Here is a 57671-nt window from a genome sequence, read left to right on the forward strand (position 1 = left end):
GCCGTACCAGAGCTTCGGGGCCAGACCGGGCGCGGCCGCCCGGATCAGGGCGTGCACCCGCTCGGCCAGCACCCGGTCGTCGCCGTCCATCTCGGCGATCTTCGCGAGCACTTCGGGCTCGAGGTCCTTGCCGTTCTTCTTCAGCTCCCGGGCCCGCTCCTTCATGGCGCCCCGCTCGGCGTCGGTGAAACCGTCGTACGTCTTGGTGCTGGTCATGTCAGTTCTCCCTCTGGCGGTGTGCCGAACTCTGGCGGTGTGTCGAAACGTCGATGCGGTGGACGGCGGCGGTGATCGCGATGCTGAGCAGCAGCGCCGCGAGCTCCCGTTGGTCGAAGTGCTTGGCGGCCTGGTCCCAGACCCGGTCGGGTACCGGGCCGGAACGGGTGACCGCCGCGGTCAGCGCCACGACGGCGCGTTCCTCGCCGGTCTGCCCACCGGTGGCCGTGCCGTCCGGGCCGGTCAGTGCCAGCAGCCGTTCGCCGAGGCCGGCGCCGGCGATCGCCCGGTGCAGGGCGGTCAGCGCCTCCCGCGCGCCGGGCACGAGGTCCGCCGGGTCCGGCATCCGTTCGATCGGCATCGGTTCGTCCTCCCTCGGTGTCGTGGAGTGTCGCGGTGTTCCTCGCTGACGGGATTCAGCCGACCATCGCGGCGATGCGGCCCGCGCCGTCCGTGGGACACCGTGGGACACCCGGAACGCGCCTGACCTGCGGTGACATGTCGCCGATCCGTTTCCGTGGCACGGGACGGTAGGGTGTTGCACGTGTCCGGCCCGCACGAGCGACTGGTCTCCCAGCTCGCCCAGATCAAGGAGCTGAGCGGGCTCAGCCTGCGCGCCCTGGCCCGCGACGCCGGGCTGAGCAGCTCCTCACTGTCCCGCTACCTGACCGGCCGTCTCGTCCCGCCGTGGGAGGCCGTCGTCGCCCTGTGCCGGGTGGTGCACCGCGACCCCCGGCCGCTGCGCCCGCTGTGGGCCGAAGCCGACAAGGCCGGCGCCGCGCCCGCGCCCCGCCGCAACGACCTGCCCGCCGACCTGTTCGACTTCACCGGCCGGGAGCGGGAGGCGGCCCGGGTCGAGGAACTGCTGCGCGCCGCCGGGGCCGTGGTGATCGACGGCATGGCGGGAGTGGGCAAGACCAGCCTGGCCGTGCACGTTGCCCACCGGATGGCCGGCGCCTACCCGGACGGCGGCCTCTACCTCGACCTCCAGGGGTTCACCCCGGGCCAGGAGCCGCTGGACCCGCCGACTGCACTGGGCCGGCTGCTCGGCGCCCTGGACATCACCCATCCACCGGCCGGGGAGCAGGAGCGGGCGGCGCTGTGGCGCTCCGAGCTGTCCCGGCGGCGGGCGCTCGTGGTGCTCGACAACGCGGCCGACGCGGACCGGGTGCGCCCCCTGCTGCCCGGCGCCGGGAAGTCGGCCGTCCTGGTGACCAGCCGCAACCGGCTGGTCAGCCTGGACGGGGTGCCGCCGGTGTCGCTGACCCCGTTCGCCGGCGACGACGCGGCCCGCCTCTTCGGCACGGTCGCCGGGATCGCGCTCACCGGCGGGGACGACGTCGGCCGGGTGCTCGACCGGTGCGGCGGCCTGCCGCTGGCACTGCGGATGGCGGGCGCCCGGCTGCGGCACCGGCCCGGCTGGACGGTGGGCGTGCTGGCCGAGCGGCTGCGGGACAGCCCGGCCCGCTTCGACGCCGCGTTCGGCATGTCGCTGCGGCAGCTCGACGACCCGGACCGCCGCGTGTTCCGGCTGCTCGGGCTGCTGCCGGGCGCCGACTTCGACACGGGGGTCGCGGCCGCGCTCACCGGCCTGCCGCCCGGCCGCTGCGCCGACGCTCTCGACGAACTGGTCGACGCCCATCTGGTGCTGGAGTCGTCGCCGGGCCGGTTCCGGATGCACGACCTGATCCGGCAGTACGCGGCCGACCTCGCCGCCGAGGAGGAACCCGACTCCGGGACGGCCCTTCGCCGGGTGCTCGACCACTACCGGGAGCGGGCCGAGACGTACGACCGGATGCTGCCGTCACCGCACCGCCCGGCCCCCGCACCGGGCGATCCGCAGCGGGCCATGGCCTGGTTCGACCTGGAGTACGTCAACCTGATCGCCGCGTTCGACCTGGCCGTACGCCTCGGCGCCGACGAGGTGGCGGCCGCGCTGCCGCAGGCGCTGCGGGTCTGGTTCTTCCGCCACCGCGGCACCGACGACCAGGTGCGGCTGCTCGACGGGGCGGCCGCCGCGGCCGGACGGCTCGGCCGCGGCACCGAACGGGCCGCCCTGCTCGCCGACCTCGGCTGGGCGCTGGCCGCCGCCGGCCGCCTCGACGACGCGCTCGCCGCCTACCGGGAGGCCGACCGGTCCGGCCCCGGCGACGGGCTCGCCGCCACGCTGGCGCTGCGCACCGGGTTCGCCCACCGCGACCTCGGCGAGGCACGGACCGCCCGCGAGTCGTTCCGGCGGGCCGCCGAACTGTTCGAACGGGCCGGCAACCCGGCCGGGCACGCGCAGGCGCTCGCCTTCGACGCCTTCGTGACCCTGCGCCTCGGGCAGCCGGCCGAGGCCGCCGGCCTTGCCCGGGCCGCACTCGACCGCGCCGACGGGCCGGCCCGCATCACCGGGCTGGTCACCCTCGGCGTCGCTCTCGCCCACGACGGGAACGACGCCGAGGCGCTACGGCACCTGCACGAGGCGCTGGACCTGGCCGAGCGCAACCGGCTCCAGCACCAGCAGGCCTGGTGCCACACCTACCTGGCGGTCGCACTGCGGGAGACCGGATCGGTGGAGCGGGCCCTCGAACACCACCGGACGGCACTCGCCCTGCTCGAGCCGCTCCACGAGGTGCAACTCGAGATCGAGTGCCGGGAGGCGTACGAGACGACGCTGGCGGCTCACACGTCGGGCGAGGGGTAGGCCGTCGACGAGTACGTGGCCGGATGGCAGATCCGATACGTCGCCCGGTAGTGCAGCAGCCGATCGCCCGGGCTGCCGACCGCCAGGTCGATGTGGCAGACGTTGCGATCCCACCGGATGTCGTCCACGTAACTGGCGTCCTGGAAGTAGAAGTCGGTGCCGTCGTACCAGCCGGCCCGCCCGACCCGGTAGGCGGCCCGCGCCACCGCGAGCGTGGCCCGGCAGGAGGCGCTCGTCGCACCCTGCGCGAACATCGCGATGCCGAGCAGCTTGGACAGCAGGGCGCCCGGGCGCAGCAACCGCAGCCCGCCGGAGGTGAGCAGCAGGCCGTTGCCGACACAGCGGGCGATCACCTTCTTGTTGGCCAGCAGCAGGGGTTCGACCACCTCCTTCCACTGCGCGGCCGCGTACCGGGTGGGGTCGCGCCCGGCGTCCGCGTGGGCCGCCCCGGGCCCGGCGAGCCCGACGGCGAGGGCGAGAACGACGACAACGACGATCATGCGGGATTTCACCGATCTGCTCCTTCTCATGCGGACCGCGCCGTACGCGGCCGCAGTGTCGACAGGTCCGAACGCGGGGCCGTGAGCTGTGTCCCGGCCTGCGAGAGCGCCCGATCGTGGCGACCGGCGCCTGGGTAATGTGCGAACCGCGTTAACCCGTGGCCACAAACAGAATGCCTGGACATCTCGTGACACAAGCAGCCATTGCCGCACCGCTGGTCGAGAACCTTCGCCGGGCGGGCGTGACCGACGTCCTCACCGACGCGGCACACCGATCGGCGTACGCGTCCGACGCCTCGCTGTACCGGATCGTGCCGCAGGCGATCGTCCGGCCGCGCTCCGCCGAGGACGTCCTGGCCACCCTTCAGGTGTGCCGGACGCTGGGCGTGCCGATCACGGCGCGCGGCGCGGGCACCTCGGTCGCCGGCAACGCGATCGGCCCCGGCGTGATCCTCGACTTCAGCCGTCACATGAACCGGGTGCTCGACATAGACCCGGTGGCGCGGACCGCCCGGGTGCAGGCCGGCACCATCCAGGCCACCCTCCAGGCCGCCGCCAAGCCGCACGGGCTGCGGTTCGGGCCGGACCCGTCGACGCACACCCGCTGCACCATCGGCGGCATGATCGGCAACAACTCGTGCGGATCACGCACCCTCGGCTACGGCCGGACCTCGGACAACGTGGCCGGGCTGCGCGCCTACACGATCGACGGCGACGAGCTGATCACCGACCCGCTGAGTGGCGCCGAGAAGATCACCGAGGCCCTGCGCGGCGTCATCGGCGACAACCTCGCGGTCGCCCGCACCGAGTTCGCCCGCTTCGGCCGCCAGGTCTCCGGCTACGCGGTGGAGCACCTGCTGCCCGAGAACGGGTTCAACCTCACCGAGTTCCTGGTCGGCAGCGAGGGCACCCTCGCGGTGATCACCGAGGCGACCGTGAAACTGGTCGCCGACCCGGCCCACCGCACCCTCATCGTGCTCGGCTACCCCGACTTCGGTACGGCCGGCGACGTCATCCCGAAGATCCTGGAGTTCGCGCCCACCGCCTGCGAGGGCCTCGACCACCGCATCTGCGACGTGGTCCGCAGCCGCCGCGGCCCGGACGCCGTCCCGCCGCTGCCCGGCGGCGCCGCCTGGCTGATGGTGGAGATCGCCGGCGACGACCTCGACGACGTCCGCGACCGCACCCGTCGGCTCATCGCCGTCGCCGAGGCGGTCGACTCCCGGATCGTGGAGGACACCGCCGAGGCCGCCCCGCTGTGGAAGATCCGTGAGGACGGCGCCGGCCTCGCCGGGCGCGCACCGTCCGGGCTGCCCGCGCACGCCGGCTGGGAGGACGCCGCAGTCCCGCCCGCCCGCATCGGCGCCTACCTGCGCGACTTCGACGCCCTCACCGCCCGGCACGGGCTCAGCGTCATGCCGTACGGGCACCTCGGCGACGGCTGCGTGCACGTGCGCCTCGACTTCCCCCTGGACAAGCCGGACGGCCCGGCCCGCTTCCGCGCCTTCCTGGAGGACGCCGCCGACCTGGTCGTCAGCTACGGCGGATCGCTCTCCGGCGAACACGGCGACGGCCGCGCCCGCAGCGAACTGCTCGCCCGGATGTACTCGCCGGACGCCATGAACCTGTTCCGCCGGATCAAGCACACCTTCGACCCCGACAACCTGCTCAACCCGGGCAACCTGGTCGACCCGGACCCGGTGGACGCCAACATCCGCGTCTCCCAGGCCCGGCCGGTGCGCACCGAGCTGGCGCTGGCTTACCACTCCGACGGCGGCGACTTCAACCAGGCCGTGCACCGCTGCACCGGCGTCGGCAAGTGCCGCGCCGACACCACCGTGCTCGGCGGCGTGATGTGCCCGTCCTACCTCGCCACCAAGAACGAGAAGGACTCCACCCGCGGACGGGCGCGCGTGCTCCAGGAGATGCTCGACGGGGACCTGGTGCCGGACTGGCGCGCGGAGGCCGTACACGATGCGCTTGATCTTTGTCTTTCCTGCAAGGGTTGTGCGTCGGACTGCCCGACCGGGATCGACATGGCGGCCTACAAGGCCGAGGTGCTGCACCAGAGCTTCAAGGGGCGGGTGCGGCCGCGGTCGCACTACTCGCTCGGCTGGCTGCCGCGCTGGTCCCGGCTCGCGTCGAAGATGCCCGCGCTGGCCAACCTGGCGACCAGCCTGCCCGGCATCCGCGGCCTCGCGCTGTGGATCGCGGGCGTCGACAAGCGCCGCAACATCCCGAGCTTCGCGCCGAAGACGTTCCGCGGATCCTTCGTCCCGGTGAAGACCGGCAAACCGGTCGTGCTGTTCGTCGACAGCTTCACCGACCACTTCTCACCGGAGATCGCCCGCGCCGCCGTCGACCTGCTCGTCGACGCCGGCTACGCCCCGCAGGTCGCCAGCCGGAAAGCCTGCTGCGGCCTCACCTGGATCTCCACCGGCCAGCTCGACGCGGCCCGCCGCATCCTCGGCAACACCGTCGCCGAACTGCACGAGGCGGTCAAGCAGGGCATCCCCATCGTCGGCCTGGAGCCGTCCTGCACCGGCGTGCTGCGCCAGGACGCGGTCGAGCTGGTCGACAACGAGGCGGCCAAGGAGGTCGCCGCGGCGACGAAGACGGTGGCCGAGCTGCTCGCCGCCACCCCCGGCTGGGAGCCGCCCTCCCTGGAGGGGGTACGGGTGATCGCCCAGCCGCACTGCCACCACCACGCCGTCATGGGCTGGGGCGCCGACGCCAAGCTGCTCAAGAACGCCGGCGCCACGGTCAAGCGGCTCGGCGGCTGCTGCGGGCTGGCCGGCAACTTCGGTGTCGAACGCGGCCACTACGAGGTGTCCGTGCAGGTCGCCGAACAGCAGCTGCTGCCAGCCCTGGAACAGGCCGAGGAGGGCGACGTCTTCCTGGCCGACGGGTTCTCCTGCCGTACCCAGGCCGACGACCTGGCCGGGGTGACCGGCGTCCACCTGGTGCAGCTGCTCGCCGGCGCTCTCCCCAAGAAGCAGGTCAATCGGTAAGCATCCGGTCCAGGAACCGGTCCGGGTCCGCCAGGAAGGCGCGGGTCAGCACGACCGCGTCCGCCTGGTCATAGCCGATCTCGCTGATCCCGCCGTCCGCCGCGATCTCGAAGATCGCCGCGTCCCGGCAGGCCAGCAGGACCGGCGAGTGCGTCGCCACGATGAACTGGCTGCCCAGCGCCACCAGTTCGGCGATCCGCACCAGCAGCGCGAGGCAGCCCTGCACCGACAGGGCCGCCTCCGGCTCGTCCAGCAGATAGAGGCCGGACGGGCCGAACCGGTGCGCCGCCAGATCCAGGAACGACTCCCCGTGCGAGCGCTGGTGCGGGGAGACACCGCCGTACCCGTCGACCACCCCGAGCCGCTCGATCTCGGTGGCCACGTTGTAGAACGACTCGGCCCGCAGGAAATATCCGGTACGGGGACGCCGGCCCGGCACCCGGGACAGCACCAGATGCTCACCGAGGCTCGACTCCGAGGACCGCGTCGCAAAGTTGAACGACGTGCTGCCACCCTCCGGGTTGAACCCGGCCGCCACCGCTATCGCCTCGATCAGCGTCGACTTGCCCGTACCGTTGTCACCCGCCAGAAGGGTGACCGGCGTGCGCAGCCGCAGCCCGCGACGATCCCGTAACGCCCGCACCGCGGGCAGATCGAACGGATAGCCCCCGGCCTGGGTCTTCTCGAGGAGAATCTCCTTGATGAACACCCTCGCGAGACTGCCACACCGGCTCGCCGCGCTGTTGGTCGCGGGAGCCCTGACGTCCTGCGCCCAGGCGACCGGCGTCGCCGCGGAGGAGACGGCCGCACCGGCCGCGCGCAACGTCATCTTCATCAACGGCGACGGCATGGGCGCCGCCCACCGCGAGGCCGCCCGCCTCTACCACCTCGGCCCCGACGGGCGGCTCGCCATGGACCGGCTGCCGTTCTCCGGGCAGCTCACCACCAGCCCGAAGGACCCCGTCTCGGAGATCACCGACTCGGCGGCCGGGGCCACCGCGTGGGCCACCGGCCGGCGCACCTACAACGGCGCGATCAGCGTCGACACCAACCGCAAGCCGCTGGCGACCCTCGGGGCCCAGGCGAAGGCCGCCGGCCGGGCCACCGGGCTGGTCACCACGGCCCAGGTGACCGACGCCAGCCCGGCCGCGTTCTACGCCAACGCCGTCGACCGCGACGCGCAGGACGACATCGCCCGGCAATATCTGGAGGTGTCGAAACCGGACGTCATCCTCGGCGGCGGCGAGGACTGGTGGCTACCGAAGGGCACCCCCGGCGCCTACCCCGACAAGCCCGCCGCCGACCGTACCGAGGCCAGCCGCGGCACCGAGGGCAACCTGATCACGCGGGCCCGCGCGGCCGGCTACCAGTACGTCTCCACGCCCACCCAGCTCGCCGCGGCCGGCTCCGGCAGACTGCTCGGCCTCTTCGCCAACGAGGAGATGTTCCAGCAGCACGCCGAAGGCAGGGGCGACGTCTACCAGCCGGTGGTCAGCCTGCCGACGATGACCGGCAAGGCGCTGGACATCCTCTCCACCGACCCCGACGGCTTCTTCCTGTTCGTCGAGGAGGAGGCCGTCGACGAGTTCGCCCACCAGAACAACGCCAGACGCACTCTCCAGGCCATGTGGCAGCTGGACCGCACGGTCGCGGTGGCCCGCGCCTACGCCTCGGCCCACCCGGACACGCTCCTCGTGGTGGCCGGCGACCACGAGACCGGCGGCCTGTCCGTGGAGGCCGTCGACCCGAAGGACGAATCCGGCGCCGGCAAATCGGCCGAGGACGGGCCGCTCCCGGTCAAGGGCACGAAGCTCCGCTTCAGCATGGACTGGACCACCACCGCGCACACCGGCCAGGACGTCCCGGTCACCGCGGTCGGCCCACAGGCCGACAGATTCACCGGCAAACACCCCAACACCCATGTGTACGACGTACTGGCGCCGATCCTGACCGGTTGAGCAGTCAATGGGGGTATCGGTGGGTGTCGCTATCGGATAGCGGACAGGGTCGGGACCGGTAACGCCGTCCCCACTTCCGGTAATGATGCTTCGGACGGCGCGTTCGCGTGGTTCGAGACTCAGATCCGGAGATCGCATCCATGACTGCTGACCTCAGCACCCCCGCCCGGCAGGCCCTCATCGCCCTGATGGTGCGCGCGGAGCGGACCTCGAACCCCGACCTCAGACAGCGCTACCGGGTCGAGATCACCAAGCCCGCCCGGGAGGAACTCACCGCACAGAAGCTGATCACCTGGGAGACGGGCGCGCGGCGCGCGATCTTCTACGAGCTGACCGACCTGGGCTGGGCGCGGGCCCGGCAGGAGTTCCGGTCGCCACCGCCGGAGAAGGTCTCCGCCGCCTGGCTGCTGCACTACGCCACCCTGCGCCACCTGGACAGCCTGCTGGCACGCGGCGACCAGCAGATCGCCGACCTCTACGCCGAGCCGGACCCGGGACCGCCGCCCGCCGGCACCATCGAGGAGCGGATCCGCGGCGCCTACGCGGACCTCGCCGAGAAGCCGGGCGACCTGATCCGGCTCGTGCTGGTCCGTGACCGCCTGACCGACATCACGCGAGACGAACAGGATCGGGTCCTCGAGGAGATGGACCGGCGCCGGGAGATCCACCTCGACCCCGACCCGGCCCGTAACGAGCTGCCGCGGGAGGCGCTCGACGCCGCGATCCTCATCGGGGGCGAGGCGAAGCATCTGATCACGATCGGCCCGGCGTGATCGAGGCGGACCAGCGGCGTGCGCTGACCGAGCTACGCCGGCTGGACTGGGCACCGACACCCGAGGACGTCTGGACGGCCCTCGACGTTCACCTCGACGAACTGAACGGTGCCGCCGGAGCGGCCGTTCTTCACGCCTTCGAGGAGGCGGAGGCGAGGCGGACCGGCTCGCCGCTGGGCCTGGTCGTGGAAGGACAGCACGGCTCGGGCAAGACGCATCTGGTGCGATGGGCCCGCGAGAAGGTTCAGGAACGCCACGGCTACTTCTTCCTGATGGGCATCACCGACGGCCGTACGTTCTGGCCGAACATCCTGCAGACGTTCCTGCGGGGGTTACGCCGCTCCGGCTACTACCGGCACTCCCAACTGGTGATGCTTCTGGAACGGCTCAGCGAACGGGCGGAGGTCCCACTCGCGCTGCGCCGGCAGATCCGTGGGCAGAGCCCACTGACACCGGCCACACTCGATGCGTTCGTCACCGCGGTCCGGCTCGCGGACCCCGAGACCGGCAGGGAGTGCCGGCACACGCTTCGCGCGCTCGTCCTGATGGCCTCGGCCGACATCGACGTCATGGACCTGGGCGAGTCCTGGCTGCTGTCGGCGCCGGACCTGGAACAGGCTGAACTGACCGAGTGGAGCCTGCCGAAACCCGGTATGCCGGCCCAGGACGTGGCCGTGCAGATCTCCCGGCTGCTCGCGCTCACCGGACCGAGCCTGATGGCGGTCGACCAGATCGACGTGATCTTCGCCCAGAGCAGCGATGTCGCAACCCCAGGACTCGCCGCGGACCTCGGGAACGGGCTGATGGACGTACGCGAGAAGCTGTTCCGGACCGTGACCGTGGTGGCCTGCCTGCCCACCTCCTGGCAGCGGATCAGGCAGGACTCGCTCGCCTCGTTCGAGGGCCGTTTCCGGCAGGAGACCAGGCTGGAGCGGCTGCCGTCGCGGGATGTCGCCGAGAGCCTGATCGCGGCCCGGTTCGCGCCGCTCTTCGACGTGGCCGAGTACAAGCCGCCGCATCTCACCTGGCCACTGCTGCCCGGCGTCTTCGACCGGGCGGACAGATACACGCCGCGGCAGTTGATCCAGCGGGCCGACGAGCATGTTCGCTACTGCCTGGCCAAGGACGAGGTCATCGGGCTGGCGGACTTCGACGACCACCGCGAGGGCACGGCGCCGCAGCGGGCGCGGGTGGACGAGGCCGCGCTGATCCGGCTCGGCGCACGTCTCGCCGAACTGACCGCGAGTGCCGACGTCGACGGCGCCCTCGCCCCGCGAACCGAGGACAGGGAGATGCCACGGCTGCTGGAGGCCGGGCTTCGAGCCTGGGCGGTGGAACAGGGCGGCGGCCGGTTCTCCGTGCAGCCGGTGGAACAGGGCAACCCGTCCGCGCACGCCTGGCTGTGCGAGACGCTCGACGCCGAGATCGAGGATGAGGCGCACTGGTACATCCGGGGTCTGTCGCACGCACATCCCCGGGCCGTCCAGGCGCGCCTCGCCCGGTTGCGCGACCTCGCCTGCCTGGATCCGATGATCAAGAAGCGGCGTGCCTACCTCCTGCGCAACGGACCCTGGCCGACCGGTCCGGTCAGCGCCCGGGTCCGGAAGGAGTTCCTCGACCTCGGCGGCATCATCACCGGAGTGTCCCCGGACGACCTGCGCACCTTCGCGGCACTGGCCGTCCTGCTGGAGGAGAACGACCCCGCGCTCCCGGAGTTCCTCCGGGCCGACCGGCCGGCCGGAAACACCACCCTGCTCACCGAGATCTTCGGCCCGCCGTCCGGCCACGATGCCGGAAGGCCCGGGCCCGCACCGACCGGACCGCCGACCACCGCGGGCCCACCCGTCGGCCATGATGGGGAAAGGTCCGGGCCCGCACCGGCCGATGAGCCGACCGGAGAACCCGGCATTCAGGTCGGCACGGTCGCCGAGAACGGCGCGCCGGTGAGCCTCACGCTCGAATCGCTGCGCAAGCACTCGGTGATCTTCGCGGGCTCCGGATCCGGCAAGACCGTGCTGATCCGGCGGCTCGTCGAGGAGTGCGCCCTGCACGGCGTCTCGGCGATCGTGCTGGACCCCAACAACGACCTGGCCCGGCTCGGCGACGCGTGGCCCGAACCGCCGGAGTCCTGGCGTGACGGCGACGCCGAGCGGGCCCGGGCCTACCTCGACGCCACCGACGTGGTGGTCTGGACCCCGCGCCGCGAATCCGGCCGGCCGCTGGTCCTGCGGCCGCTGCCCGACTTCGGGGCGGTCCTCGACGAACCGGACGAGTTCGCGCTCGCCCTCGACGCGGCCGTCGCGACCCTGGCCCCGCGCGCCCGGATGGCGGCGAACACCGCCAAGGCAGACCGGGGAAGAGCGGTGCTGCGCAAGGCCCTGGAACACTTCGGCCGTACCGGCGGCGGGCGGCTCGCCGATTTCGTCGACCTGCTCACCGACCTGCCGGACGAGGTGACCAGCCTCGGCCGGGCCAGGGAACTCGCCGCGGACATGGCGGAGACCCTGAAAGCCGCGATGGTCAACGACCCGCTGCTCGGCGGCTCCGGAACCCCGCTCGATCCGGGTGCGCTGTTCACCCCGGCTCCCGGCCGCCGTGCCCGGGTGTCGGTGATCAGCCTGATCGGATTGCCCGGTGACGAACAGCGGCAGAGCTTCGTCAACCAGTTGCAGATGGCGCTCTTCTCCTGGGTCAAGCGCCACCCGGCCGGTGACCGGCCGCTCGGTGGGCTCTTCGTGATGGACGAGGCGCAGACCTTCGCCCCGTCCGGCGGCACCACCGCCTGCACCGAGAGCACCCTCGCCCTGGCCAGTCAGGCCCGCAAGTACGGCCTCGGCCTGATCTTCGCGACCCAGGCGCCGAGGGGCATCCACAACCGCATCGTCGGCAACGCGGCCACCCAGTTCTTCGGCTTTCTGAACAGTCCCACCCAGATCGCCGCGGCCAAGGAGGTGGCGCAGGCCAAGGGCAGCGCGGTCCTGGACATCTCCCGGCTGCGCACCGGCCAGTTCTACGCGGTCACCGAGGGCCGCCCGTTCCGCAAGGTGTCCACCGCGATGTGCCTGACCTACCACCCGCCGAGCGCGCTGACCACCGAAGAGGTCTTGCAACGGGCCCGCGACTGAGGAGCACCGGTTGGACATCGTCGTAGACAGCCTGGTCAAGAAATTCCAGGCGGACCATGATCTGTTGGCGCTGGCCGAGGACGAGGCGTTCGCCGGCTACTGCGTGCTGAGCTCGTTCCACGAGGAGGCCTTCAACCCGGACACCTTCCGGATGGGCGGCGGCAACGACCTGGGCATCGACGTCTGAGGCCTGCTGGTGGCGCCTGCGCTGGGTAGGCGCTGTGAGCGTGCCATTCGGCTGCTCTGCTGATCATGAGCCGGACTTGACAGGATCCTTGTGATCGTTAACATATCGGCATCGAATCGACTTCGATGAAAGTCTGTCTGGGCAGGGAGCAGGATGTCGCCGAGCGCCACCCGTCGCGTCGTGGCGGTCGCCGCCGCGCTGATCCTCGCGGCGGCCGGCGGCTGTGGCACGGCCGGGCCCACCGCCGCCCCGGCGGCCCCCGCCACCCCACCCGATCCGGCGTTTCTGCTCGGCGACGCCGGCGTGCACGACCCCACCCTGGTCAAGAAACCGGACGGCGGCTACCTGCTCGCCCACACCGGCGCCAACCTCCAGCTCCGCACCTCCACCGACCGCAACACCTTCACCGAGGCGGGCGCCGTCTTCCCCGGCGGCGCACCCTGGACCACCGCCTACACCAAGGGCAGCGCCGACCTGTGGGCGCCGGACCTGTCGTTCCACAACGGCGAGTACCACCTGTACTACTCGGCCTCCACCTTCGGCTCCAACCACTCGGCGATCTTCCTGGCCACCAGCCCGACCGGCGCGCCCGGCAGCTGGAAGCACCGCGGCCTGGTCGTCGAGAGCCGCAGCGGCGGCGACTTCAACGCCATCGACCCCAACCTGTACGTCGACGACGCCGGAAACTGGCGGCTCACCTTCGGGTCGTTCTGGACCGGCATCAAGCAGATCGAGCTGGACCCCACCACCGGCCTGCGCCGCGCCGACACGATGACCGGCCTCGCCAAACGTGGCGACACCGCGATCGAGGCCCCCTACCTCGTCAAACACGGTGACCACTACTACCTGTGGGTGTCGTTCGACGCCTGCTGCAAAGGAGCGGCCAGCACCTACCGGACCATGGTGGGCCGCTCCACCAGCCCCGACGGTCCGTTCGCCGACCGGAACGGCACCCCGATGACGGCCGGCGGCGGCACCGAGATCCTGGCCGGGCACGGCAGTGTCCACGGTCCCGGCCACCCGGCGGTCCTCGCCGACACCGATGGCGAGTACCTCGTCTACCACTACTACGCCGACTCGGGCTCGCCACACCTCGGCATCAACCCGATCGGCTACGACGCGGCCGGCTGGCCGTTCGTCCACTGATCCACCCGCGCGGCGGGGCCCACCCCCAGCACCGGCGCTCGGCGACCCCCTTTGCGAACCGCTTTCCCCCAAGCGAAACCGAAGGTGACATCCCCATGAGAATCCGCAAGCTGCTCCTCACCGGCGTGACCGGCGTGCTCGCCGTCGCCGCCGGCCTCTACGGCATCCAGTCGGCCAGCGCCGCCACCTACCCCAACCCGGGCGTCGTGACCGGCTCGACCGGCGCACACGACCCGTCGCTGATCAAGCGGCCGACCGGCGGCTACCTGCTGGCCACCACCGGCGACGGCATCACCCTGAAGACCTCCGGCGACCGGACCGCGTTCGCCGACGCCGGCAAGGCCTTCCCCAACGGCACGTCGTGGGCGTCGACCTACACCGGTGGCAGTGCCAACCTGTGGGCGCCCGACCTGTCGTACCGCAACGGCAAGTACTGGCTGTACTACTCGGCCTCCACGTTCGGCTCCAGCCGGTCGGCGATCTTCCTGGCCACCAGCACCACCGGCGCGGCCGGCAGCTGGACCCACGTCGGCAAGGTCATCGAGTCGACCACCAGCAGCGGCTGGAACGCCATCGACCCGAACCTCAGCGTCACCACGTCCGGCGAGTGGTACCTGACCTTCGGCTCGTTCTGGACCGGCATCAAGATGGTGAAACTCAGCTCCAGCACCGGCCTGCGCGCCGACAGCACGATGCACAACATCGCCGAGCGGTTCACCAACAGCAAGTCGGTCGAGGCGCCGTTCATCCACTACCGCAACGGCTACTACTACCTGTTCATGTCGTTCGACTTCTGCTGCCAGGGCGCGTCCAGCACCTACCGGACCATGGTGGCCCGCTCGACCAGCATCACCGGCCCGTACAAGGACCGCGCCGGCACCCTCACCACGGCGGGCGGCGGCACCGAGATCCTCGCCACCCACGACAGCATCCGCGGCCCCGGCCACCCGGCCGTCATGACCGACTCGGACGCCGACGTGCTGATCTACCACTACTACAACTCGTCGGGCGCCGCGAAGCTCGGCATCAACCTGCTCTCCTGGAGCTCGTCGGGCTGGCCCACGGTCTACTGATCGGTCACCCTCGCGGAGAAGGCGCCGGCTCCTCGCGGCGCCTTCTTCCCTTTCCCGGGGTACGCCGTCCGCGCGGCCCTGGTGACACGAGGCGGGACACCGCGACCCGGGGATGAGGAGGGCGATCCCCCGTTGCGGCCGTGCTCTTCGATGTCGCGGCGCCACTGCCGAACGAGCTCCTCCGACGCCTCCCGGCCGCGTACCCACGCGTAGCGAGGCTCGTGCTCGTCGCCGTCCAGTTGGTCCGCCACCACGAACCACCGGCCCGAGATCGCCCGACCTGCCATCGCACCCAGGTCCCGGACTCCAGCCGACCAAGCACGATCACCTCGCCATGGTGATCGACGGGTCAACACCCGATGGCCCGCTCGGGTGAGCCGGGCGGATCGGCTTGGCGGCGCGCCTGTGGCTGGGCGGTGAACGGGTCAGGGATGCGTCGGCGTACGGCCGGTAGCGTCACGATCGGCTCTCGCCTGCTTGGTCGCGGCGCGGGACCCTTCACCGCTGATCTTCGGCCGGAACAGCTTCATGGGGGATCCCGCGTCATTCTCGGCCCATGCTAAGGCTTCGGGCTTTTCTGGCGTTATTCGGACAAGACGAACTGGTTGAAGTTTGTACTCAACCCGTTGCGCGGAAAGGCTCTTTGAGCGGAAGGGTGAGTGGGAGGCGAAGTGCATGCCGCCACACTCCCCTTTACGGCGTCGTTCCCTCCGCCGTTCGGCTGATCGCGCGTGCGTCAAGTCGCCGGTTCGGCCGGTTTGCCTCCGGGGTGGATTCGCCCGAGCCCTTAGCGGCGATTAGGGATTGCCCGGAAGAAATACTTGCTAAGTGCATAGATCCGAGTGGGTTCATGGTGTGCGCGTGCTGCTGCTACGGCGGCTGGCTGCTCGGTTGGAGATTGTTACGGCCGGTCTCGTGCCCGGTGCCGGATGGCTCACGCTATTCCTACGATACTTGTAGGTAATAATTGCTCAACCTATCTACACTGTCTGGTTCGTGCGTTTCGCGATGGTGCGGCGGGGTGGCCCGATAATGTCCGCCTTGGTTGACGGGTATTCATTTCACAGCTCTGAATCGACGTGATTAAGATATATTGCTGTCGATTCATCTGAACGTGGTCGGACGGGGCGATCGGCGTCGCCGCACCCGGCGCGCGTTCGGTGCGCCTCTTCTCGGCTTACCGATACGGGGGGAATGATCGGTGCGTCTTCCGGTGCTCGAAGAGAGCCGGGGCCATGCGTTCGCGGCCTGGCGAGGAGCAGTCGTCGCCATGCTCGGCTGCGTGTTCGTCGCGGTCAGCACAGTCGGCGCGGTGCGGGTGATCCGATCCGGGGACCCGGAGACCACGCTCTTCGTGGCCACCGCCCTGGTGCTCGTCTGCGCCTACGGCACCGCCGCGATAATCCTGTTGGTCCCCCGCTCCAGCACCCTTGCCGGCGCCGTCTGCCTCGCCGTCGCGGTGGTCTGGCTGGCCCGCGGCACCGGCCCGCTGCGGGGCACGCCGGGTGTCGACATGTCCGCCGTCGCGCATCCGCTGATCTGGAGCCTGCTGGTCGTCCTCCTGGTCGTCCAGCGGCGGACTCGGCCGTTGACCCGGGCCGATCACGCCCTGCTGGCGGTCAATCTCGCCACCCTGCCCCTGCTGGTGCTGGACAGCCGGATCGCCCGCCCGGCCCCCACCGATCCGTGTCTGGTCTGCCTGCCCGCGCCGGACTGGACCGTGGAGCCGTATCTGCCGTTGGCGGCACGCCTGGCAGTGGTCGTGGTCGCGGTCTGGCTCGCCATCCGGCTGATCGTGCGGTGGCGGCAGCGGGTGTGGCGGATCGTCGCGCTGCCCGGTCTGCTCCTCTGCCTCCAGGTCGCCGCCGCCGCGGTGCTCGGGCCGCTGGTCATGCCACCCGAGCCGGTCTGGCTGGTCGGCAACGCCCTCGGGGTGATCCTGCAGATCCTGCTCCCGCCGCTCGTGGTGCTCAGCACCGCCCGGGGCTGGCACGCCGACGTCGAGCACTGGGAGCACCGGTACACACAGGAGGCTGAGCACGGACGGCGCCGGGCGCGCATCGAGATCGAGCGGGACCTGCACGACGGCGCGCAACTGCGGCTGATCAACGCGACGCTGCTGCTCCAGATGGCCCGCAACGCGCTGGCCGGGGCCGGGCCCGACGCCGAGGCCCACCTGGACACCGCGGCCAGCGAGCTGACCCTCGCCATCAGCGAGCTGCGCCTGCTCAGCCGGGGCCTGCGACCGCCCGCTCTGACCCGGCGGAACCTGCGTGAGGCGCTCACCACGCTGGCCGCGAACATTCCGGTGACGGTACGCATCGAGGGGCATCCCGGCACGGTGTCCCGGCCGGTCGCCGAGGTCGTCTACTTCACCGTGGCCGAGGCGCTCGCCAACGCGATCCGGCACGGCGCGGCCAGCACCGTGGTGATCCGGATGCGCAAGTCGGACGACTGCCTGCACCTGGAGATCCGCGACAACGGCACCGGCACCGCCCAGATCCTCACCGGCAGCGGTGGCCTCGGCCATCTCGGCCGCCGTGCCGAGGAACTGGGCGGTCGGTTCAGCGTGGACAGCCGGCCGGGTGCCGGCACGACGCTTCGGGTGGTGATCCCGTGCGAATTGTCATTGCAGACGACGCGGCGCTGATCCGGGAGGGTCTGGCAGCGCTGCTCCGGCAGGCCGGCATGGAAGTGCCGGCCACCGTGAACGACGCGCGCGAGCTGCTGGACGCGGTCAGCGCGCACCGCCCGGACGCGGTCGTCGTGGACATCCGGATGCCCCCGACCTACACCACTGAGGGCCTCGCCGCCGCGGACCGGATCCGGCGGGAGTTCCCCGGCATCGCCGTGCTGGTCCTCTCCATGCACATCGAGACGGAGTACGCCCTGGCGATCGTCAATTCCGGGGAGGGCGGTGTCGGCTATCTGCTCAAGGAGCGCATCCTCAAGATCGATCAGGTGATCGCGGCGCTCCGTGAGGTGGCCGGCGGCGGTGCGGTCATCGACTCGGCGCTGGTCGAGGAGCTGATGGCGCGCCGGCGGACCGGTGGCCGGATCGACCGGCTCACCGTACGCGAGCAGGAGGTGATCGCCCTCATGGCGCAGGGCCTGACGAACCGGGCCATCGCCGACAACCTGCATCTGAGCATCAAGACCGTCGAGGCGTACGTGACCAGCATCCTGGAACGGCTCCAGATCGACGCTGCGGACGGCGTGCACCGGCGGGTCCGGGCGGTGCTGATGTACCTGCGGTCCAACGGGTCCGGCGAGGGCGGCAACGGCCCGGGATAGAGGCCGCCCGGTGGAAACCCGGGCCGAGGAGGCAGGGATTCCCCGGTACCCGGAAGACGTGCCTGTCGTTACGTTTCGATCCATCAGCCGCCGGGACTGCCCGGCGGTCACAACGGGGAGAGACGGAAATGAGCGACGGGAGAAACGAACCGGAACCGATGACGGAGACCATCCCGGGCGACGGCTGGTGGCTGGCCACCCGGCTGATCCGCTCCGCCCGTGACGAGGTGCTCGCGCTGATCCCGGCCGGCTGCGGCCTGCTGACGGAGAACAGCCGCCGGCGGGGTCCGGGGGCCCGGAGCGGCTGGCAGGGCGCCGACCGGGTGCTCGCCGTGGTGGCCGGCGAGACTTTGCAGGACCGGGGTGCGCGCCTGCGTTCCCTGCTGGGCGGCCGGGCCGAGGTGCGGGCCGGGAAACACTCGCCGACGCTGATGGTGGTGCTGGACCGCCGGGTGGCGATCGTCTCGCGCGGTGCCGAAACCTCGCCCCTGGCGGTCCGTTCGCCGGCCACCGTGCAGACCCTGATGACGATCTTCCACCACCACTGGTCCGAGGCGAGCACCGATGAGACCGGCCTGCACGGCCGCCTCAACAGCATCCAGCGTGACGTGTTGCGCCGACTGGCCGGCGGTGTCACCGACGACGTCGTGGCCCGGGAGCTGTCGGTCTCCACCCGGACCGTCCAGCGGCACGTCACCCAGATCATGCAGATGGTCGGCGCCCGGAGCCGGCTCGAGCTCGGCATCCGGCTGGCCGTCCACGGCCTCTACGAGCAGGCCCCCGTGGTCTGACGGGAAGGAGAAGGGCCGCGCCGGCCGGCGCGGCCCTTCGTCATGTCGTACGTCCTACGCGCACTCCACCAGACCGGAGCGAATCGCCGTGACCACCGCCGACGTCCGGTTCGTGCAGCCCAGCTTGAGCAGGACCCCGGCCACCAGCCGCTTCGCCCCATGGTCGGAGATCTTGAGGCGCCGGGCGATCTGCTTGTTGCTCAGGCCCTCCACCAGCAGCACCAGCGTCTCGTGCTCGCGCGGGGTCAGGCTGATCGGGGTGAGCCGCGCGGACGTGCGCCGGATGCCGGCCCGGGCCAGCAACTGCTGTGCCAGCACCGCCGGCATCGGCACCTCACCGGTCATGATCGCCCGCAACGCGTTCTCCAGGGTGCGCCCGGAGAGGTCCTGCTGGAGCAGGAAGCCGTCCACCACCACCCCGCTGGCCAGCACCGCCTCGGCGGCGTGGGCGTCGTGGATCAGCATGACGATCTTGCTGCCGGGGGAGATCAGCGCGGCGGCGGCGATGCCCGCGACACCGTCGGCCGCGTCGACGACGAGCACATCCGGATGCTCGTTGCCGATCTCGACCAGCAGTTCCGGCATCGAGCGGTAGGCGCGGACGGAGCGGGCCACGGTCAGGACACGAAGGGCGACGTCCAGGCCGCCGCGGAGGATGTCGTTGCCCATCACCAGTGCGATGCGCAGGCTCGCCGACTCGCGGTCCGGAATTGTCTCGACGATCGTCGCGGTCATGACCGCGCTCCTCTCATTCGGAGTCACACGGATCATCGAAGCCGACAGCGCCCGGCCCCAGCCAGGACGATGTCTCGTTCCGGACACGCTCAGCCGGTTTCAGACACGTCGTTGCTGCTCAAGCAGGGTGCCGAGAACCTTGCCGAATTCCGGGGAGGCGAGGTAGTTGCGGGCGCCGCGCAGCCGCGGGTCGCAGTCCAGCGAGACCTTCGCGGTGACACCGGCCGGGCTGTCGCCACCGGCTGCCAGCACCAGGGTGTCCTGCACGTCGGTGACGTCCACCCAAACGGCCGGTCCGGTCGCCGGTGCGGCCCCGGCCAGGGTGTGCGGGGCGCCGAGGGTGATCAGCGCCGGAGCACCCGGCCCGGCGGCGGCCAGTGCCGTGGCTGCCGCGACCCCGCCCAGGCAGTGCCCGATCACGACGGTGGTGTCCGGGGTCAGTGCGGCGCGTACCTCGGCGGCCGCGTGCCGGGCCGCTGCCGTGTCACCGGCGACGGCCCGGGCCTCGCGCAGCGAGCCGGTGAGCTCCCCGGTCGTCAGGCCGCAGAAGTAGCGGGACCAGGCCAGCCGGGCGGCCAGTTCGGGCACCCCGGCCGGCTCCGGGCCCGGCTCGCTGTCGAAGGCGGCGGCCCGCCAGCAGCGCCGGAGCAGGTTCGCCTCGGCGGCCGGATCACTCGCCGGCCGAGGCGCCACCCGGTCCGGGGAGTCCAGGTTCACCACGGTCGCCTCCGGCGTCCCGGCCGGATAGCCGGCCAGCGCCAGCCCGTCCTGGATTGAGGTGATCCACTCCAGACGTACCGATGTGCCGGTCCGTTGCGGACCGGCGGTGCCGTGCACGATGAGCAGCCGGGACATCGTCTTCTCCTCCTGCGTTCTCGGTGCGGCTCAGGCGGCCGCGGGCAGCCGGTAGCCGTGCTCGCCGACCCGGGCGGCCAGATCGCCGAGATCGTCGTCGGCGGCCGGTCCGCTGCGCCAGGCCGCCAGGTAGCGGACGTTGGCATCCCGGTCGAGTTCCGCCACCCGGAACCGGGCCGGGATGCCAGCGAACGCGGCGATCGTGTCCAGGGTGGCGGCCGGATCAGCCATCAGGTCCTCGTAGCGGACGGTCAGCAGCCCGTCCAGATGCGCGGCGTCGGCGGCTACCAGATCGTGGGCGTGCAGCCAGTGCTCGACCAGTTGCCGTACGGACAGGGCCGGCGTCCACTTCCGGGTGCTCATCGCCACCGCCACCGGATGACGGGTGACCAGCACGAACCGGGCGTCCGGGAAGAGGTGCCGGAAGAACCGGAACCGCAGCAGGTTGGGGGGTGACTTCTCGAGCAGCACCGGCCGGTCCGGGGCCAGGTAGCGACCCCATTGCTCGCGCAGCAGCCGGGCGGTGGCCGGTGTCGCCAGGCGGTCGTGCTCGGTCATGTGTGCCCCGGGCGCGTACGCGAACCGCCCCGGCCCGCCGTGCTGCTCGTCATAGGGGCAGACGGTCTGCAGGTACTGGCCCTCGTCCATCGGCGCCCCGGTCCGCCGGAACCCGGCCACCAGCGGGTTCGTCCCGACCAGCGAGGCCAGCAGCGTGGTGCCGCTGCGGTGCATGCCGCCCATGAACACGAATCGCTGCTCGTTCACATGGTCTCCTTGAAACGATTCCGGTGCAGGGCCTCACCGACCGCCCGGCCGAGGGCCGCGTGCTCGGGCGCCCAGGCCACGAAGCTGCCCCGGCGGGTGGTCGGCAACGGATCGGGATGGCTCAGATAGCCGCCGCCGGTCGCGGTCACCAGCGCCCGCCCGGCCGCCGTGTCCCAGTCGAAGACGTCGGCGTTGGCGGCCAGATCCGCCCGCCCGGCGGCCACGTAGGCCAGCGCCAGCGCGGACGAGCCGAGCCGTCGTACGTCCGCGGCGGCACTCAGCAGCGCGGCCAGCAGCTCGGTCTCGGCGGCGGCGGGCGGCCCACCGGCGTTCGGGATGTCGCAGAGAACCAGCGGCGCCGCCGGTGGCCCGGCACCACGGACCGGCAGTTCCGCGCCGTTCAGCCGGGCGACGCCCTCAGCCGCGGTGAACAGTTCGTCGTGGACCGGGTCGAAGACACACCCCCCGGCGGTACGGCCATCGATGCGCAGCCCGATCGACACGCAGAAGAACGGGATGCCGCGGACGAAGTTGTAGGTGCCGTCGATCGGGTCGATCAGCCACACCGGACGGTCGTCCGGACCGCCCTCGGGGCCGTTCGCCCGGCCGGTCTCCTCGCCGATCAGGAACGTGCCGGGTGCCGCGTCGTGCAGCGCCGACCGGATCATCCGCTCGGCGGCCACGTCGACCTCGGTCACGACGTCGTGGAAGCCCTCCTTCACGGTCACGGCGGCCGGTCCACGGAACCGGCTCCGAACGAATCGGCCGGCTTCCACGGCCGCCTTCGCGGCCACGTCGACGAGGTGCTGCACGGTGCTGGTCACGGCGTCACGCTAACCGCGCCGGCCGGGCGCCACGCTGCCCGGACGTGTCAGCCGTCCGGGCATACCCATTCGTGGTGGCCGATCGAGTCTCCCGGCGGGCCGCGCGAGTTCCGAGCATGGGCGACAGCGGCCGGCGGTCGACGCGACCGATGGATCCGGCGGCACCGGAGGGCGGATCGATGGCAGACAATTCACGCGGCGTGAGCCGGTTCGGGCGTACCGCCGACCGGCCTCGTGGCGCCGAGCACTGGGCGGCCGAGCAGGAGGTGATCGGCCCCGGCCTGCAGGCGGTCATGCTCTGGGCGCAACTGTGCGTCGAGTCCGCCGCCGGAGCGGTCCTGATCGACGTCGACGGCAACGAGATCATCGACTTCCAGGGTGCCGGCGGCGTCAACTCGATCGGCCACGCCAATCCACGGCTGATCGAGGCGCTCACCGCCGAGATGTCCACCGCGCCGGCCGGTGGGTTCGGGTCGGCCGGCCGCCGGGCGATGGCCGACTCGCTGCGGGAGTTCCTGCCCCCGCCGCTGGACCGGATCCAGCTCTACAGCGGCGGCACCGAGGCGGTCGAGGCGGCCCTGCGGCTGGCCAAGTCGGTCACCGGCAAGCACGAGTTCCTGTCGTTCTGGGGCGGCTTCCACGGCAAGACGCTGGGCAGCCTGGGGCTCACCGCCGGCGCCCGCGGCGGGCTCGGGCCGCTGCCCTCCGGCTACTTCAGCGCACCGTACGCGAACTGCTACCACTGCCCGCTCAAGACCACCTTCCCGGGCTGCGGGTACGCCTGTGTGGACACCGTGCGGGACACCATCAAGGAGAACTCCACCGGCGCGCTCGCGGCTCTCGTGGTCGAGCCGGTGCAGGGCCGCTCCGGCAACGTGGTGCCGCCGCCGGGCTACCTGAACGCGTTGTCCGAGGTGGCCCGCGAGTTCGACGCGCTGCTCATCGTCGACGAGATGATGACCGGCTTCGGCCGTACCGGGGAGCCGTTCGCCTTCATGCGGGACGAAGTGGTCCCGGACATCATCACGGTCGGCAAGGGCATGGGCGCCGGCTACCCGGTCACCGGGGTGATCTCGACCGCCGAGCTGATGGCCGCCGCCCCGTTCTCCGACCCGAGCGCCAGTTCCTCCAGCTTCGGCGCGTTCCCGCTGGCGTGCCGCGCGGTGGCCACCACCACCGACGTGATCGTCGACGAGGACCTGCCGACCCGGGCCGCCAAGCTCGGCGGCGAGATGCTGGCCGCCCTCCGGCCGCTGGTCGAGGAGTCGCCGCTGGTCGGTGACGTGCGCGGGGCCGGATTCGCGATCGGCATCGAGCTGGTGGCGGACAAGGAGACCCGCCGGCCGCTGGACAAGGCCACGTTCCGGGAGACGTTCCTGGCACTGGCCGACGCCGGGGTGCTGGTGATGACCGGCGGCACCACGCTGCGTCTCTACCCGCCGCTCAACGTGGACGCCGATCTGGCCGAGGAGGCCGTTCAGATCATCCGGCGGGTCCTGATCGACGGTGTGGCGCCGCGACCCGCGGTCGCCGGGGAGGAAGTGGCATGAGGATAGCGATCATCGGGTTCGGCACCGCGGGCCAAGGACGGCTGCACGCCTACCGTACGGTCACCGCCGGCCGGGCCGTCGCGGTGCTCGACCCGTCGCCGGAACGCCGGGCCCGGGCCCGGGAGCTCGACCCCGGCGTGGAGACCTTCGCCGGGCTGTCCGAGTTGCTCGCCGCCCGGACGGTCGACGCCGTCGACATCTGCACCCCGCCCGTCCACCACGTCGCGCTGGAACGGGAGGCGCTCGTCGCGGGCCTGCACGTCATCTGCGAGAAGCCGGTGGCGGTGCACACCGGCGAGGCGATCGAGTTGGTCGCGCTCGCCCGGGAACGGGGCCGGCTGCTCTATCCGGCCCACAACTACGGCTTCTCGCCGATGATGCGGGTGCTCACCGGCGCCGTCGCGGACGGGCGGATCGGCGGTCCGATGCGGGCCTCCTTCCGGATCGCCCGGGACTCGCACGCGCGCGGTGTGCCCGGCTGGCAGCCGGACTGGCGCCGGGACGTCACGGTGGCCCGTGGCGGGATCATGCTCGACCACGGGACGCACTGTGCGTACATGGCCACCAGGCTCTTCGGGGAGGCGCCCCGGACGGTGTCCTGCGTCGCGCAGTGGGCCGACGGCGACGCCGCCGGCGGGATGGATCTCGCCGCCCGGTTGCACCTGGAGTTCGGGGGCGGGACCTGCGAGATCGATCTGAGCTGGATCAGCGGCACCCGTTCCAATCGCTACCTGCTGACCGGCCCGGAGGGTACGGCTGACGTGCACGACGGGGTGGCCGAGGTGCGCTCGGCACACGGGGTGGAACGGACCGATCTGACCCCGCCGACCAGGGATCAGACCCATCAGGAGTGGTTCGCCGGGATGTTCGGCGACTTCGCCGCACTGGTCGCCGCCGGCACCGGGTGGGACCGGCCGATGCGGGAGGTCGTCACCACGACAGCGCTGGTCGAGGCCGCCTACCGGTCGGCCGCTCTGGGCGGGGAGCCGGTCGCCCCGGCCGGTCTCGTGACCGCGGAAGTGCGGTGAACCCCGGGGAGATCCGGTTCAGCGTGGCGATCATGCATCACCCACGGCGGCGGGAGCGCATCCCCCCGCTGGTGAGCGACTGCGCACCCCTGACCGCCCGGGTGATCACCGACCCGGATCCGGACGGGGTACCCAGCCCTCTGCGTACCGCCAAGGTGGCATGGCGGTCCATCGAGGACGGGGCCACCCATCACCTGGTGCTCCAGGACGACATCGTGCTGATCCAGGGCTTCGCCACCCAACTGCACCGGGCCGTCAGCGCCCGGCCCGGCCACGGCATCTCGCTCTACTCGCACTGGGACAGCCCGCAGAACTCCTACCTGGTCCGGCGTGCGGTCATCGCCGGATGGCCGTTCGCGCCACTGTCCCGGTCCGAGTGGACGCCCACCCAGGGCTTCGTCCTGCCGGTGGCGCTCGCCCGGGATCTGGCCGACTACCTGGCCGGGATCCCGGACGACGTCAAGGACGACGACGAGATGGTCGTACGGTTCTGCCGGGAGGCCGGGATCCCGGTCGTCGGCACCGTGCCGCACCTGGTCGACCACCGTTTCGACCCCACCATCGTCGGGCATCCGGGCCGGTTCCACGCCACCGTGTTCCTGCCCGCCCCGGTGCTGTCCGCCGATTACTGGCGGCTCAGCGCCAGTGCCGAGGCCGCGCTGGACCGTCGTTGCGGGTCCGGGGAGAAGCTGGCCTACACGATCCAGCTGCATCGCAGCCGGTGTCTGATGCGCCCGCTGCGGCCCGGCACCGGCGAGCCGGTCGAGCACGGGTTCGGCTGGTACTGGGCCGACCACTGCGGCCTCATCGGGGTGTCGGCCGGCGACGTGGTGAACGGGTTCGACGCCTTCCTCGGAACGCGGGATCCGGCCCCGGAGCCGCACTGGCGGCTCGCGCTGGAGGTGTGGGCGGCGGGCTACCTGCTCGGCGCGGACGCGGTGACCGTACGCCGTGGTGAGGCCGCCGGGGTATGGCCGCCGGCCGCCGTCGGAGCCGGGCTCGCGCAGGCCGCGATGACCAGCTGGATCAGTTCCGGCCTGGCCGGGCAGGACGCCGCCGGGATCACCGCGAGAGGCCGTTCGGACCTGATCGCGACCGGCCTGGCCGGGGTGTCCCGGGGCTGGCTCGACGGCTGGCGGGCGGAGCCGTGACAGCTTGCCCTACCTGTTCGGCTAGCCCATCTGCCCGCTCGATCGAGCCTTCTGCACCCGCCGGCCCGGCGCGACGCTGGTCCGGCACGTCAACCACCCGTCCCGGGAGCGTCTGATGTCTGACCACGAAACCTTCGTCGACCTGCTGCAGACCCGCGCCGTGGCACACCCGGAACGTCCAGCGCTGATCTTCGACGCCGACCCCGGGCTGGACGACGGGCCGGTGCGCACGGTCACCTATGCCGAACTGGCCGCCCGGGCCCGGCAGATCGCCGCCCTGCTGGCCGGTACGGTCCGGCCCGGCGACCGGGTGCTGGTCCTCAACGAGCCGGGCACCGCGTTCGCCGAGAGCTTCTTCGGCGTCCAGTACGCCGGGGCGGTCCCGGTGCCCGCGCCGCTCCCGGACGGCTACCGTCGTCAGCGCGACCGGCTGGCCGGCATCGCCCGGGACGCCCGGATCGCGGCGGTCCTCACCGACGGCGCCGCCCTCGGCACGGTCCGCGAGTGGGCCGGCGAATCCGGGCTGGCCGAAGTGCCGTGCCTGGCCTTCGACGGGATCGCGCCGGACGACGGCGCGGCCTGGCGGCGGCCGGCGATCGACGGATCGAGCATCGCCTTCCTCCAGTACACCTCGGGCTCCACCAGCGACCCCAAGGGTGTCGTCGTGGACCACGCCAACCTGTTGCACAACCTGCGGGTCTTCCACAAGATCCTGAGCAGTGGGGAGAACGTGCGGGTCGGCGGCTGGCTGCCGATGTACCACGACTTCGGCCTCATCGGGCAGCTCCTGGCCCCGCTCTCGGCCGGCAGTTGCAGCGTGGGGATGTCACCGACCGCGTTCCTCAAGCGCCCGTACACCTGGCTGCGGCTGATCGACCGGCACGACGTGCGGATCTCGCCGGCACCGAACTTCGCCTACGACCTGTGCACGCGCCGGGTCACCGACGAGCAGATCGCCGGACTGGATCTGTCCCGGTGGATGCACGCGATCAACGGCTCCGAGCCGGTGCAGGCGGCCACCCTGGCCGCGTTCGCCCGCCGGTTCGCCGCCGCCGGGCTGCGGACCGAGACGCTCTGCCCGGGTTACGGCATGGCCGAGGCCACGCTCAGTGTCAGCGGTTCACCGGCCGGGACGGCGCCGGTCGTCACCACGGTCGACGCCGACGATCTGGAACGGCACATCGTGACGCCGGTCGATGACGGTCACCCCGGGCCGGTGCGCGACCTCGTCAGCAGCGGGCTCAGCACCGGCGACTTCGACGTCCGGATCGTCGACCCGGCCACCCGCCGGGAGCGGCCGCCGGGGACCATCGGTGAGATCTGGCTGCGCGGCCCCAGCGTGGCCCGCGGCTACTGGGACAGGCCCGAGGCCACCCGGGAGGTGTTCGGCAACGCGCTGGCCACCGGCGAGGGCGGCTACCTGCGGACCGGTGACCTCGGGCTGCTCGACGGCGGCGAGCTCTACGTCACCGGCCGGATCAAGGAGTTGCTGATCGTCAACGGCCGGAACCTGTACCCGTACGACATCGAGGCCGCCGTCCGTACCGTGCACGAGAGCCTGTCCCGGGGCGTCGGCGCGGCCTTCACCGTCGAGGTGCCGCACGAGGAACTCGTGGTCGTGCAGGAGTGCCGGGCCCGGTCGCTCGACCGGGAGGCGCGGGCCGCGGTGGTCACCGCGATCCGCCGGCTGCTGTCCACGGAGTTCGGGGTCGGCGCGGCCGGTGTGGTCCTGGTCCGCCCGGGAACGGTGCCCCGGACCACCAGCGGCAAGATCCAGCGGGGACTCGCCCGGATGCTCTTCCTGAGCAGGGCTCTGGACACCGAGCACGAGCAGCTCACCGATGCGATCCGCGCCCGGCTCCGGACCGGCGACCGGGTCCGGTCCTGAGATGGCCGCGCCCACCCTGCCGCTGGCCGCCGCCGTCGCCCGCGACCTCGAGGAACGGCTCGGCGACCCGGCCGACGCCGGCACCGTCTTCAACCACCACCGGGTCGGCGCCGCGGACGAGGCCGAGGCCTTCCCCGCCGAGATCTGCGCGGAGCTGGACCGGCTCGGCCTTCCGGCCCATTACGTGCCCGCGGCGTACGGCGGCGCCCTGCACGGCTTCGACACGCTCGTCCAGGTGCTCCGGGTGATCGCCCGGCGGGACCTGACCACGGCCATCGCCCACGGCAAGACGTTCCTCGGCGCGGCCTCGGTGTGGGCGCGGGCGCCCCGGGACGAGGCGGACACCGCGCAGGCGCTCGGCCTCGCCGCGACGGTGCTGGCCGGCACCCCGGTCTGCTGGGCGCTGACCGAGCCGGGTCACGGCAGCGACCTGATGAGCGGCGAGGTGACCGCGGTTCCCGACGGTCCCGGATACCGGGTCGACGGCGCCAAATGGCTGATCAACAACGCCACCCGGGGTGGGGTGGTCTGCCTGCTGGCACGTACCGGGCCGGGTTCCGGGCCGCGGGCGTTCACCGTCCTGCTGGCCGACAAGCGGCGGCTGCCCGCGGACACCTACCGGTGCCTGCCCGCGGAGCCGACCCACGGCATCCGCGGCGCCGACATCAGCGGGATCGCGTTCAGCGGCGCTCCGGTCCCCGCGACGGCTCTGGTCGGCGCGCCCGGCTCGGGACTGGAGACCGTGCTGCGGGCGTTGCAGCTCACCCGTACCGCCTGCACCGCATTGTCGCTCGGCGCGGCCGACCACGCGCTCGCGCTGACCCGGCAGTACCTGCCGGAACGACGGCTGTACGGCCGGAGCCTGTCCGAGGTGCCCTACCTGCGCCGCGGCGTCGGCCGGCTGCACACCATGCTCTTCCTGGCCGAGGCGATGACCGCGGTGGCCACCCGGGCGGTGACCGCGGAGACCGAGGAGATGAGCGTGCTCGCCCCGGTGGTCAAGGCGTTCGTCCCGGAGCTCACCGAGCAACTGATCAGCGGATGTGGCGAGCAGCTCGGCGCCCGGGCCTTCCTCACCGGCATCGCGGACTACGGCCGGTTCCAGAAGATCGAGCGTGACCACCGGATCGTGGGCATCTTCGACGGCAGCACGCCGGTCAACCGGTCCGCCCTGATCAACCAGTTCCCGCAACTGGCCAGGGGCTGGCCCGGTGACGTGGTGGAGGTGGCCCGGCTGCGTGCGATCGCGGACCTGAGCCTGCCGGCGCCGGACCTGGACCCGGGCCGGATCACGCTGGCCGGCCCCCGCGGATGCCTGCCGTTGCGCGGGCTGGCCGCGGCGGTGGCCGCGGTCCGGGCCGCGGGCGGTCCGTCGGCCCGGGCCGAGGCGCTGCTGGCGGCGACCGACCGGGTGCACACCGAACTGGCCGCGCATCGCCCGGTGCCGTACGACGTGGAGCCCGCTGCCCATGACCTCGCTCACCGGTTCGAGCTCTGCGTCGCCGGCGCCGCCGCGGTGCACCTGTGGCTGCACAACCACGAGCGGGCCGGGAACGACCCGCTGTGGGCCGGCGGGCTGTGGCTGGACGCCGCACTGACCTGGGTCCTGCACCGGCTGGGAGCCGCGCCGGACGGCTCGGAGATCTACCAGCGGGTGTACGCGTCCCTGGTCCCCGGCCGCCGGCCCTCCGTGCTCGACCTCGATCTCGCCGAGGAGGCGTGATGACCCTGGCGGAGCTGGAGAGCCGGTTCGGCGACCCGTGGGATCCCGCGAACCCGCTCGGCAATCACGCGGTCCTCGCCGCTGACGAGCGGTCGGAGATGTTCGGCGACGGCGAGCGGATGCTCGACGACTTCGGTCTCAACGCCGAGTTCGTGCCGGTCGCCCGGGGCGGCCGGATGACCGGACTGGACCGGCTGATCCGGGTGATGCGCGCGGTGTTCCGGCGTGACCCATGCCTGGGCCTCGGCTACGGCGCCAGCTCGTTCATCGCCTCGGTCAACGTGTGGGCCGGCGGTGACGGCGCCCAGCAACGGCGGCTGTCCGAGCTGCTGCTGGGCGGGGAGCGGGTGGCGTCGGTCTACCACGAGCTCGACCACGGCAACGACTTCGCCCGGGTCGACTTCCGGGCCGATCCGGGACGGCCCGGCGAACTGCTGCTGACCGGCCGCAAAGAAGTGATCACCAACGCGCGGCGGTGCAGCGCGATGGTGGTCTTCAGCCGCACCTCGGACGCTCCCGGCGGGCGCAGCCACACCCAGCTCTTCGTCGAGAAGGCGGCTCTGCCGGACGGGGCGCTGCGCTACCTGCCCCGCTTCCCCAGCAGCGGCATGCGCGGGGTGCAGCTCGGCGGGATCGAGCTCGACCGCTGCCCGGTCGACGCCGGCGTGGCGATCGGCCCGGTCGGCTCGGCCATGGAGACCGCCCTGCGCTCCTTCCAGCTCACCCGGACCGGGCTGCCGGCCATGGTGCTCGGCGTGCTGGACACGGGCCTGCGTGCGGCGTTGCGGTTCGGCGACGATCGCCGGCTGCGCGGCCGGGCGATCGGCACGATGCCGGTGGTCCGTACCGTCCTCGCCGAGTCGTTCCTGGACCTGCTGATCGCGGACTGCCTCGCCACCACGGTCGCGCGGGCCGTGCACCTGCTTCCGGAGGACACCAACGCGTACGCCTCGGCGGTCAAGTACATGGTTTCGGGCCGGGCCGCCCGGGCGATGGCCCGGCTGGGCGAGCTGCTCGGTGCGCAGAGCTACCTGCGCACCGGCGAGTACGGCATCTTCCAGAAGCTGCAACGTGACCTGGCGCCGGCCGGGTTCGGGCACGCGGCCCGGGTCGCGTGCCTGTCCACTGTGCTTCCGCAACTGCCCCGGCTGGCCCGGCGCTCGTGGGCATCGGCTCAGGAACCGCCGCCCGGCCTCTACGACCTGGCCGCCGGGCTGCCGCCGCTGCCGTTCGACCGGCTTCGGATCGCGTCGGCGGAGGACCCGCTGGCGGCACAGCTCCTCGGCGCGGCGGCGGCACTGCCGGCCGGCTCCGCGGTGCTACGTGACCTGGTCCGTACCTTCACCGGCGCCCTGGACGAGATGCGTGCCGAGGCGATCGCCCTGCGCCCCGCCGACCTGGCGATCGGCGGTGACCCGCGGGCGCTGGATCTGGCCGCCCGCTACGCGGTGGCGCTGAGCGCGTCCACCTGCCTCAATCTCTGGCTGGCCGAGCAGCGCCGGCCCGGGACGTTCCTCGCCGACCCGGTGTGGGTGACCGCGGCCCTGACCCGCCTGGCCGGCGAACTGGACGGCGTGCACCGTTCGCTGCCTCCGGCGCTGGCCGCCCCGATCTACGCGGAACTCGCCGGCCGGTACGCCACCGGCCGTGCCTTCGACCTGTCCAACGGCATGCTGCCCGACAGCCCAAGGAGCCGGAATTGACCACCCTGCCGAATCACCGGGACGCCGGACAGCTCCGCCCGTGGCTGGTCCACCGGGTCGCCGAGTTCACCGATCGGGACCCGGCCACCATCGACGCCGCGGCGCCCCTCGCCGACCTGGGCCTGGACTCGGTCTACGCGCTGGCGCTCTGCGGCGAGATCGAGGACCACCTCGGGCTCCGGCTGGAGCCGACCATCGTCTGGGACCACCCGAGCATCGACGCGCTGACCGAGTACCTGTCCGCATTGCCGCTGGACGTGGGCGCATGACCGCTATCGAGGCGGTCTCCACCTATCTGCCACCGCACCGGGTGCCGATCGCCTCGCTCGCCGGCGACCTCGGCCTCACCGACATGCAGGTCCGCATGTTCCACCGCTACTACGGGCTGGCCGAGGTGCTGTACGAGCCGTCCGGCACCATCACCGACCTGATGCTGAACGCCGCGGCCAAGCTGTCCGAGCTGCGCGGCCGCGAACAGCAGGTGCGGTACGTGGTGCAGGCCCGCACCCTGCAGGCGATCGCGCCGTACCCGCAGGAGCCGCTGCACGACGTGGTGGCGGCGCTCGGGCTGCGGCATGCCCGGGCCTTCGCGGTCACCCAGCACGCCTGCGCGTCCGGGCTGCTGGCCGTCGAGATGTGCGGCCGGCTCCTCGCCGAGGACGGCGACCCGGACGCGCTGGCCCTGGTCTTCGCCGGGGAGAAGGCGTTCACCCCGTCGGCCCGGATGATCCCGGGAACCGCGCTGATGGGGGAGGGCTGCGCGGCGGTGCTGGTCGGCGCCGGAAGCCGGGACCGGCTGCTCTCCTACGCCTCGGCCACGCACGGGGAGTTCAACGCCGGGCTGTCCCTGACGGCTGAGATGTCCCTGGAGTTCCAGCAGCGCTATCCGGACGCCCTCGCCGAGGTGATCCTGGCCGCGGCCGCCCGGGCCGGCATCACCACCGCCGACCTCGACCTGGTGCTGCCGCACAACGTCAACCGGGTGTCCTGGGTGCGGGTCGCGCGCAAGGCCGGCATCCCGGTGGAACGGCTGTTCCTGGACAACATGCCGGTCACCGGGCACTGCTTCTGCGCGGACTCGTTCCTCAACTACGTCTCGGCGCGGGACGTGGGCCGGCTCAAGCCCGGCGACCGCTACCTGATGGCCGCGGTCGGTCTGGGATCCACGTTCTCCGCAATGGTCTTCGAGCACTGAGGGGCGGAAATGACGACGGTACGGGAACCCTTCGTGCATCGGCTGCGATCCGCCCTGCTGGGCACCGACGAGAAGCCGCTGGTGTTCCTCGGCAACTTCGAGGTCGAGCAGCGCTGGGGCGGGGCCGAGCCGGGTCTGCCCCGGGTGGCGCTGACCGCGGGCGACGCGATGGTGAACAGGATGGACGAGTTCGCTCTCCTGCTCGCCGGGGCCGGCGACCACGTGGTGCTCAAGGCCGCCCCTGATCCCGATCACCTGGCACACCTGGAGTCGCTCGGGACGACGCTGCCGCATCTGCTGATCGCCGACCGGGCGGACCCGCACCGTACGGTCACCCAGGACGCGCTGGACAGTCCCGCCCTGCTGGACCGGCTGGCCGGCCTCGCCGGGCGGGCCGCGATCCTCGCGCACGGCGTCTCCGCCGACGAGGAGGAACTGTCCGCGCGAACCGGCCTGGCCCTGGCCGGCGTTCCCGCGGCGACCTGCAAGGCGGTCAACGGCAAGATCTACAGCCGGAGGATCGCCGGTGAGCTGGGACTGCGCCAGTCCACCGGCTGGACCTGCGAGAACGTCGAGGAACTGGACGCGGCCGTCGAGCAGGCCCGCGGTCTCCTCGCGGCGGGGCGGCCGGTGGTGCTCAAGGACTCGTACGGGGTGTCCGGCAAGGGCCTGCTGGTGATCCGGGACGAGATACGGCTGGGCCAGATCCACCGGCGGCTGCACCGGCGGGCGGAACGCACCGGCGACCGGCGGCTGGCGCTGCTCGTCGAGGAGTGGGTGGCCAAGACCGCCGACCTCAACTACCAGTTCACCGTCGGCCGGGACGGGTCGGTGCGGTTCGACTTCGTCAAGGAGGCGGTCACCGAGAAGGGTGTCCACAAGGGTCATCGGATGCCGGCCGGGCTGACCGGCGCCCAGGTCGACGTGCTGACCGTGAGCGCCGGGCTGCTCGGTGGGCGGCTCGCCGCGGACGGCTACCACGGGGTGGCCGGGGTGGACGCGATGGTCGACCCCGACGGCGGGATCTACCCGGTTGTCGAGATCAACGCACGTAACAACATGTCCACCTATCAGACCGGTCTGCAGGAGCGGTACATGCCGCCGGGCTGGTGCGCGCTGGCCCGCCTGTACCCGTTGCGCCTGGCCCGGCCGTTGCGGTTCGGCGAGGTGCGCGACGCCCTCGGCCGGTGGCTGCTCCGGAGCGCCGGGGACACCGGGATGGTGGTGCAGAACTTCGCCACGGTGAACGCCGGGCTGCGTGCCGGTGCCGGGCCGGCCGACGGGCGCCTCTACGGCTTCCTGGTCGCGCCGACGGCTGCCGAACTGATGGAGATGGATCGCGAGATCGCGGGCCGGCTGGCGGCCGCGGCGGAAGGAGCACGACGGTGACCGGGGAGACGACGATCCAGGGCATCCCGATGTCCGAGCTGGCCGACCGGTTCGGCACACCGCTCTATGTCTACGACGGCGACAGCCTGCGTGAGCAGTACCGGGGACTGCGGGACGGCCTGCACCCGGCCATGGAGATGTTCTACTCGCTCAAGGCGAACCCGAACGTCGCCGTCTGCGCCCTGCTGGCCTCCCTGGGGGCACGCGCCGAGGTGTCGTCCATGGTGGAGCTGCGTACCGCGCTGGCCGCCGGGGTGGCGCCCGGCGACATCATCTTTCTGGGCCCCGGCAAGAGCCGGGCCGAGCTGGAAGCCTGCCTCGACGAGGGCGTCTTCGCGCTGGTGTGCGAGTCGTTCGGCGAGCTCGGCCTGATCGACGAGCTGGCCCGGGAGCGGGGCGTGATCGCACCGGTGATGCTGCGGGTCAACCCGTCGTTCGCGGTGAAGGGCTCCGGCCTCACCATGGGCGGCAAGCCCCGCCAGTTCGGCATCGACGAGCAGCAGCTCTTCGACGAGCCCGACCTGGTCAAGAACTTCCCGGGGGTACGGGTGATCGGCGTGCACGCCTACATGGGCACCCGGATCCTCGACCCCGAGGTGATCGCCGAGAACGCCCGCCGGATCATCGACCTGGCCGAGCGCCTGGCCAACCGGCTGGACTTCACCCTGGAGGCGGTGGACGTCGGCGGTGGGCTCGGCGTGGCGTACTTCCCGGGCGAGCCGGACCTGGACCCGAACGCGGTCACCGAGCTGCTGAACCCGGTGGCCGAGGCGTTTCACACGGCGCATCCGGGCGCCCGGCTGCTGCTGGAGCTGGGCCGGTACCTGGCCGCGCCGAGCGGCACCTACGTCACTCGGGTCCGCTACGTGAAGACGTCGATGGGGGAGCGGTTCGCCGTCACCGACGGCGGCACCAACCATCACATGGCCGCGGTCGGCATCGGCTCGTTCGTCAAACGCAACTTCCCGATGCGGCTGCTGAACCGGGCCGGCGGTGAAGCGGCCCCGTGGAACGTCACCGGACCGCTGTGCACGCCCAACGACACCGTCGGCCGCAACGTGGACCTGCCCGAGCCGCGGCCGGGCGACCTGATCGGGGTGCTGCGCTCCGGCGCGTACGGCCCCAGCGCCTCCCCGGTGCTCTTCCTCAGCCACGGGTACCCCGCCGAGGTGCTGGTCGACGGCGGCCGGGCCCGGCTGGTGCGCCGCCGCGACACCGTGGAAGACCTGCTCAGCCCTCAGATTCGCGACTAAACACCCCTGGAGGATCGCCATGACCATGGCTTCGGAAGCGACCATCGACCGTGCCTCGGTCGTCGGGCACGTCATCGACGCCGTCGTCGCCGTGCTGAACCGGGAGTCGGTGCAGGTGACCGAGCACACCCGGCTGATCGACGAGCTCGGGCTGGACTCCACCAACGTCCTCGAGCTGCTGATGCACCTGGAGGACCGGCTGGACGCCATGATCGATTCGGACACGCTGGAGCAGGACCACTTCGAGACCGTCGGCACGCTCGCCGACTACGTCCTCGAGCAGGGTCTGGCCTGACCCGATGTTCCTGTCCATCGCACCGCCCGCGCCGGCCCGAACCGGTCGGCTCCGGCCGGCCCGGATGGTCGCCCGCCGGTTCGGGCCCGACCCCGAGCCGTACCGGACCGACCCGCTGCTGGAGGAATACCTCTCCGACATGACCGGGCTGTACGGCCGCCGGTTCCGCCCGGACCGGCACGCCGCCTCCAGCCGGGTGTCCTTCACCGAAATGGCCGACCAACTGGTCCGTGACCTCGAGCCGCCCGGTCCGGTCGACCTGATCGTGATCGCGCACACCACCCCGGATGCCGACCCGCGCCGGGTGACCGCCTGCTACCTCAACGAGCTGGCGCCCGGCGATCCGCTCGCCTTCGCGGTCTCCGATCAGGGCCCGGCCGCGCCGTTCACCGCCCTGCGCCTGCTGGGCACGTACTCCGGTGACTTCCCGGACTGCCGGGCTCTGCTGCTCGTGCTGGAACAGACGACGCTGCCGTACGACGTGACCGGAGCCCCGTACCCGCTGCCGGTGCAGGACATCGGTGTGGCCATGCTGCTCGAGCCGGCCGGCACCGACGGGGCGGTCGTGCACCAGCGCCCGGACGTACCGGCCGACGGCACCGCCGCACTGCTGCGCGAGCTGGTGCCGGACGGCGCCCTGCTGCTCACCGGCCCCGGGCTGCCCGGCGCCGGCACCGCGGCTCCGGACCTGGGCGCCGCGGGAGTGTGGGCGGGTTTCGCCGAGCACTGCGCGGAGCCCGGCCGGCCGATCGCGCTCGCCGATCGCGACCCGGTCTCCGGCACCCTGTCCGTCGCGGTCTTCCCCGGGGAGCCGCCGCATGACCACAGTTGACATCCGGCGCACCGCACGGTCCCGGGGACTGGCCGCCGCGATCGCCGAACTGCACGGCACCCTGCCGGGCCGGGTCCTGCCGTGCGGCCCGACCGGCTGCTGCGTGCTGCCGGAGCCGGCGCTGCACGACCCGAGCCTGGCCTGGACCGGGGCTACCGTCACCGCCGTCGATCCGGCGGCCGTGGAACGCCTCGGCACGGTCGACACCCCGGACGGCCCGCTCGCCGCGATCCGCTACCGGGGCGAGCCCGACCCGGATGGCGGCCAGGCACCGCGAACCGAGTGGCTGGCAGCGCTGGCCGAGCTGCGGCTCGGGCTCTCCGAGGCGCTTCTCGACACCACGATGGCACATCTCGGCGACCGGCGGTCCGGGGACACGGTGCTGCTGCTCCAACAGATGATCAAGGGTGCGCTGGCGGACGCGGTGACCGAGCAGCTCGAGGTCCGGGTGGCGCTCACCGGCACACCGCCACCGCCGGACATGCTGGCCGGCCTGCACCGGCAGATCACCATGACCGACCGGATGCTGCTCAGGCTGCTCGGCGCCAGCGGATTCACCGCCGACGGGCCGGGCCTGACGGTCAACGCCTCGGAGTTGCTGGCCGATGCGTGGATCGGTGGGGAGGACGAATCGTGATCGAGCTCGACGACCGGCTGCGTACCGCGCGGGCGCACGCCCGGGACTGGGCGCTCGGCCTGCGCGCGACCGCCCTGGAACTGGACGGCGACCCGGACACCGTGTACCGCTGCCTGGACAACCCGGCGGTACGGCATCTGTCCACGATGCTCATCCCGGAGCCCTGGCTCCCGGACCGCACGCTCATCGGCGGCTACCGCTTCGACGGCATGACCGCGATGGAGCGGGTGGTGTTCGCCGAGGAGATCGCGGCCGGGGACGCCGGCATGATGCTGGCCGCCCCCGGGGCGTCCCTCTCCGGCGTCCTCGTCGACCTGCTCGCCGACCGGGCGCAGAAGGACTGGTTCTACGGCCGGTTGCTGGCCGCGCCGACCTGGACGTTCTTCGCCCTCACCGAGCCCGGCCACGGGTCCGACGCCGGTGCCATGCAGACCGCGCTGGAACCGGACGGCGAGGACGGCCTGCTGCTACGGGGTGCCAAGCGCTACATCGGCAACGGCGCCCGGGCCCAGATCGGTGTGGTGTTCGCCCGCGACCGGCCCGGCCCGCTCGGCGCCACCGCCGTGCTGGTGGAGACGAGCGCACCCGGGTTCAAGGCGGAGCCGATCCCGACGATCGGGCTGCGCGGCGCCCAGATCAGCGCCCTCACCCTGGACGGTGTGCCGGTTCCCGCGGACCGGGTGCTGGGCCGTCACCTCAGCCCGACCCGGCGCGGGGTGTGGAGCGGTGTGCAGATGTTCAACAGACTGCGGCCCGGGGTCGCCGCGATCGCCCTCGGCATCGCTCGCGCCGCCCATGAGTACGTGGCTGACCAGCGCCGTTCGCTGACCAAGGCCGAGCGGCAGCGCTGGGAGCGGACCGGCCGGCGGATCGAGGGCGTACGCCAGCTCATCCGGCAGGCCGCGGCGGTCGTGGACGCGCAGCCGTCCAACGGTCACCTGGCCTCGGCGGCGAAGGCCCGGGCGGCGCGACTGGCCGAGGAGGTGACCCTGGAGGCGCTCGGCTACTTCGGCCCCGGCGCCCGGTTGACCCAGCCGATGCTGGACAAACTGATCCGGGACGCCCGCGGGGTCGAGTACATGGAGGGCACCGGAAACATCCAGCGTCTCAACACGTTCCAGGGCCTGCTCCAGGGCAAGCTCGACCGTGCCTGAACCGGGCGGCGCCGACGTCTGGACGATCCGCCTGGACCGCACCGCCGACGCCGCCCGCTGGCTCACCCCGGCCGACCTGCGCCGGGCCGCCGCGATCGGCGACCCGGCCGCGTACCGCCGGTTCGTGGTGTCGCACGCCGCGCTCAACGCCATCCTGGCCGACCGGCTCGGTGTGCCGGCCGGTGACCTTCCGCTTCGACGTGGCCCCCGGGGCCGGCCTCACCTGGCCGGCCCCGGCCCGCATTTCAGCCTCGCCCACGCCGGGGACCTGGCCGTGGTCGCGGTCGCCGGCCGGCCGGTCGGTGTGGACGTCGACCATCCACGGGACGGGCTGGACCCCCGGCGGATGGCCGCCCGCTTCTTCACACCCGACGAGTCCGCGCTCGTCACGATGGCGGGCGCGGACGCCTATCCGGAGTACCTGCGGCTGTGGACCCGGAAGGAGGCGTGCGTCAAGGCGGCCGGCTCCCGGCTGGCACTCGGACTGCGGTTGCCGGTCGGCGGCGCCGCGGGCGGGACACTGCTGGTCCGCGACCCGGCCGGCCGCCTGCCGGGCATCTTTCTGGTCCGGGACCTGCCCGCCGCAGGTGTGTACCGGGGCGCTGTGGCGCTGGCCGGGACCGGCCCCGCACGGTGCCGAATCCGGGAGTTCGACCGGGATCTGTGACGGCGAACGGCCGGGAAGCCCGTGCGGGCATCCCGGCCGTTCGCCGAAGGGGGATCAGCGTTCGATCTCGCCGCGGATGAAGCGGTCGACGGCGTCCCGGGCGGTGGCGTCGTCGTACTGCTCGGGCGGGGACTTCATGAAGTAGGAGGAGGCGGAGAGGATCGGCCCGCCCACCCCCCGGTCCTTGGCGATCTTCACGGCGCGCACCGCGTCGATGATCACCCCGGCCGAGTTCGGCGAGTCCCAGACCTCCAGCTTGTACTCCAGCTGCAGGGGAACGTCACCGAACGCCCGGCCCTCCAGGCGCACCAGGGCGTACTTGCGGTCCTCCAGGAACGGCACATAGTCGCTGGGCCCGATGTGCACGTCGCCGGCGGCCATCTCGCGCGGCACCTGCGAGGTGACGGCCCGGGTCTTGGAGAGCTTCTTGGAGGCCAGGCGCTTGCGCTCCAGCATGTTCATGAAGTCCATGTTGCCGCCGAAGTTGAGCTGGTAGGTCCGGTCCAGCCGTACTCCGCGGTCCTCGAAGAGCTTCGCCAGCACCCGATGGGTGATGGTGGCTCCCACCTGCGATTTGATGTCGTCGCCGACGATCGGTACCCCGGCCTCGGTGAAACGGGCCGCCCACACCGGGTCCGACGCGATGAACACCGGCAGGGCGTTGACGAACCCCACCCCGGCCTCCAGCGCGCACCGGGCGTAGAAGCGGTCGGCCTCCTCCGAGCCCACCGGCAGGTACGACACCAGCACATCGGCCCCGGACTCGCGCAGTCCCCGGACCACGTCGACAGCCGGGTCGTCGGACTCCTCGATCATCTCCCGGTAGTACTCGCCGAGACCGTCCAGCGTCGGGCCCCGGTGCACGGTGACTCCCGACGGGGGAACGTCGCAGATCTTGATGGTGTTGTTCCCGCTCGCGACGATGGCCTCGGAGAGGTCTCGGCCGACCTTCTTCGCGTCCACGTCGAAAGCCGCGACGAACTCGATGTCGCCGACGTGGTAGTCACCGAAGACGACGTGCATGAGACCGGGAACGGAGTCGGTAGCCATCGCGTTCCGGTAGTACTCGACGCCCTGTACCAGCGAAGCGGCACAGTTGCCGACCCCGGCGATGGCGACGCGGACAGCGCCCACGTGGTGCCTCCTTCTCATTCAGAGGACCCCATCCAATCGGTCCCGGCGCATCCCTCTCCACCTCGATGTCCTAAACAGGACATCGACTCCGATCGGTGTCCTGAGGCGGCGGCGCGCCGCCCCGCAGCGGGCATACTGTGTACCGCATCGCCGTCCGAGGAGCCGCTTGTGCCGCTGCCCACCGCCCTGCCGGCGGCCGTCCGGCCGTGGACCCGGCCGCTCAGGCTGCCGAACCAGGCCACGTTCTGGATAGACGCGGTGATCGCGGCGGCGGTGTTCGCCGGAACCGCCCTGCCGGTGCTGTTCTCCGACGACGGCCGGTGGTGGCACGTGCTCGTGGCGGCCGCCGGATCGCTGCCGCTGCTGTGGCGCCGCCGCTACCCGCTGCTCACCACGGTCGTGGTGGGTCTGGCGATCAGCGTTCTGGGGCTGGCGCACCAACTGCCGCCGTTGCCGTTCGGGCCGCTCGTCGCGACGTACACCTTCGCGCTGCTCAGTCCCTCGCCCTGGCGGCAGATCGCGATCGTGGTGCAGTCCGTGGCCGTCGTGCTCTCGCTGGTGGTGCCGGGCGAGAACCCCGCCACCTTCGGGTACGTGGGCATGGCTTACGTGGCGGCGTACAGCCTCGGAGCGGGCGCCCGGGGACGGCTCGACCGGATGGCGATGCTGGAGGAACGGGCTGCCCGCGAGGAGGAGGAACGTGCCGCCGCCGCGGCCCGGGAGCGCAACCGGATCGCCCGCGAGGTGCACGACATCGTCGCGCACACGGTCGCGGTCATGGTGGTGCAGGCCGAGGCCGGGCCGGTGGTGACCCGCAACGACCCGGCCCGGGCGGAGAAGACCTTCGAGGTGATAGCGGAGAGCGGGAGAGCCGCGATCGCCCAGCTGCGCCGCTCGCTGAAAGCGCTCCGCGAAGCCGACGCCGACGGCCCGGCGCGCCCGCTGCACGGGGTGGCCGACGTCCAGGATCTGCTCGGTGAGGCCCGGCGTGTCGGGCTGGAGGTGGCGCTGCGCTGGCGCGGGCCCCGGCGGACACTGGCGTCCGACGTGGACGCCACCGTCTACCGGGTCGTCCAGGAGTCGCTGACCAACACCATCCGGCACGCACGGGCATCCGGAGTGGACGTGCTGATCGAGTTCAGCGCGAGCGCGGTCGAGGTCACGGTGACCGACGACGGGGTCGGCGCGATGAACATCGGCGGTGGATACGGGATGATGGGCATGCGGGAACGGGTCACCGCGTGCGGCGGCGAGCTGAACATCGGGTCGGGGCCCGGCGGCGGCGGCTTCGTCGTCAACGCCGTCCTGCCCGCGGAGTGACCGTGGACGACCGGGGAGTGCCGTCGGAGATGTTGCGCATCGTGGTCGTCGACGACCAGGATCTGGTGCGTGGGGGATTCATGATGATCCTCGACGCCGAGCCGGACATGACCGTCGTCGGTGAGGCGGCCGACGGCCTCGACGCGGTCCGGGTGGTCGCCGAGACACAGCCCGACGTGGTGGTCATGGACATCCGGATGCCCGGCCCGATCGACGGCATCGAGGCCACCCGCCGGATCTGCGAGACCACCGGCGCCCGGGTGCTCATGCTGACCACCTTCGACCTCGACGAACACGTGCACGACGCGCTGCGGGCCGGTGCCAACGGGTTCCTCCTCAAGACCATGCGCCGGGCCGAGCTGGTCGACGCGGTCCGGGTCGTCGCCAAGGGTGAGGCGCTGCTCGCCCCGACGGTGACCCGCCGGGTGATCGCCGACCTGGTCCGCCGGCCCCGGGCGGCGACCCGTCCGCCGGCCCTGCTGGACGAGCTGACCAACCGGGAACAGGAGACGTTGCGGCTGGTCGCGCGGGGACTGTCCAATGCCGAGATCGCCACCCGGCTGTCGGTCAGCGATCACACCGTCAAGACCCACGTGAGCAACGTGCTCACCAAGCTCGGCCTGCGGGACCGGGTGCAGGCGGTGATCTTCTCGTACGAGGCCGGACTGGTCAGCCCTGGCGAGGGACCGGACTGACCGGTTCTCACCCGCGCGGGGGAGAGCAGATCTCGCTCTCGTCGGCGATCCGCTCGACGGCCCGGATGACCAGGATGAAGCGGTATCGATCTTCTGGTCTGAGGAGTCCCGTGATGATCCGTGCCATCACCCGTTCCGCGCGCCGGCACCCCGCCGTCGTGCTCGTCGTCTGGCTGGTGATAGCGGCCGCCGGCTTCACCGTCGGCAACGGCGTCTTCGCCCGGATGACCACGACCGTCGGCGCCATCGCCGGCAGCGAGTCGCAGCAGGGCGCCGAGGCGATGGGCGACGCCAAGCTCGCGCCGCCCGTGATCAACGCGGTGGTCTCCGGCGACTCGACCGACGACCCCGCTTTCCGCACCGCCGTCTCCACCGCGGTCTCCGACCTGCGTGGCATCGACGGGGTCCTGGCTGTCAGCGACCCGTTCGGTGAGCAGGCGCCGGTCGCCGTCGACAACAAGGCCGTCCTGATCAACGTGGAGCTCGCGCACCAGGGCGATCTGCTGGCCGACCGGGTACAGCAGCGCCTCACCGACATCGACGGCGCGACCGTGGTGGCCTCGGGCGGTCCGCTCACCGACCGCGAGTTCAACAACCAGGCCACCTCGGACACCCGTCGTGCCGAGATCGTCTCCGCGCCGCTCCTGCTGATCCTGCTGCTGATCGTCTTCATGTCGCTGATCGCCGCCGGGCTGCCCCTGCTGATCGCCGTGGTCGGTGTCGGCGGGACGTTCAGCGCGCTGCTGGTGATGAGCTTCTTCACCGACGTCTCGATCTACTCGATCCAGGTCACCACGATGCTCGCCATCGGCCTGGGTGTGGACTACGCGCTGCTGATGGTCAGCCGCTTCCGGGAGGAGCGTGCGGTCATCGCGGATCCGTCGGAGGCGCTGGCCGTGGCGGCTGAACGGGCCGGCCGTACCATCCTCTTCTCCGGTCTGACCGTCGCGGTCAGCCTGGCCAGCCTCGTTGCCTTCGCCGATCCGTTCCTGCGGTCGATCGGCGTGGCCGGCGCCGCGGTGGTGCTCATCGACATGCTCGCCGCGATCACCCTGCTGCCGGCGCTGCTCCAACTGCTGCGTAACCGGATCAAGCCGGCCCGCGGACGGGGCGAACGCGGGCGCGCCTTCGCCGGGGTGGCCGCCGGGGTGCAGAGGATGCCGGTGCTCACGCTCTTCGCGGTGCTGATCGTCCTGGTCGTCGCCGGGCTGTCGGTGACCGGCCTGCGGCTCGACACCAGCAACCCGAAGTCGCTGCCGGCCGACAGCGCCACCCGCCAGCTCACCGAGGACCTGCGGGAACACTTCCCGGCCCTGGCCGGACCGACCGCGATCACCATCGTCGCGCACACCACCCCGGACAGCCCGGAGCTCGCCGACTTCCAGCGGCGCGCTGCCGAGGTCCCCGGAGTGTCGGTGGTCAACCCCGGCCGCAGCGGAGGCGGCCTGACCGTCCTGCAGGCCACCCCGGACGAGCCGACGAGCAGCCCGGAGACCGCGGGCGCGGTACGTGCTCTCCGTGACCTGGAGGCGCCGTTCGCGGTGCAGGTCACCGGCGACGCGGCCCGCCTGGTCGACTACGAGCAGCAGCTCAAGGATCGTCTCCCGATCGCCGCCGGGATCGTGCTGCTGGCCACCTTCGTCCTGCTGCTGGCCTTCACCAGGTCGGTGCTGATCCCGCTCAAGGCGCTGCTCACCAACCTGCTGAGCCTGGTCGCGTCGCTCGGCGTGGTGGTCTGGGTGTTCCAGGAGGGGCACCTGGTCGAACTGCTCGGCGGGGAGCGCATGGACGGGATCGACCTGACCGTGCCGGTCGTGGTCGCGGCGATCGCGTTCGGTCTCTCCACCGACTACGAGGTCTTCGTGCTCTCCCGGATCCGTGAGCGCCGGCTCGCCGGTATCGCCCCGGACCAGTCCGTCCGTGAGGGTCTCCAGCGCAGCGGGGGCATCGTGACGGCGGCTGCCCTGCTCCTGGCGGTCACCTTCGCCGGCTTCATGACCGGGGGCTTCGCGCCGATCAAGGAGGTCGGTCTGGGCCTGGTGCTGGCCGTCGCGATCGATGCGGTGATCGTTCGGATGCTGCTGGTGCCGGCGACGATGACGATCCTCGGGCGGGCCGCCTGGTGGGCGCCGCGTTTCCTCGGCGGCCGGCCGCCGGTCCCCTCCGCTCCGCCCGCCGAGGAACCGGAGCCGGAGTTGGCGGCTTCCGCCAAGTAGGAACGACCGGGGTGGGGCAGCGTACGCCCCACCCCGGTCGTCGTCGAGAAGTCAGTGCGAGACCGTCGCGCCGGGCAGGCCGGCGGCCTCGGCCACCAGAGAGAGGGGTAGATCGGTGTCGAGCAGCCGCAGCAGCAGCCGGTCCATCCCGGTCAGCGCCGCCCGGATCACCTCCCGGGGCAGCAGCGTGGTGTCGGCGAGCAGCGTCCAGCGCAACTCGCCCGGCACGTCCAGCACGTCACCGACCTCCATGAAGAACGACGAGCCGGCCGTCCGCCGGTCGGTCCAGCGGAAGCGGGGTTCGGCGAGTTCCCGGGCCACCAGGGCCGGATCCGGCGGCCCGGCGGCGACCGGGACGTCCTGGCCGCCGCGCATGTCGTTGAAGAAACAGCGGATCTCCGGCTCGGCGCCGCGCTGCCGGGCCACCTCGTCCAGAGCGGCCCACCCGTCGACCGGGTCGAATCGCCCGTGCCGGTACGTCCGGACCGCGGTCCCCCAGCAGCGCCTGACCAGGTCGGAGAAGGCCGGCCCGGTCAGATCCACGACGGCGGGCATGTGCTGGGTCAGCGTGCCGACCGAGGCCCGCTGGGCGGCCGTGGTCCGGTTACCCGTCACCAGCAGGAGCCCACAGCGGTCGGCGCCGGACACGGCACCCAGCACGGCGGCGGTCACGGCCAGAGCCACCGTCGCCGAGCTGGTGTGGTACCGGTCGGCGAGCAGGGCCAGCGCCGGTGCGGACACCGCGGAGTCGACCACACCGCGCCAGAATCGGGGCTCGGCGGGCTCCGCCGGTTGGACCGCGGTGAAGTTGTCCAGCGGCACGGCCTCCAGTTGGCGGCGCAGGTGTGCCACGGCGGCGGCGCTGGTCGTACGCCCGCGGGGGGAACGCTCGAAGACCGTGAGGTCGGCCGGATGGACCATCTCCGGGGCCGCCGGGTCCGGCCGGCCGGCTGCCCGGCAGGCCAGCAGTTCGGCCGTGACACGCGCCGCGAGCCGGCTGCTCTGCAGGTCGGCCACGAGATGGGCGATGCAGAGCACCAGCGCCCGCGGCGCCTCCCGGTGGAGACAGACGAGCACCCGGAACGGCAACTCCCGGTCATGGTCGAAAGTGGTCGCCTCCAGTTGCCCGTCCAGGTCCCGGGCGGCGGCGGCGAACTCCTCGGCGGGACCGTCGGCCGACCAGACGGCGACCGGAACGGTCCCGGTGGCGGCCACCTCCTGGACGAGCTGCCCGTCGCGCCGGGGAAACCGGGTGCGCAGGGCCTCGTACCGGCCGGCCAGCACGCCGATCACGGCACAGACGTCGTCGAGGGAGACCCCCTCCGGGATGAGGACCGGCACCGTCACGTTGTAGGCGCTGCCCGGCGGCATCCGCCGGATGTCGCGTTCCACCAGCACCTGCCCCCACGTCAGTTGCTCGGTGATCGTCCGGGAGCCGGTGAACGGCACCGCACGCCAGCGCACGTCGGTACTCAGGCGGGGCATGTCGCGTACCCCTGGAGGGTCTGTGCCGCGGTGATGCGGCGAATCTCCAGATAGGCGTCGTTCCACCGGCCGCCGTCGATGTCCGAGGTGTGCGGTCCGGCGAATCGGGCGGTGAGCGTGTCACGGTAGGCGGCCCAGGACTGCGCCGGGCCGACCAGCCGGGTGGCGGCCGGCACCGTGTAGGCGGGCGCCTCCGGCAGGGGACCCGGCCCGCCGGCGAGCAGCGTGCCGAGCCAGCTCTCCTGACGGTCGAGCTGGGCCAGCCCCGCCTCGAACGGCAGATCCGGCGAATCGAGGAGCGCGACCCCACGGCTGCGGAACCGGCTCGCGGCGGCCGGCCCGAACCGTTCGATCGCGATCGCCACCGGCAGGACCGCCCGCGGCGCGAACCATTCGCAGCCGAGCACGGTCATCGTGGGCAGGCCGGGCTCGGTGGGCTGGTGGGCGCCGGCGATCCGCCATTCGGCGAACGGCAGGGTGACGCCGGACGCGGCGAACGTGGTGCCGTCCGCCCCACAGACCGGGCAGGTCAGAATGTGCACCGTCATCGGCGGTGCCGGTGGCCGGATGACTCCGGGTGGCTGGTCGGCCGGGATCAGGAAGTGCGCCGCCACCTCGCGGCGTGCCATCCGATCGACCAGAGTCTCCAGAGCGGTTTCAGTGGTGGCGACTGCCGTCATGAATGTCCTCTCCACGGGTTCCGCCGATGACACCGGCGGTGATGAGGGGTTCCGGGGCGCGGCGGCGCAGGCCGCGAACGACCGCCGCCACACCCAGATCGATCAGCGCCGCACGGTCGGCGGCGTTCGAGGCCGTGCAACCGGCGGCGGTCAGGCCGGAGTCCACCCAGGACGCCACGGCGGCCCGGATCGCCGTGGGCGTCGCGGGCGGGAGAGGCGCGGGCAGGTCCCGGCGAACCGCTGCGGCGTCGAGTCCCAGCAGGTATCCCGCGGCCCAGATCTCCACGGCCGGCCGGGCCGGCGGCCGGTGCCCGGACCAGCCGTCCAGGTGCCCGGCGAGACCGGCCGCGACCTCCCGGTCGCTGACGCCGATCAGGTCGCACCAGTCCTGCCAGTACCAGCAGAACTCGTTGCCACCGGGCTCACCGGTGTGCGGCCGGAGCAGGCGGATCGAACAGCGGGAGTCCTTGACCTGCACCACGTACTCGTCGTGCGACCGGTATCGGGACCGGGCCGCCAGTGCCTCGTCGATCTCGGCGCCGATGTTCCAGTGCGCCGCCGCGGGTGCGGGCGGCGCCGCCCACACCGTGGCGTGGTGCCGCCCGCCGTGCCCGGTGATCAGGGTGGGCATGCCCCGGTTGTCGACCAGGTGCGGGACCGCGGCCAGCAGCGGAACCCGGCGCTCCCGGCAGAACCGGGCGATCATCTGGTCGTCGTCGGTGACCTCGTCCGGGATGGGGGCCAGATAGCCGGCCAGTTCCCGGGCGGTCGCGGTGGGCAGCAGGAACGCCAGCGCCGGTGTCCACTCCATCGGCGACAGCGGGGCCCACGGTGACCCGGCCACCGCCGCGAGCCGGGTGAGGTAGCTGTTCTGCGGGCTGGCCCAGTCGGTGTAGAGGGCGATGCCATTGTCCGGCCGATGCGCGATCGCGTCCCGGACGTGGCGGGCGAAGCCGTCACAGAGCCGGGCGTCGTCCTGGAGCACCAGGTGGTGGGTGGCGCCCTCGGCGATCGCCGCCCACGCGACCTTCGCGGTCCGCAGTGGACTGCGCACCCCGCCGGGCGCCGGATCGGTCACGATGCGGGCGGACAACGGCCGGCACGCCTCGACGATCGGGCCCGCGGCGTCGCCGCGGGCCGGATGATGCATGATCGTCACGCTGAGGCGGACGTCTTCGGTCCGCCAGGGTGCGCTCACCGGGCGGCCGCCCGGCTGATCCGGCGGACATGCCGCCAAGTCGTCAGCGGTACGACGATCATGCCCCCGATGTTGAGCAGCGCGATGGTCCAGTACAGCCCCGCCGGATCGTCCTGGGTCCGGGCCAGCAGCCCGCCCAGCACCACCATGCCGCCGAAGTAGGGCAGGTTCAGCAACAGCGCGACCAGTCCACCCCCCACCTGCTCCAGGAGCAGGAGCGTCATCACGGTCAGGCCCAGTCCGAGGTAGGTCAGGCCGACGATCGTCAGGAACCGCCCGGTCTCCGACGCCACCGCCGGATCCCCGGCCAGCAGCCGGGCGAGGGGCTCCCGGCCCAGCCAGATCGGGATGGCGAAGCAGGCGTAGACCACGGCGGTCAGGCGCAGGCCGGCACCCAGGACCGCCGGCCCGTCGCCGGCCCGGCCCGCCCCGCGGAGCTGGTTGAACACGATCGCGGTCGCCGACCCGAGCGCCGAGGCGGGCACGATGAGCAGGTTCTGCAGCGCGCCGGCCGCCGAGTAACCGGAGACCACGTCCGGGCCGAACGGACCCAGCGCCCACAGCAGGCCCGCGTTGGCGACGGCCATCGCCACGAACGACGCGGCCACCGGCAGGCCGGTCCCGGTCAGCCGCCCGATCACCTCCGGTCGCCAGGCCAGCGGCCCGCGTTCCCGCCAGAGACCACTGCGGCGCACCTGCACCGCGCCGACGGTCAGCGCGGCGACGCCACCGCCGGCGATCGCCACCGGCAGCGCGAAGACCCCGAGGTCCGTGCCGAACCCGAGAACGGCGACACCGCCGACCTCCAGGATCGCGCCGGTCAGCACCACGGAGGCGGCGGCGCCCGGGCGGCCGTACCCGCGCAGGCTCGACGAGAGCAGAACGGTCGGGAAGAAGATCAGATTGGCCAGGCAAGCCCAGCGGGTGAAGGCGACGAAGTCACCGGCCGCGGAGTCCGGGACGCTGAGCAGGGACGCCAGGCCGGGCGCGGCCAGCATCAGCGCCACACTCACGGTGCCCCAGACGGCCACGCCGATGCGAGCCATCGAGGCGGCGACCGGCAGCACGTCCTGCGGCCGGCCGGCACCCTTGCTGACCGCGGCGGCGACCTGGTTGCTGACGTCGAAACCCACCTGAAGAGCGGCGAAGAGAAGAGCCAGCGGTACGTACAGGGAGCGCACGTACATGGCGTCGGTGCCGACCCGCGCCAGCAGCGCGAGAACCACCACCGGCACCAGCACACCGGCCGCTTCGCCGAGCGCGATCGGGAGGGCCAGGTGGCGGATCCGTGTCAGCGGTGGCCCGGCGACCGCGGACGATGGGGGCGGAGTCGTCTCGGCGGTGCTCACCACGGCACCACTACCGGACCACTGAGCTCAGGACGTACGGGCATGACCCACCCCCATTATCGGGTTCGGCGGAAGTGCCCCGACGGTAGGTCCGTACGAATCCGGCTCACAAGATGCCCGATGGGCTATGCCCAACAAGGCGGTCACCTGCAGTGGTCCCTCGCCCCAGGGCGCTCAGAGGACCGCGCGGGCCTTCTCGTGGAACTCGGCGGCGCGGTCGATCAGCACCGGGATCGGCCGGGCCGGCTTCGGGCCGATGTCGGCGGCCGCCAGCCGGTAGCGGCCGGTGCAGGGGACGGCGCGGCAGTGACCGGCATTATATTTACGAACGGTCGGTCGGATTGTAGGTTCGGGGCATGACCCAGGACGGCCGGCTCATCCGTGGCGAGCGCACCCGCAGCGCGGTGCTCGAGCAGGCGCTCGTGCTGGCCACCGTCTCCGGCCTCGACGGCCTGTCACTGAGCCAGGTCGCCGACGCGCTCGGCGTCAGCAAGTCCGGCCTCTTCGCCCACTGGCGGTCCAAGGAGGCGCTCCAGCTCGCCGTCATCGACCAGGCCCGCGCCCAGTGGCGTGACCGGGTCGTCCGGCCCGCCCTGGAGGTCCCGCCCGGAGTCCGGCGGCTGTGGGCCGTGCATGATCGGCGGATCGCGTTCTACGAGGCCAGGGTGCTGCCCGGTGGCTGCTTCTTCGCCAACGCCCACTTCGAGTTCAACGCCCGGCCCGGTGTCATCCGGGACCGCCTCGCCGGCGAGCTCACCGCCTGGATGACCTTCCTGACCGGCCTGGCCGGTGAGGCGGCCGGCCTCGGCGAGCTGCGGCCCGGCGTCGACCCGGCCGGACTCGCCTACCACGTCGAGTCGCTCGGGGTCTGCGCCGTGATGCAGGCCCCGGTCGCCGGCGCCGCACCCACCTACGCCCAGGCCCGCCGGCAGCTCCTCGAGCACCTGCGCGCCGTCACCATCGACCCGACGATCCTGGAGCAGACATGACCACCGTGACCGAGACCGGCACCGCCTTCGGGGCCGTCGAGCACACCGCGGTCCACTTCGACGACCTCGACGCCATGGGCATCCTGCACAACTCGCGGTACGCGGTCCTGGTCGAGCGGGCCGTCTCCCAGTGGTGGGCCGACCGGGGCGTCTCCTTCACCGGCGGCCGCCCCACCACGCCGGACGCCTTCAACGCCGTCCGGGAGTACGCGATCATCTTCCACCGCCCGGTCGCCAGCGTCGGTGACATCGCCGTCCACTTCTGGCTCGACCGGCTCGGCGGCTCCAGCGCCTCCTACGGCTTCCGGGTGACCTCGCTGGACGGGGAGGTCGTCTACGCCGAGGGCCGCCGCGTCAACATCCGCCTCGACCCGGCCACCATGCGCCCGGTCCCGTGGACCGACCACGCCCGCACCCTGGCCACCGCCCTGATCCGCTGATCACCCCGGCTGGTCCTCCGGGCTGTCTCGGGGCCGTTGAGACAGCCCGGAGGACCAGCCGGTGACGGTCCGGTCACGCCCGGCGGGCGCGCCGCGGCCTGGACGGAAGTCCCAGGCCGCGGCTCTGTGCGTACAGGAAATTGGGGTCAAATGCGGTCTGCGGCGATCAGCAGGTAGTGGAAGCTGCCCTCCTGGTAGGCGGTCAGGAAGGCCTCCTCGATGCCGGTCGCGACCGACGACCGCGCGCGCAGCTGCCAGTAGGGGATGGTCGCGGCGGTGAGATCGACGACCTCGATCGGGACCAGGCCGTTGTCGGCCAGCGCGCGGAAGTAGGCGCTGCGCGGATGGATGTCGCACGTGTAGTGCTCGTTGATCCGGCTGACCGCTTTCGATCGCAGCCCGGTCACGTCGTTGGCGCATCCGGTGATGCAGACGTAGCGGCCGCCGAAGCCCAGCACCCGCGCGAACTCCCGGTACAGGTCGCCGAGATCGACATACATGGTCGTCTCGTTCGTCCAGATCGCCTGGCGGGAACCGGACGGCAGCCGCGTGTCCAGCATGTTCCGGAAATGGAAGCGGACCCGCTCGGCGATGCCCCGCCGCGCCGCCTGGTCGTTGGCGAACCCCACCTGGTACTCGGAGATCGACAGTCCGTCCACCTCGCACCCGAACCGCTGGTGCGCCATGATGCTGGTGCCGCCGCGACCGGAACCGGCGTCGAGGATCAGCTCGTCCGGCCCTACCGGCCCGAGATGATCGAGCAGCAGGTCGGCCTGTGCGCTCTCCAGCCGGTGCAGTTCGCCGATGATCCGCTGCTCAGGGCCCTTCAGCACGGACGGGTCGTACGGTCCGACGCCGTAGTGATGGTGGTAGAGGTCGTCCACCTCGCCCAGCCGCAGGTTGACCGGATCGTTCCGGTGGGTGTTCCAGTACGCGGCCACCGACTTCTCGAAATCGGTCCGCAGGATCGTGCTCGTCATCATCAACTCCTCTGATAGCGGCCGGTCGTGGCGTGCCAGCGGCGGCTGCCGCCGGTCCAGGCCCAGATGTCGGCGAGGAACCGCCGCAGGTTCGGCGATCCGGTGACGCTGAGCTGGGCGGCCAGTTCGACGAAGGTGTGCATCAACTCGTTGTGGATCTCGACGGTCCGCCGCATCGCGTCCTTCGGCGTGAGGCTCTCGGCCTGCGCCAGCACCTTCGGCAGGTTGTAGTCGTTGTCCGATTCCGACGGCGCGGAGTGGATGTCGTTGACGAGGACCGCGGCGTTGGCGGCCGTCGTGTAGGCGCGGCGCACCTCCGGGTGGTAGAACTCGTGCGCGGACAGCTCGTACCCGGCCAGCACGTCGACCAGGATCATCGGCGGCAGATAGCTGTTGAGATGCCGCTGCACCAGGTACTCCCAGACCGGGGGAGTGCGCCGGTTGGCGTGCCAGTCCGCCTCCTGGCACCAGGCCAGGAACAGGATCGCCATCTGATGCTGGAACCGGCCGATCTGTGCCGTGGAGGCGTACCGGGCCAGGTGTTCCATCGCCGTGCGGAAGGCCTCCGAGATCGGTTGCAGCCGGTGGTAGGCGTCCATGTCGGCGGCGTAGCGCGGCACCATCGCCGCCGGGTCGACCACCGACATGAGCCGGGCCAGCCGCGAGCCGACCACCATCGGATCCGACCCCAGCTCCACCTCGTCGACGTAGTAGTCGTCCGCCGCCCACTCGGCCACCAGGCACTTCGTGGCGGCGAGCAGCCGGTCCGGATCGTCGACGGCCGGGTGGGCGAGCATCATGTAGCGGCCGAAGCCGTACGACCGCAGCTTCTCCAGCCGGCCCTGGTAGATCCCGACCTCGCCGGCCCAGGCGATCAGACCGTCGTCGACCATGTTGCCCAGGGCCGGATCGTCGCGCAGCGCGTCCGGGCAGAACAGCTCACCCTCCGGCAACGGCTTGACCAGCGGGCCCAGGAAGGCCGCCGACATGCCGAGGCCGGGCAGGAGCCTGCGCAGATCCCCGGGCGGCGCCAGGGTCGCCGCCATCAGTGCGACAGCTCGACGTGGTCGAGGATGCCCAGCGCGTCCGGCACCAGCACGGCGGCCGAGTAGTACGCGCTGACCAGGTACGACATGATCGCCTTCTCGTCGATCCCCATGAACCGTACGTTGAGGCCGGGCTGGTACTCGTCCGGCAGCCCGGTCTGGTGCAGCCCGATGACACCCTGGTCCTGTTCGCCGGTCCGCATCGCCAGGATCGACGTGGTGTGCGTGGGGCTGATCGGGATCTTGCTGGACGGCAGGATCGGCACCCCGCGCCAGGACGGGAGGGTGTGCCCGTCCATCTCCACGGTCGGCGGGTAGATGCCCCGCTTCGTGCACTCCCGGCCGAACGCCGCGATCGCCTGCGGATGGGCCAGGAAGAGCCGGGTGCTGCGCCGCATGGCGAGCAGTTCGTCCAGGTCGTCCGGGGTGGGCGGGCCGCTGCGGGTGTGGATGCGCTGGCGCAGGTCGGCGTTGTGCAGCAGACCGAACTCGCGGTTGTTGACCAGCTCGTACTCCTGCCGCTCCCGGAGCGCCTCCACGGTCAGCCGCAACTGCTGTTCCACCTGGTCCATCGGGTCGTTGAAGAGGTCCGCGACCCGGGTGTGGATCTTGAGGACGGTCTGGGCCACGCTCAGCTCGTACTCGCGGGGGCGCAGTTCGTAGTCGACGTACGTGCCGGCCAGCGTCGGCTCGCCGTCGTGCCCGGCCGCCAACTTGATCTCGGCCTCACCGTACTTGTTCTGCGGCCGCCGGGTCGTGTCCCGGAACCCGTCCACGTGGCGCCGCAACGTCTCGCTGGTCGCCGTCAGCTCGGCGAACGCCGACCGCGGCAGCGCCAGGATGGTCACCGCGGTCATCGCCTTCGCGGTGTACGCCCAGATCGGGTCGGCCTCGATCAGCACCCGCTCGCCGAACACCTCCCCGTCGGCCATCACACCCAGGCTCAGCGGGTCGCCGTAGGCGCCGACCCCCACCTTGATGACCTTGCCGTGCGCGATCAGGTACATGTTGTCGGCCACCGACCCGAACTCGACGATCACCTGCCCCGGCTCGTACTCCTGCTGCTCGAACCGGCCCGCGATCGCGTTCAGCAGCTCCATGTCGTCGATCCCGGCGAGCACCGCGATCTCCCGCAGCTCGTCCGGAACCACCTGCACCGTCGACCCGGTGTTGATGAAGGTGAGCCGCCCGTCGCCGATCCGGTAGGTCATCCGGCGGTTCACCCGGTAGGCGCCACCTTTCACCTCCGTCCACGGCAGCTTGCGCAGCAGCCACCGTGAGGTGATCTCCTGCATCTGCGGGACCGACTTGGTGGTGTTGGTCAGATTCCGGGCCGCCGTGGTGCTCAGGCTCTGCTGGTACCGCTGATCCTTTTCCTCACGCGTTTTCGCCGACTTCACAGAACTGGTCACGGTGAACGCCCCGTTTCATCCGGATGTAGGGTGACATGCTGGTTCTATCCCAGTCATCCGGTGATTTGTCAGGGTTCTCGCATTCTGCCCGGCAAGCTGGATCAGCCGAGGAAGCCGTCCACCAGCTCACGGAAGGTTACCGGCTCCTCCACCCACGGGCGGTGACCGGAAGCCGGCATCACCTCGAGACGGGCACCCGGATGGGCGGCCGCCACCGTCCGGGCCGGGGCGACGCCGATCATGCCGTCCGAGGCGCCCGCCACCACCAGCACCGGGGCGCTCACCGGGGACGGGCAGGCCGCCTCGGCGCCCGCGTAGAACGCGTCACGCAGCCACGGCAGCGACGTCGAATGGCCCGCCACGTACTCGTGGCGGCGCTCCGGCGCCCACCGGTGCCAGTGGAACGGGATGAGCCGGGCCTGCAGGAACGGGCCCTGACCGCCGGCCGCCACCTCGCGGGCGGCGGCCGCGGCCTGCGGATACCACGGTTCGGCGCTGCGGGTGGCACGGACCGCGGCCACGTCGGCGAGGTCGATGTCCCGGCCGGTACGTCCCACCGGCGTCACCAGGACCAGCCGGCGCACCCGCCCGGGATGGCGGGCCGCGTACTCCTGGGCGGTCAGCGAACCCGCCGAATGCGCCAGCAGGTCGAGCCGGTCCAGCCCCAGATGCTCACGCAGCGCCTCGACATCGCCCGCCTGCCGGACGAACGACACCGTCGACCGGTCCGCCGGCACCTCGGAACGGCCCGCCGCGCGCCCGTCCAGCCGGATCAACCGCCGGCCGGCCGCGAGACCACCGAGGTCACCCAGGTAGCGCACGTCCATACCGGGGCCACCGCCCAGCACCACCAGCGGATCGCCCGTACCGAGGACGTCGTAGAACAGGCGGACACCGTCAGGGGCGGAGAAGTGCGGCACCCGGAGATCGTGCCACGCCGATTGAATCCGCCGCGATCGGGAAAATCACCTGTCGTGACCTGGCTCGAATTCGCACTGCTGCACGCCGACGAACCCTGCACGGTCCGGGTGGAGACGCCCGGCAGCGGGACGGTCCCGGTGGGCCCCTGCGTCATCGCGCACCGGGAGACCGGCACCACCGTCCTGTGCCCGCCGGACACCGAGGCCCCGCCCGGCACCCGGTTCATCCTGCCCGAGGGGGAGACCGTCGAGGTCGTCGGCGCCCACCACCTGGACCCGGCCGGCACCCGGCTGCCCGAGCACCGCCAGTTCGACGTCGTGCGGTAGACAAACTCTCAACCTCCGGCCGGAGCCGCCGATTGATCCGGACATGTGGAGGCTGGCCGGTGCCGTCGTGGGCGTTTATGCGACCGTCTGCGTCCTGTCCGACCTCGGCTCCGGTATCAGCGACCACCCGGTGGGCGGGGTGCTGCTCATCGCCAGCTACCTGATCCCCGGCCTGCTCGTCGCCGCCCGCGCGCGCCGTGACGACCCGGCCTGGGCGTTCCTGTCGGCCGGCATGCTCGCCTACGGGGCCGGCAACCTCTACTGGTTCCTCCGGGTCCGCGACATGACGCCGGAACCGATGGCGACCTGGGCCGACGCGCTGTGGCTGGCCTTCTATCCGGCCTGCGCGGCCGCCCTCGCCCTCCTGCTGCGCCGGCGGCTGCCCCGGGTCGGCGCCACCGCCTGGCTGGACGGGCTGATCGCCGCGACCGCGGTGGCCGCCCTGGTCTCCCTGCCGGTGCTGGCCGCCGTCGAACCGGCTCCGCACTCCTCCACGCTCGGCGTCGTCGTGAACGCCGCCTACCCGCTGTCCGACATCGCCGTCACCGGCTGCCTGCTCGGCGGGTGGGCGCTGTGCGGCTGGCGCGCCGACCGGGTCCTCGGGCTGCTGATCGCCGGGATGGGCCTGTTCGCCGCCGCCGACGCGGTCAGCATGATGCTGCTCTGGCAGGGCGTCGAGATGCCCCGAACGCTGGACCTGCTGTGGATCGCCGGACTGTTCCTGCTCGCCGTGGCCGCCCGGCAGCCGTCCGGCCGGCGCGAGACCGGGCAGCCGAACATCTGGCTCAGCACCGCCGTACCCGCCGGTCTGGCCTTTCTGTCCCTCGGTCTTCTGATCTTCGCGGCGCTCAGCGAGCGGTCCGTCACGACGGTCACCAGCCTGCTCGCCGCGACCGCGGTGACCGCCGCGATCATCCGGATGATCGCCAGCGTCCGCACCGCCGAACAACTCGGCGCGGCCCGGCGGTTGGCCCGCACCGACGAGCTGACCGGCCTCGCCAACCGGCGCCACTTCATCGAAAGCCTCGACCGGGCACTGGCCGCCACCGACGGGCCGCTCGCCGTGGCCTTCCTCGACCTGGACCGGTTCAAGGAGGTCAACGACAGCTTCGGCCACGACGTCGGGGACAGCCTGCTGCGGCTGGTCGGCGCCCGGCTGCGCGACGCGGTCCGCGACCCGGTCCTGCTGGCCCGGCTCGGCGGCGACGAGTTCGCGCTGCTCATGCCCGGCATGGGCCGCGACGACGCGGCCGCCGTGGTGAACCGGCTGCTGAGCACCCTGCGGAAGCCGTTCCTGCTGCCCGAGGTGGACCTGCACGTCGACTCCAGCGTCGGCATCGCGGTCCACCCCGACGACGGCGCCGACCGCTCCACCCTGCTGCGCCGCGCCGACGTGGCCATGTACGCCGCCAAACACGGGCACGGCGGCCCGGTCTTCGCCACCGGCCTCGACGACCACGCCCGCGCCCGCCTCACCACGCTCGAGGAACTGCGCGCCGGCCTGGACCGCGACGAACTGGTCCTGCACTACCAGCCCAAGGTCACCGTCGGCCCCGAACGCCGGGTCGTCGGCGTGGAGGCACTGGTCCGCTGGCAGCACCCGGTCCGCGGGCTGGTCTACCCGGACGCGTTCCTGCCCACCGCGGAGAGTGCCGACCTGATGGGCCGCATCACCGGGGCGGTGCTCGACCTCGCCTGCCGGCAGAGCCGCGCCTGGCACGATCAGGGCCTCGACGTACCGGTCGCGGTCAACCTGTCGGTCTCCAACCTGCGCGACCCCGCCTTCCCCGACCAGGTCGCCGCGCTGCTGGAGCGCTACCGGCTACCCGCCTCGGCACTCGAGCTGGAGGTCACCGAGAGCGTCCTGATGACCGACGCCGACAACGCCCTCAAGCGGCTCGGCATGCTGCGCGACATGGGCGTACGCCTGGCCGTCGACGACTACGGCACCGGCTACTCCAGCCTCGGCTACCTCCAGGTGCTGCCGGCCGACGACCTGAAACTGGACCGCGCCTTCGTGAGCCGCTGCGGCACCGACCCGCGCAGCGCCGCCATCGTGCACAGCACCGTCCAGCTGGCCCACAGCCTCGGCATGCGCATCGTGGCCGAGGGCGTCGAGGACGACGAGATCCTCGACCGGCTGCGCGAGTACGGCTGCGACTACGCCCAGGGGTACGGCATCGCCCGCCCCCAGAACGCCGCCACCACCACCGCCTGGCTGGCTCAGTCGTCCGCGGTCAGCCCGGGAACGGGCCGCAGCGCCGTGCCGAACCTCCTGTAGTTCGCCTTCACCCCGTCGTCCAGGTCGATCTCCGGCGGCCGGGCGGCCAGCGCCTCCTCGTGAGCGCCCGTCCGGGCGAGCACCGCGGCCACCGTCGACGGCCGGTAGCGGTGCAGGTAGATCAGCGCCCCCTTCGGGCCGGCGAACAGCCAGTACACCGGCCGCCTGCGATACCGCCGGACATGATCGGCGTAGAACGACCGCCCGAGATAGCCGCGCAGATCCCGAACACCCAGCGTGGCGGTGACGAACCGCAGATTCTCCTCGACGTTCTCGCCGCCGAACACCACCCGCAGGAACTCACGGAACCGGTCGTCGATCTCGTCGGCGGTGAGCACGTTCTCCACCACCGGCCGGTACGACGGCCGCGGCACCCGCGCCAGGAAGTCGTCGAGGGTCGCGCCCTGATCGCCGAGGATCAGACCGGGCACATCCAGGCTGTACCGGCCGAACATGCAACCGACCGCGTACGAGACCAGGTCGGCGACCCGCTCCCGCGCGTACCTCGACCGCTGCTCGGCCTCCGACAAGCCGGCGCCGAATCGGAAGGCCGGATTGCCGGACAGGGTGACCCGCTCCAACGGCACCCCGGCGTCCTCACCGTCCAGCCCGTACGCCGCGGCCACCGCCACGTTCACCCGGGTCTCCAGCGCCCGCGCCCGCCCGGCCGCCGCCACGTCCCGTGCGAACGCCGCACCGACTGCCTCACCGACCCGTCCCGGACCGCGCGCGATCAGGTCCAGTGTGGTGAAACCCCAGGACGTCTCGCGGGCGTCCCAGTCGGCCCGGTGC

At 72.0% G+C, this 57671-nt stretch carries 51 protein-coding genes (2 of these 51 cut by a window edge); 33 read left to right on the plus strand and 18 right to left on the minus strand.

Annotated elements, in window-relative coordinates:
• Positions 1-216, minus strand: partial view of an iron chaperone gene (locus KZ829_RS21875; protein ID WP_220145788.1) — the 5' portion only. It extends 204 nt beyond the left edge of the window; only the first 216 of its 420 coding nucleotides appear in the window; it begins with the start codon at positions 214-216; the stop codon falls past the left edge of the window.
• A 1-nt stretch (position 217) separates the two neighbouring features.
• Positions 218-577 (minus strand): carboxymuconolactone decarboxylase family protein, encoded by a 360-nt coding sequence (locus KZ829_RS21880; protein WP_246636041.1) that lies wholly within the window; start codon positions 575-577, stop codon positions 218-220.
• 183 nt (positions 578-760) lie between these two features.
• On the opposite strand from KZ829_RS21880, the gene KZ829_RS21885 reads away from it, so the two are divergent.
• A complete protein-coding gene (locus tag KZ829_RS21885; RefSeq protein ID WP_308285611.1) occupies positions 761-2905 on the plus strand; it encodes an ATP-binding protein in 2145 nt (714 codons plus the stop codon).
• Here the strand turns inward: KZ829_RS21885 and KZ829_RS21890 are convergent.
• The gene (locus KZ829_RS21890) at positions 2884-3417 is read right to left on the minus strand and encodes a hypothetical protein (RefSeq protein ID WP_220145790.1); all 534 of its coding nucleotides are present in this window, start codon (positions 3415-3417) and stop codon (positions 2884-2886) included. The two genes, KZ829_RS21885 and KZ829_RS21890, sit on opposite strands and share 22 nt — an antisense overlap.
• Before the next feature lie 176 nt (positions 3418-3593).
• Here KZ829_RS21890 and KZ829_RS21895 point away from each other — a divergent pair, with 176 nt between their 5' ends.
• Positions 3594-6416, plus strand: a complete 2823-nt coding sequence (locus KZ829_RS21895; RefSeq protein WP_308285612.1) for an FAD-binding and (Fe-S)-binding domain-containing protein — start codon at positions 3594-3596, stop codon at positions 6414-6416.
• On the opposite strand, the gene KZ829_RS21900 is transcribed toward KZ829_RS21895, so the two are convergent.
• On the minus strand, positions 6406-7125 hold the full coding sequence (locus KZ829_RS21900; RefSeq protein ID WP_220145792.1) for an AAA family ATPase: 720 nt from the start codon (positions 7123-7125) through the stop codon (positions 6406-6408). The two genes, KZ829_RS21895 and KZ829_RS21900, sit on opposite strands and share 11 nt — an antisense overlap.
• On the opposite strand from KZ829_RS21900, the gene KZ829_RS21905 reads away from it, so the two are divergent.
• From KZ829_RS21905 to KZ829_RS21945, 9 genes are all read left to right on the plus strand, one after another.
• Positions 7118-8374 (plus strand): alkaline phosphatase, encoded by a 1257-nt coding sequence (locus tag KZ829_RS21905; protein WP_220145793.1) that lies wholly within the window; start codon positions 7118-7120, stop codon positions 8372-8374. The two genes, KZ829_RS21900 and KZ829_RS21905, sit on opposite strands and share 8 nt — an antisense overlap.
• A 140-nt stretch (positions 8375-8514) precedes the next feature.
• Complete coding sequence (locus KZ829_RS21910; protein ID WP_220145794.1) at positions 8515-9147, plus strand: hypothetical protein; 633 nt, start codon at positions 8515-8517, stop codon at positions 9145-9147.
• Positions 9144-12272: a helicase HerA domain-containing protein gene (locus tag KZ829_RS21915; protein WP_220145795.1), complete on the plus strand. Its 3129-nt coding sequence runs from the start codon at positions 9144-9146 to the stop codon at positions 12270-12272. Before KZ829_RS21910 ends, KZ829_RS21915 begins: the two co-directional genes overlap by 4 nt.
• A gap of 10 nt (positions 12273-12282) precedes the next feature.
• A complete protein-coding gene (locus tag KZ829_RS21920; RefSeq protein ID WP_220145796.1) occupies positions 12283-12459 on the plus strand; it encodes a hypothetical protein in 177 nt (58 codons plus the stop codon).
• 153 nt (positions 12460-12612) lie between these two features.
• On the plus strand, positions 12613-13605 hold the full coding sequence (locus KZ829_RS21925) for an arabinan endo-1,5-alpha-L-arabinosidase (RefSeq protein WP_220145797.1): 993 nt from the start codon (positions 12613-12615) through the stop codon (positions 13603-13605).
• 95 nt (positions 13606-13700) lie between these two features.
• Positions 13701-14678, plus strand: a complete 978-nt coding sequence (locus KZ829_RS21930) for an arabinan endo-1,5-alpha-L-arabinosidase (RefSeq protein ID WP_220145798.1) — start codon at positions 13701-13703, stop codon at positions 14676-14678.
• A gap of 1201 nt (positions 14679-15879) precedes the next feature.
• Positions 15880-17328: a sensor histidine kinase gene (locus KZ829_RS44595; protein WP_220145799.1), complete on the plus strand. Its 1449-nt coding sequence runs from the start codon at positions 15880-15882 to the stop codon at positions 17326-17328.
• Positions 17295-17972, plus strand: a complete 678-nt coding sequence (locus KZ829_RS21940) for a response regulator transcription factor (protein ID WP_220145800.1) — start codon at positions 17295-17297, stop codon at positions 17970-17972. The genes KZ829_RS44595 and KZ829_RS21940 overlap by 34 nt, the downstream gene beginning before the upstream one ends.
• 158 nt (positions 17973-18130) lie before the next feature.
• Positions 18131-18763 (plus strand): helix-turn-helix transcriptional regulator, encoded by a 633-nt coding sequence (locus KZ829_RS21945; protein WP_220145801.1) that lies wholly within the window; start codon positions 18131-18133, stop codon positions 18761-18763.
• 54 nt (positions 18764-18817) lie between these two features.
• On the opposite strand, the gene KZ829_RS21950 is transcribed toward KZ829_RS21945, so the two are convergent.
• The 4 genes from KZ829_RS21950 to KZ829_RS21965 form a co-directional block, all read right to left on the minus strand.
• Positions 18818-19498 carry a response regulator transcription factor gene (locus tag KZ829_RS21950; RefSeq protein ID WP_220145802.1) on the minus strand — a complete coding sequence of 227 codons (681 nt, stop codon included), beginning with the start codon at positions 19496-19498 and terminating at the stop codon, positions 18818-18820.
• Positions 19499-19597: 99 nt separating this feature from the next.
• On the minus strand, positions 19598-20353 hold the full coding sequence (locus KZ829_RS21955) for a hypothetical protein (RefSeq protein WP_220145803.1): 756 nt from the start codon (positions 20351-20353) through the stop codon (positions 19598-19600).
• A gap of 30 nt (positions 20354-20383) precedes the next feature.
• Positions 20384-21118 carry a sulfotransferase family protein gene (locus KZ829_RS21960; protein ID WP_220145804.1) on the minus strand — a complete coding sequence of 245 codons (735 nt, stop codon included), beginning with the start codon at positions 21116-21118 and terminating at the stop codon, positions 20384-20386.
• Positions 21115-21942, minus strand: a complete 828-nt coding sequence (locus KZ829_RS21965; RefSeq protein ID WP_220145805.1) for an inositol monophosphatase family protein — start codon at positions 21940-21942, stop codon at positions 21115-21117. The genes KZ829_RS21960 and KZ829_RS21965 overlap by 4 nt, the downstream gene beginning before the upstream one ends.
• A 179-nt stretch (positions 21943-22121) precedes the next feature.
• Between KZ829_RS21965 and KZ829_RS21970 the strand changes: the two genes are divergently transcribed.
• The 15 genes from KZ829_RS21970 to KZ829_RS44600 all read left to right on the plus strand — a co-directional run bounded on the left by KZ829_RS21970 (position 22122) and on the right by KZ829_RS44600 (position 38407).
• Positions 22122-23492, plus strand: a complete 1371-nt coding sequence (locus KZ829_RS21970; RefSeq protein WP_220145806.1) for an aspartate aminotransferase family protein — start codon at positions 22122-22124, stop codon at positions 23490-23492.
• Positions 23489-24520 (plus strand): Gfo/Idh/MocA family protein, encoded by a 1032-nt coding sequence (locus tag KZ829_RS21975; protein ID WP_220145807.1) that lies wholly within the window; start codon positions 23489-23491, stop codon positions 24518-24520. Before KZ829_RS21970 ends, KZ829_RS21975 begins: the two co-directional genes overlap by 4 nt.
• Before the next feature lie 32 nt (positions 24521-24552).
• Entirely contained in the window at positions 24553-25671 is a 1119-nt protein-coding gene (locus KZ829_RS21980) for a hypothetical protein (RefSeq protein WP_220145808.1), read from the plus strand.
• 115 nt (positions 25672-25786) lie between these two features.
• Entirely contained in the window at positions 25787-27559 is a 1773-nt protein-coding gene (locus KZ829_RS21985; protein WP_220145809.1) for a fatty acyl-AMP ligase, read from the plus strand.
• 1 nt (position 27560) lies between these two features.
• Positions 27561-29282 (plus strand): acyl-CoA dehydrogenase family protein, encoded by a 1722-nt coding sequence (locus KZ829_RS21990; RefSeq protein ID WP_220145810.1) that lies wholly within the window; start codon positions 27561-27563, stop codon positions 29280-29282.
• Positions 29282-30985, plus strand: a complete 1704-nt coding sequence (locus KZ829_RS21995) for an acyl-CoA dehydrogenase family protein (RefSeq protein ID WP_220145811.1) — start codon at positions 29282-29284, stop codon at positions 30983-30985. Before KZ829_RS21990 ends, KZ829_RS21995 begins: the two co-directional genes overlap by 1 nt.
• A complete protein-coding gene (locus tag KZ829_RS22000; protein ID WP_220145812.1) occupies positions 30982-31254 on the plus strand; it encodes an acyl carrier protein in 273 nt (90 codons plus the stop codon). The genes KZ829_RS21995 and KZ829_RS22000 overlap by 4 nt, the downstream gene beginning before the upstream one ends.
• The gene (locus KZ829_RS22005) at positions 31251-32180 is read left to right on the plus strand and encodes a ketoacyl-ACP synthase III family protein (RefSeq protein WP_220145813.1); all 930 of its coding nucleotides are present in this window, start codon (positions 31251-31253) and stop codon (positions 32178-32180) included. Before KZ829_RS22000 ends, KZ829_RS22005 begins: the two co-directional genes overlap by 4 nt.
• 9 nt (positions 32181-32189) lie before the next feature.
• Entirely contained in the window at positions 32190-33569 is a 1380-nt protein-coding gene (locus KZ829_RS22010) for a preATP grasp domain-containing protein (RefSeq protein ID WP_220145814.1), read from the plus strand.
• On the plus strand, positions 33566-34822 hold the full coding sequence (gene lysA / locus KZ829_RS22015) for a diaminopimelate decarboxylase (protein WP_220145815.1): 1257 nt from the start codon (positions 33566-33568) through the stop codon (positions 34820-34822). The genes KZ829_RS22010 and lysA overlap by 4 nt, the downstream gene beginning before the upstream one ends.
• A 19-nt stretch (positions 34823-34841) precedes the next feature.
• Positions 34842-35117: an acyl carrier protein gene (locus KZ829_RS22020; RefSeq protein WP_246636042.1), complete on the plus strand. Its 276-nt coding sequence runs from the start codon at positions 34842-34844 to the stop codon at positions 35115-35117.
• 4 nt (positions 35118-35121) lie between these two features.
• Positions 35122-35949: a hypothetical protein gene (locus KZ829_RS22025; RefSeq protein ID WP_220145816.1), complete on the plus strand. Its 828-nt coding sequence runs from the start codon at positions 35122-35124 to the stop codon at positions 35947-35949.
• Positions 35936-36586: a hypothetical protein gene (locus tag KZ829_RS22030; protein ID WP_220145817.1), complete on the plus strand. Its 651-nt coding sequence runs from the start codon at positions 35936-35938 to the stop codon at positions 36584-36586. Before KZ829_RS22025 ends, KZ829_RS22030 begins: the two co-directional genes overlap by 14 nt.
• A complete protein-coding gene (locus KZ829_RS22035; RefSeq protein WP_220145818.1) occupies positions 36583-37740 on the plus strand; it encodes an acyl-CoA dehydrogenase family protein in 1158 nt (385 codons plus the stop codon). The genes KZ829_RS22030 and KZ829_RS22035 overlap by 4 nt, the downstream gene beginning before the upstream one ends.
• A complete protein-coding gene (locus KZ829_RS44600; RefSeq protein ID WP_220145819.1) occupies positions 37733-38407 on the plus strand; it encodes a 4'-phosphopantetheinyl transferase family protein in 675 nt (224 codons plus the stop codon). The genes KZ829_RS22035 and KZ829_RS44600 overlap by 8 nt, the downstream gene beginning before the upstream one ends.
• 54 nt (positions 38408-38461) lie before the next feature.
• Here KZ829_RS44600 and KZ829_RS22045 read toward each other — a convergent pair whose 3' ends face one another.
• The gene (locus KZ829_RS22045; RefSeq protein WP_220145820.1) at positions 38462-39541 is read right to left on the minus strand and encodes an inositol-3-phosphate synthase; all 1080 of its coding nucleotides are present in this window, start codon (positions 39539-39541) and stop codon (positions 38462-38464) included.
• Positions 39542-39709: 168 nt separating this feature from the next.
• On the opposite strand from KZ829_RS22045, the gene KZ829_RS22050 reads away from it, so the two are divergent.
• From KZ829_RS22050 to KZ829_RS22060, 3 genes are all read left to right on the plus strand, one after another.
• Positions 39710-40861 (plus strand): sensor histidine kinase, encoded by a 1152-nt coding sequence (locus tag KZ829_RS22050; protein ID WP_220145821.1) that lies wholly within the window; start codon positions 39710-39712, stop codon positions 40859-40861.
• Positions 40862-40863: 2 nt separating this feature from the next.
• Entirely contained in the window at positions 40864-41556 is a 693-nt protein-coding gene (locus tag KZ829_RS22055; RefSeq protein WP_372453888.1) for a response regulator, read from the plus strand.
• Positions 41557-41669: 113 nt separating this feature from the next.
• Positions 41670-43772, plus strand: a complete 2103-nt coding sequence (locus KZ829_RS22060; protein ID WP_220145822.1) for an MMPL family transporter — start codon at positions 41670-41672, stop codon at positions 43770-43772.
• 51 nt (positions 43773-43823) lie between these two features.
• Here the strand turns inward: KZ829_RS22060 and KZ829_RS22065 are convergent, their stop codons facing one another.
• The 4 genes from KZ829_RS22065 to KZ829_RS22080 are packed head-to-tail and all read right to left on the minus strand — an operon-like array spanning position 43824 to position 48484.
• On the minus strand, positions 43824-45257 hold the full coding sequence (locus KZ829_RS22065) for a condensation domain-containing protein (protein ID WP_220145823.1): 1434 nt from the start codon (positions 45255-45257) through the stop codon (positions 43824-43826).
• The gene (locus KZ829_RS22070; protein ID WP_220145824.1) at positions 45245-45937 is read right to left on the minus strand and encodes a hypothetical protein; all 693 of its coding nucleotides are present in this window, start codon (positions 45935-45937) and stop codon (positions 45245-45247) included. Before KZ829_RS22070 ends, KZ829_RS22065 begins: the two co-directional genes overlap by 13 nt.
• Entirely contained in the window at positions 45915-47087 is a 1173-nt protein-coding gene (locus tag KZ829_RS22075; protein ID WP_220145825.1) for a hypothetical protein, read from the minus strand. Before KZ829_RS22075 ends, KZ829_RS22070 begins: the two co-directional genes overlap by 23 nt.
• 44 nt (positions 47088-47131) lie before the next feature.
• Positions 47132-48484 carry an MATE family efflux transporter gene (locus KZ829_RS22080; RefSeq protein WP_220145826.1) on the minus strand — a complete coding sequence of 451 codons (1353 nt, stop codon included), beginning with the start codon at positions 48482-48484 and terminating at the stop codon, positions 47132-47134.
• Between the two features lie 356 nt (positions 48485-48840).
• On the opposite strand from KZ829_RS22080, the gene KZ829_RS22085 reads away from it, so the two are divergent.
• Both KZ829_RS22085 and KZ829_RS22090 read left to right on the plus strand, forming a co-directional pair.
• Positions 48841-49473: a TetR/AcrR family transcriptional regulator gene (locus KZ829_RS22085; RefSeq protein ID WP_220145827.1), complete on the plus strand. Its 633-nt coding sequence runs from the start codon at positions 48841-48843 to the stop codon at positions 49471-49473.
• On the plus strand, positions 49470-49913 hold the full coding sequence (locus KZ829_RS22090) for an acyl-CoA thioesterase (RefSeq protein WP_220145828.1): 444 nt from the start codon (positions 49470-49472) through the stop codon (positions 49911-49913). Before KZ829_RS22085 ends, KZ829_RS22090 begins: the two co-directional genes overlap by 4 nt.
• A gap of 146 nt (positions 49914-50059) precedes the next feature.
• Here the strand turns inward: KZ829_RS22090 and KZ829_RS22095 are convergent, their stop codons facing one another.
• From KZ829_RS22095 to KZ829_RS22110, 4 genes are all read right to left on the minus strand, one after another.
• Positions 50060-50893: a geranyl diphosphate 2-C-methyltransferase gene (locus tag KZ829_RS22095; protein WP_220145829.1), complete on the minus strand. Its 834-nt coding sequence runs from the start codon at positions 50891-50893 to the stop codon at positions 50060-50062.
• A 2-nt stretch (positions 50894-50895) separates the two neighbouring features.
• On the minus strand, positions 50896-51939 hold the full coding sequence (locus KZ829_RS22100) for a family 2 encapsulin nanocompartment cargo protein terpene cyclase (RefSeq protein ID WP_246636044.1): 1044 nt from the start codon (positions 51937-51939) through the stop codon (positions 50896-50898).
• Positions 51939-53351, minus strand: a complete 1413-nt coding sequence (locus KZ829_RS22105; protein WP_308285613.1) for a family 2B encapsulin nanocompartment shell protein — start codon at positions 53349-53351, stop codon at positions 51939-51941. The genes KZ829_RS22100 and KZ829_RS22105 overlap by 1 nt, the downstream gene beginning before the upstream one ends.
• Before the next feature lie 101 nt (positions 53352-53452).
• Entirely contained in the window at positions 53453-54271 is an 819-nt protein-coding gene (locus KZ829_RS22110; protein WP_220145830.1) for an alpha/beta fold hydrolase, read from the minus strand.
• A gap of 54 nt (positions 54272-54325) precedes the next feature.
• On the opposite strand from KZ829_RS22110, the gene KZ829_RS22115 reads away from it, so the two are divergent.
• Both KZ829_RS22115 and KZ829_RS44605 read left to right on the plus strand, forming a co-directional pair.
• On the plus strand, positions 54326-54598 hold the full coding sequence (locus KZ829_RS22115; protein WP_220145831.1) for a hypothetical protein: 273 nt from the start codon (positions 54326-54328) through the stop codon (positions 54596-54598).
• 67 nt (positions 54599-54665) lie between these two features.
• The gene (locus KZ829_RS44605) at positions 54666-56879 is read left to right on the plus strand and encodes a putative bifunctional diguanylate cyclase/phosphodiesterase (protein ID WP_220145832.1); all 2214 of its coding nucleotides are present in this window, start codon (positions 54666-54668) and stop codon (positions 56877-56879) included.
• Here the strand turns inward: KZ829_RS44605 and pglX are convergent.
• Positions 56822-57671, minus strand: the final stretch of a protein-coding gene (pglX, locus tag KZ829_RS22125) for a BREX-1 system adenine-specific DNA-methyltransferase PglX (protein WP_220145833.1). It continues 2042 nt past the right edge of the window; the window shows 850 of its 2892 coding nt (coding positions 2043-2892); the start codon falls outside the window, past its right edge; its stop codon occupies positions 56822-56824. The two genes, KZ829_RS44605 and pglX, sit on opposite strands and share 58 nt — an antisense overlap.

Origin of the sequence: Actinoplanes hulinensis, from assembly GCF_019429605.1 — a bacterium.
Classification (GTDB): Bacteria; Actinomycetota; Actinomycetes; order Mycobacteriales; family Micromonosporaceae; genus Actinoplanes; species Actinoplanes campanulatus.

Bases quoted from the DNA above. Each gene is read 5' to 3' on its own strand.
- KZ829_RS21980 (WP_220145808.1), top strand. From the start codon at position 24,553: ATGCATCACCCACGGCGGCGGGAGCGCATCCCCCCGCTGGTGAGCGAC.
- KZ829_RS22070 (WP_220145824.1), bottom strand. From the start codon at position 45,937: ATGACGGCAGTCGCCACCACTGAAACCGCTCTGGAGACTCTGGTCGAT.
- KZ829_RS21910 (WP_220145794.1), top strand. From the start codon at position 8,515: ATGACTGCTGACCTCAGCACCCCCGCCCGGCAGGCCCTCATCGCCCTG.
- KZ829_RS22065 (WP_220145823.1), bottom strand. From the start codon at position 45,257: ATGCCCCGCCTGAGTACCGACGTGCGCTGGCGTGCGGTGCCGTTCACC.
- KZ829_RS21925 (WP_220145797.1), top strand. From the start codon at position 12,613: ATGTCGCCGAGCGCCACCCGTCGCGTCGTGGCGGTCGCCGCCGCGCTG.
- KZ829_RS22005 (WP_220145813.1), top strand. From the start codon at position 31,251: ATGACCGCTATCGAGGCGGTCTCCACCTATCTGCCACCGCACCGGGTG.
- KZ829_RS22060 (WP_220145822.1), top strand. From the start codon at position 41,670: ATGATCCGTGCCATCACCCGTTCCGCGCGCCGGCACCCCGCCGTCGTG.
- KZ829_RS22025 (WP_220145816.1), top strand. From the start codon at position 35,122: ATGTTCCTGTCCATCGCACCGCCCGCGCCGGCCCGAACCGGTCGGCTC.
- KZ829_RS21975 (WP_220145807.1), top strand. From the start codon at position 23,489: ATGAGGATAGCGATCATCGGGTTCGGCACCGCGGGCCAAGGACGGCTG.
- KZ829_RS22095 (WP_220145829.1), bottom strand. From the start codon at position 50,893: ATGACGAGCACGATCCTGCGGACCGATTTCGAGAAGTCGGTGGCCGCG.
- KZ829_RS22090 (WP_220145828.1), top strand. From the start codon at position 49,470: ATGACCACCGTGACCGAGACCGGCACCGCCTTCGGGGCCGTCGAGCAC.
- KZ829_RS21950 (WP_220145802.1), bottom strand. From the start codon at position 19,498: ATGACCGCGACGATCGTCGAGACAATTCCGGACCGCGAGTCGGCGAGC.
- KZ829_RS22085 (WP_220145827.1), top strand. From the start codon at position 48,841: ATGACCCAGGACGGCCGGCTCATCCGTGGCGAGCGCACCCGCAGCGCG.
- KZ829_RS22100 (WP_246636044.1), bottom strand. From the start codon at position 51,939: ATGGCGGCGACCCTGGCGCCGCCCGGGGATCTGCGCAGGCTCCTGCCC.
- KZ829_RS21880 (WP_246636041.1), bottom strand. From the start codon at position 577: ATGCCGATCGAACGGATGCCGGACCCGGCGGACCTCGTGCCCGGCGCG.
- KZ829_RS21905 (WP_220145793.1), top strand. From the start codon at position 7,118: ATGAACACCCTCGCGAGACTGCCACACCGGCTCGCCGCGCTGTTGGTC.
- KZ829_RS22030 (WP_220145817.1), top strand. From the start codon at position 35,936: ATGACCACAGTTGACATCCGGCGCACCGCACGGTCCCGGGGACTGGCC.
- KZ829_RS21930 (WP_220145798.1), top strand. From the start codon at position 13,701: ATGAGAATCCGCAAGCTGCTCCTCACCGGCGTGACCGGCGTGCTCGCC.
- KZ829_RS21945 (WP_220145801.1), top strand. From the start codon at position 18,131: ATGACGGAGACCATCCCGGGCGACGGCTGGTGGCTGGCCACCCGGCTG.
- KZ829_RS21955 (WP_220145803.1), bottom strand. From the start codon at position 20,353: ATGTCCCGGCTGCTCATCGTGCACGGCACCGCCGGTCCGCAACGGACC.
- KZ829_RS21970 (WP_220145806.1), top strand. From the start codon at position 22,122: ATGGCAGACAATTCACGCGGCGTGAGCCGGTTCGGGCGTACCGCCGAC.
- KZ829_RS21985 (WP_220145809.1), top strand. From the start codon at position 25,787: ATGTCTGACCACGAAACCTTCGTCGACCTGCTGCAGACCCGCGCCGTG.
- KZ829_RS21990 (WP_220145810.1), top strand. From the start codon at position 27,561: ATGGCCGCGCCCACCCTGCCGCTGGCCGCCGCCGTCGCCCGCGACCTC.
- KZ829_RS22020 (WP_246636042.1), top strand. From the start codon at position 34,842: ATGACCATGGCTTCGGAAGCGACCATCGACCGTGCCTCGGTCGTCGGG.
- KZ829_RS21995 (WP_220145811.1), top strand. From the start codon at position 29,282: ATGACCCTGGCGGAGCTGGAGAGCCGGTTCGGCGACCCGTGGGATCCC.
- KZ829_RS22010 (WP_220145814.1), top strand. From the start codon at position 32,190: ATGACGACGGTACGGGAACCCTTCGTGCATCGGCTGCGATCCGCCCTG.
- KZ829_RS22075 (WP_220145825.1), bottom strand. From the start codon at position 47,087: ATGCATCATCCGGCCCGCGGCGACGCCGCGGGCCCGATCGTCGAGGCG.